The sequence below is a fragment of the Hominilimicola fabiformis genome, assembly GCF_020687385.1.
GTDB classification, from domain to species: domain Bacteria; phylum Bacillota; class Clostridia; order UBA1381; family UBA1381; genus Hominilimicola; species Hominilimicola fabiformis.
The window spans coordinates 57672-115342 of the sequence record NZ_JAJEQM010000007.1; the positions used below are offsets into that span (position 1 = coordinate 57672).

28 protein-coding genes and 2 pseudogenes (2 of these 30 cut by a window edge) are annotated in these 57671 nt (G+C 36.3%); 23 read left to right on the forward strand and 7 right to left on the reverse strand.

What is annotated here, in order from left to right:
* Positions 1-3519, forward strand: the 3' portion of a protein-coding gene (locus LKE05_RS06435; protein ID WP_308456299.1) for a hypothetical protein. It extends 3378 nt beyond the left edge of the window; the window shows 3519 of its 6897 coding nt (coding positions 3379-6897); its start codon lies off the left edge, out of view; it ends in the stop codon at positions 3517-3519.
* A 49-nt stretch (positions 3520-3568) separates the two neighbouring features.
* Positions 3569-10081: an S-layer homology domain-containing protein gene (locus LKE05_RS06440; RefSeq protein WP_308456300.1), complete on the forward strand. Its 6513-nt coding sequence runs from the start codon at positions 3569-3571 to the stop codon at positions 10079-10081.
* Between the two features lie 28 nt (positions 10082-10109).
* Here the strand turns inward: LKE05_RS06440 and LKE05_RS06445 are convergent, their stop codons facing one another.
* Entirely contained in the window at positions 10110-10937 is an 828-nt protein-coding gene (locus tag LKE05_RS06445; protein ID WP_308456301.1) for a helix-turn-helix domain-containing protein, read from the reverse strand.
* A 157-nt stretch (positions 10938-11094) separates the two neighbouring features.
* Between LKE05_RS06445 and LKE05_RS06450 the strand changes: the two genes are divergently transcribed.
* The 4 genes from LKE05_RS06450 to LKE05_RS06465 all read left to right on the forward strand — a co-directional run bounded on the left by LKE05_RS06450 (position 11095) and on the right by LKE05_RS06465 (position 23039).
* A complete protein-coding gene (locus LKE05_RS06450) occupies positions 11095-18147 on the forward strand; it encodes a glycosyl hydrolase family 95 catalytic domain-containing protein (RefSeq protein WP_308456302.1) in 7053 nt (2350 codons plus the stop codon).
* Positions 18148-18276: 129 nt separating this feature from the next.
* On the forward strand, positions 18277-21036 hold the full coding sequence (locus LKE05_RS06455; RefSeq protein ID WP_308456303.1) for an Ig-like domain-containing protein: 2760 nt from the start codon (positions 18277-18279) through the stop codon (positions 21034-21036).
* 153 nt (positions 21037-21189) lie between these two features.
* Positions 21190-21555 (forward strand): heavy-metal-associated domain-containing protein, encoded by a 366-nt coding sequence (locus tag LKE05_RS06460; protein ID WP_022229080.1) that lies wholly within the window; start codon positions 21190-21192, stop codon positions 21553-21555.
* Between the two features lie 125 nt (positions 21556-21680).
* Entirely contained in the window at positions 21681-23039 is a 1359-nt protein-coding gene (locus tag LKE05_RS06465; protein WP_308456304.1) for an MATE family efflux transporter, read from the forward strand.
* Positions 23040-23124: 85 nt separating this feature from the next.
* Here the strand turns inward: LKE05_RS06465 and secF are convergent, their stop codons facing one another.
* Positions 23125-24045 carry a protein translocase subunit SecF gene (gene secF, locus LKE05_RS06470; RefSeq protein ID WP_118446032.1) on the reverse strand — a complete coding sequence of 307 codons (921 nt, stop codon included), beginning with the start codon at positions 24043-24045 and terminating at the stop codon, positions 23125-23127.
* On the reverse strand, positions 24045-25340 hold the full coding sequence (secD, locus tag LKE05_RS06475; RefSeq protein WP_022229077.1) for a protein translocase subunit SecD: 1296 nt from the start codon (positions 25338-25340) through the stop codon (positions 24045-24047). Before secD ends, secF begins: the two co-directional genes overlap by 1 nt.
* Positions 25341-25587: 247 nt before the next feature.
* On the opposite strand from secD, the gene rnr reads away from it, so the two are divergent.
* From rnr to LKE05_RS06530, 11 genes are all read left to right on the forward strand, one after another.
* Positions 25588-27840, forward strand: a complete 2253-nt coding sequence (gene rnr / locus LKE05_RS06480; RefSeq protein WP_118446033.1) for a ribonuclease R — start codon at positions 25588-25590, stop codon at positions 27838-27840.
* 8 nt (positions 27841-27848) lie between these two features.
* On the forward strand, positions 27849-28988 hold the full coding sequence (locus LKE05_RS06485; RefSeq protein ID WP_118446034.1) for a THUMP domain-containing class I SAM-dependent RNA methyltransferase: 1140 nt from the start codon (positions 27849-27851) through the stop codon (positions 28986-28988).
* A 145-nt stretch (positions 28989-29133) separates the two neighbouring features.
* Positions 29134-37143 carry a sialate O-acetylesterase gene (locus LKE05_RS06490; protein WP_308456305.1) on the forward strand — a complete coding sequence of 2670 codons (8010 nt, stop codon included), beginning with the start codon at positions 29134-29136 and terminating at the stop codon, positions 37141-37143.
* A 414-nt stretch (positions 37144-37557) separates the two neighbouring features.
* The gene (locus LKE05_RS06495) at positions 37558-39048 is read left to right on the forward strand and encodes a sugar ABC transporter ATP-binding protein (RefSeq protein WP_308456306.1); all 1491 of its coding nucleotides are present in this window, start codon (positions 37558-37560) and stop codon (positions 39046-39048) included.
* 16 nt (positions 39049-39064) lie between these two features.
* Positions 39065-40054: an ABC transporter permease gene (locus LKE05_RS06500; RefSeq protein ID WP_022229072.1), complete on the forward strand. Its 990-nt coding sequence runs from the start codon at positions 39065-39067 to the stop codon at positions 40052-40054.
* On the forward strand, positions 40054-41118 hold the full coding sequence (locus LKE05_RS06505) for an ABC transporter permease (protein WP_308456307.1): 1065 nt from the start codon (positions 40054-40056) through the stop codon (positions 41116-41118). Before LKE05_RS06500 ends, LKE05_RS06505 begins: the two co-directional genes overlap by 1 nt.
* Before the next feature lie 73 nt (positions 41119-41191).
* Positions 41192-42241, forward strand: coding sequence for a substrate-binding domain-containing protein (locus LKE05_RS06510; protein WP_022229070.1), 1050 nt, complete (start codon positions 41192-41194; stop codon positions 42239-42241).
* A gap of 192 nt (positions 42242-42433) precedes the next feature.
* A complete protein-coding gene (locus tag LKE05_RS06515) occupies positions 42434-44119 on the forward strand; it encodes a sensor histidine kinase (protein ID WP_308456308.1) in 1686 nt (561 codons plus the stop codon).
* A gap of 4 nt (positions 44120-44123) precedes the next feature.
* The gene (locus LKE05_RS06520) at positions 44124-45575 is read left to right on the forward strand and encodes a response regulator transcription factor (RefSeq protein WP_308456309.1); all 1452 of its coding nucleotides are present in this window, start codon (positions 44124-44126) and stop codon (positions 45573-45575) included.
* A gap of 25 nt (positions 45576-45600) precedes the next feature.
* The gene (locus LKE05_RS06525) at positions 45601-45732 is read left to right on the forward strand and encodes a hypothetical protein (RefSeq protein ID WP_308456310.1); all 132 of its coding nucleotides are present in this window, start codon (positions 45601-45603) and stop codon (positions 45730-45732) included.
* A 28-nt stretch (positions 45733-45760) separates the two neighbouring features.
* Positions 45761-46660 (forward strand): ribokinase, encoded by a 900-nt coding sequence (locus tag LKE05_RS06530; RefSeq protein ID WP_308456311.1) that lies wholly within the window; start codon positions 45761-45763, stop codon positions 46658-46660.
* Here the strand turns inward: LKE05_RS06530 and LKE05_RS06535 are convergent.
* The 4 genes and pseudogenes from LKE05_RS06535 to LKE05_RS06550 all read right to left on the reverse strand — a co-directional run bounded on the left by LKE05_RS06535 (position 46657) and on the right by LKE05_RS06550 (position 50556).
* Positions 46657-47529: a DUF5131 family protein gene (locus LKE05_RS06535; RefSeq protein WP_308456312.1), complete on the reverse strand. Its 873-nt coding sequence runs from the start codon at positions 47527-47529 to the stop codon at positions 46657-46659. The two genes, LKE05_RS06530 and LKE05_RS06535, sit on opposite strands and share 4 nt — an antisense overlap.
* A 54-nt stretch (positions 47530-47583) precedes the next feature.
* Positions 47584-48030 (reverse strand): annotated as a pseudogene (locus LKE05_RS06540) (SIR2 family NAD-dependent protein deacylase); the annotation flags it as partial.
* Positions 47981-48751: pseudogene (locus LKE05_RS06545) on the reverse strand (protein-ADP-ribose hydrolase). The pseudogenes LKE05_RS06540 and LKE05_RS06545, both read right to left, overlap by 50 nt.
* Positions 48752-48858: 107 nt before the next feature.
* Entirely contained in the window at positions 48859-50556 is a 1698-nt protein-coding gene (locus tag LKE05_RS06550) for a putative polysaccharide biosynthesis protein (protein WP_308456313.1), read from the reverse strand.
* 196 nt (positions 50557-50752) lie between these two features.
* On the opposite strand from LKE05_RS06550, the gene aspS reads away from it, so the two are divergent.
* From aspS to LKE05_RS06580, 6 genes are all read left to right on the forward strand, one after another.
* Positions 50753-52522 (forward strand): aspartate--tRNA ligase, encoded by a 1770-nt coding sequence (aspS, locus tag LKE05_RS06555; protein WP_117966489.1) that lies wholly within the window; start codon positions 50753-50755, stop codon positions 52520-52522.
* A gap of 297 nt (positions 52523-52819) precedes the next feature.
* Positions 52820-53788, forward strand: coding sequence for an ABC transporter ATP-binding protein (locus LKE05_RS06560; RefSeq protein WP_308456314.1), 969 nt, complete (start codon positions 52820-52822; stop codon positions 53786-53788).
* On the forward strand, positions 53772-54476 hold the full coding sequence (locus LKE05_RS06565) for an ABC-2 transporter permease (RefSeq protein WP_117966436.1): 705 nt from the start codon (positions 53772-53774) through the stop codon (positions 54474-54476). Before LKE05_RS06560 ends, LKE05_RS06565 begins: the two co-directional genes overlap by 17 nt.
* 11 nt (positions 54477-54487) lie before the next feature.
* Positions 54488-55894, forward strand: a complete 1407-nt coding sequence (locus LKE05_RS06570) for a GldG family protein (protein ID WP_117966439.1) — start codon at positions 54488-54490, stop codon at positions 55892-55894.
* Complete coding sequence (locus tag LKE05_RS06575) at positions 55891-57270, forward strand: DUF4340 domain-containing protein (RefSeq protein WP_308456315.1); 1380 nt, start codon at positions 55891-55893, stop codon at positions 57268-57270. Before LKE05_RS06570 ends, LKE05_RS06575 begins: the two co-directional genes overlap by 4 nt.
* Before the next feature lie 2 nt (positions 57271-57272).
* On the forward strand, positions 57273-57671 hold the beginning of the coding sequence (locus LKE05_RS06580) for an alpha/beta hydrolase (protein ID WP_308456316.1). The gene runs 399 nt beyond the window's last position; only the first 399 of its 798 coding nucleotides appear in the window; the start codon lies at positions 57273-57275; its stop codon lies off the right edge, out of view.

Below are 57671 nucleotides of genomic sequence, written 5' to 3' on the forward strand. Positions count from 1 at the left end.
GCTAATATTGAAGTTAGCGAAGTTATGAGCGGTGACAGAAAAGACAGTAAAGTGGTAGTAAACATTAATGACGCAAAAGAAGACGAAGTGCAGTTTGCGTTTATTCCTGAAAGCGAATACAACAGTGCAATGTCTGACGGAAAGATAAAAGACAGCTATCTTGAAAGCTATGATAACAGCATAATTAATGTAAGTCAAACAAGTTCGGTTGATGCAAAGTGGGAGAATGAAAAGAACCTGACTTATACTGTTAATATTGCAGGAACAACCGAGAATTATTATGTTGGTATTCGTATGACGGACAGTGTAGGAAACAGTACAGATGTTATTTTTGATAAAATAATGTCGGTGCAAGATACTGAATTAAAACTTGATTATACGGTTGCACCGAAAAAAGCAGGACAAAAATCTATTGTAAAACTAAATTTCAATATGCCGGTGTATATACTTCCGCAATCAAAAATCGTGTCAGTTGCCGACAGTGATGACGGTAAGACCTTAGACGAAACAAATCTTGAAATAGCAAAGCAAAATGCATTGATATTTGCACAATCGCAATCATTTACCATAACCGCAAACGGCAATTATAAAGTATATGCGGTTGACGATATAGGCAGAGGAAAAGTCTTTGATTTAGAAATCACGAGCGATAAGGTTGAGTTCGATAATCTTAGCGGTGTTAAAGCGACTACTTATACGGGGGATAAACCGATTGCCGACGGTAAAATGACAGGATGTAATGTAGTTGATGAAGATTGGAATTCTTACAGCACTACCGTTGTGGTTGAACCTATTGACGCAGGTATGCTTTTAAAGCCTATTGAGGACGATTCTGTAAACAACGGATTGAATTTTAACGAATATGACTCTAAACAATATAAATCACAAAGTGGTGAGGGTTATACAAAACTTATTTATTTTGTAAATACAATGTATGAACCGGGTACAGCCGGTGAAATAGTAACAAGTAACGAAAGAACTGCAGACGTCAATTTATTTGAAGAAGGCAGTGACGAGTCTACTTGGAGCATAGCAACGGCGATAATAGACAACATCGACAATACACCGCCTGATTTTGAATTTCAGTACAGTCCTGAAATTATAAAGGTCAACAATAGTCTATATGACAATGACCGAATATTAAAAACGTATACTCCGGGTAATGTAACATTTACCGCAACTTTGCAAGATAAAGATTCTGGAATAGAAGAAATTGTATTGGGCGAAATATGGGACGAAAAGAATGAAGTACCTGTGTCTGTCAAAGTTCCGTTAAAGGATTCAGACGGTAACTATATTGATTATACGGAAAATTCATGGACTTGGGACGGAAATGAATACGGACACCCTGTAACTGTTGAATTTTTCGGCGACAGTGATCCTAAGGGTGTAAAGACGATAAAGTATACGTTTACCGACAATGACTCTATGGATGCAATAAGGTGCTATAACGGTGCAGGCGATTGCTCGTATGTATTCGTGACGGAATTGGAAAGTATTACAACTCTTGACTGTATCTACAAAATGCCGATAGAGCAAGGCGAAGATAAGGACTATACACTTCAATATTATTATGAAGATAATAACGGCGAGTGGCAGGAAATTACTGATACAACGGCATATTACAGACGGGTTAAAGCCGTAATAACTCCTCAAGACCGAGGTGTGGAAAGAGAGCTTAGAGTTAGAAATAACAACGGTTCTTTTGAAAAAATACTTGATTCATATGAAGAACATTTCACATTCAATTTAAAAGATAAATACGGTTATAAGTCGGAAGTGAATATCGAATACGAAAACTTTGACGAAACAAGCGGAACGATTGAATATGCTCTTTCAAGTATGGCAAAGACAAACAAACCTGTTACCTTGACTATTACCGCAACAGATAACCAAAGCGGTGTCGGTGAAGTTAAGCTTTTAAGTAAGAAAGGTGAAATAAGCGTTACAAATAGCGGCGAGTATACCGCTCAAATATCCGAGAACGGTGCTTACAGTATTGTAATGTATGATAAAGTCGGCAACAAAGCGGTTAAAAACTTTAATGTAAGTAATATTGACAATAACGCACCGACGGTTACAAGTTGCACGCTCAGCACGAATGAAATCACTTCAAAGAGTGTGAGTGCGACATTGCAGTTCTCAAAACCGAATGTTCACATAACATCGGCAGAGCCGATTGGAAGTATAACAAATTCACAATACAGTATTAATTATTCGACATCGGTTATCACATTTACAGAATTGGGTTCGATAAGTGTGTTCTTTAAAGACGATTACGGCAATGAGGGCAGTGATATTGTAACTGTTGATAATATCGACAAAACACCTCCGTCACTTACCGCGATAACCGAAGTAAATCCGGAAAAAACGGAGGTTACGGTTAAGTTTGAAAAAGCCGTTGACACTGCCGGTAATGTGATAGATAAAAGACGTGAACTTGCAGATGTGACAGTAAATTACGGCGGTATAGCACAAGTTGCGGATAAAGCGGAATATGTATTCTACGAAAACGGTATTTACACGTTTAAAGTTTATGATGATGAAGGTATATCGTCATACTTGACATTGGAAATAAAAGATATAGATACTGTTGCTCCGAAGATTACGGAAATCAGATGGAGTTATGCGTATGATGTATTGGAAAACGGTGTATGGCAGAAAAAATCAATGCAAAAGACCGTTACTCCAAACGGTGAAGCGGGATATGTTTTTGCTTCCGATATACATCCGATAACAAATCAAGACGTTACTGTGACGGTTGTAACGGATTCCGATACACACCAGTTGGGCAGCAATGATGAATATAAGACTGAAAACGAAAAGGTGTATACTGACAACGGAATGTATATATTCAATATGGAAAAGAACAATCGTTTAACGGATATATACGGAGTTGACGTTGAAGTTATTGATAAAACACCGCCTGTTATTGATTTACTCGGAAAAAATGAACTTATATTCTATGAAAATACCGCAATGGGTGAAACGTACAGTAAAGATTATTTAACAAAACCGAATGTTGCGTTTAAGGCGTATGATGAATTTGCAAAAGGCACTGATTTGAATGACAGAGTTATAATAAAAGATTGGGGTGGATTTAATCCCGATGATATAACTCAAAACGTGTTCGATTCAAGTATTCCGTATACGATAACATACGAAGTATCGGATAATGCGCATAATACGACAGAGGTAAAACGTAGTGTAAGACTTGTAGGTATGTATGATACGGTGGCACTTGTAAACGGCAAATTGCCTGATTATGCAGGTCGAAGTGAAGTAGAGGGTGATGAAATAGCAATCAGTCTAAAGAATTTTTCCGATACGTCAACGGCATATGTACGTTACCAAAAAGGTCTTAAAACAATAGGACAGATGAAGAAAAAAGGAATTATGGTTTCAAAGAACGAGAACGGTGAATTTAAAGTATCAAATCTTGAAAGAGGTTGGTATACATTCTATGTTCAGACGGATAAACGTGATTATTTCAATTTACAGGTTTATCTGTATAATTAGGGGATTTTAAAATGTACCTATAAGGTACAGAAAGGAATGGTATAAAGCGATGAAAGCATTTAAAAGAATTATTTCATCAATGTTAGCACTGGTTATGTTTGTATCAATTTTTCCTCTCGGCGTATTTGCCGAGGGGGAAAACGATAATATATACAGCATAACTAACGGCTATCTTACATATTCGTTTAATGCCGATACGGGCGGATTTGCAATAGAAACCGAAGAGGGTAATCCCAAAAAAATTCTTGATAACAATATTCCGCTTTTGTATTCTGACGATAAAGAAAGAAGTAACGGAACATCTTTTATTACGGTAAGAATAGGTAATAAGGATTATATATTCGGTCAGGATTACGGCTTTTTCGGAATGAGTTCACATCTTGATACTCCCGTAGTCAGTGAAGAAGGCAGATTAATCACTATACCTTGGACGATAAAGGGGGTTACGGTGACATTAAAAATTGCACTCGGCACTGACGAAAACAATGATATAACAGGTAATGCGGGTATTTCGTTTGAAGTTACGAATAACAGTGGCATTGAAGAAGATATAAGCGTTCGTTTGCTTTTGGATACGGCACTCGGAAATGAAATTGACGCACCGTATTTTGTTGTAGATGAGGCAATTCGACCGACAATGACGGAAACTGAATTTTCGGGTGATGATGTACCGTCACAAATAAGATGTGTCGATTCACTTGCAAACCCGACAAAGCTTGCATATATTCTTACAAAAGGCTGGAACGGCGGCAGTGAAGCAAATCGTATCATAGTCGGTCATTGGGCAAATCTTGCAAATACAAGATATACATATACACCGGATAATTATTGCGATTTCACTAATTATTCAAACGATTACAGAGAGCCGGACAGTGCGGCGGCAATTTATTGGGAAAACAGAACAATCGCAAGCGGCGGAAGTTATACAGGTGAAATGCTTTACGGTGTAGGTAACTTCTCGAACGATAAAGACGATGCAACTCAAATAAATATAACAGCAGGCAGAGTTGAACTTTCCGATGATAAAAAGACATATAAAAATGACGGGCAATTTGATGTGACGGTTGAAATTGACAATACAGGTGATGACGCTGTTATGCTAAGCTCGGCAATGCTCAATATAACTGTTGATAACAGTCAATTTGAGATTGTTTCGGGCGACGATACAGTCACATTTGATGAAATAGGCAAAGAGATAATAACAAAAAAGTATACGTTTAAAGCTGTTCCGCAGACGGACTTAACGGCAGGCAGAGTATATGTATCACTTACCGCAACGGCTAACCTTGAGGACGGAACACAAAAAACAGTCGAAACGGCTGCAGAGAAAAATGTTATATTGCAGTCCGTAACAGGCAATGTGCCGATAGTGCAGATGAATAAAGTTAATCCCGAAATCGTATGGACCGGCGGCGAAAAAGCCGTTACCGTATCGGGTAATATGTCGGCATTTAAAGCACTTTCGGCAAATCAAGGCTGGGATTTAAGAATTAAACATACAACAAGCGATCATTCTGTTTTGATAGAAAAGAAGAACATAGCTTTTCTTGACGAAGAGTATGAAAATATGAGTTTTTCGACTGATGAAGAACTTGAAGTTGGATATTATGAATTAGTGTTTGAATTTACAGATCCGATTTTAATAGAGGAATTCGGCAAATCAATAACTTGTGAACATAAACTTCAAGTGTCGGCAGACGAAAAATACAGACTTAAATCTTACGGAACAATAGCACTTGTTCGTACAACCGATAAATCGAATAATACCGATTATGACTTTTTCACTTTTGCAAATGAGGGTGAATATTTAAAGTTTTATAACGGTGAAGTTGAAAAAACAGGCGAATTAAATAAGACAAAGATTAAATATAATTTTGGTGAGAAAAAAGAGTCAATTTGTGATAATGAAATATTGCTTACCGTTCGTGCGAATGTTCGAGAAATGGAACGCGGTGATGGCAATAATAAAGAGAGATATTGGCAGGCAAGTACGGCAGACGGCGATGTTGTAATCAATAATATGCTGTCATACGAGGGTGATACACCGCTTGAAATTTATGAGAAAAACGGTTCATACACAATAAACGGTGACGGACTTTTAAAGGTTGTAAATTCTATCAACGTTTGGAGAAGTAAATGGAGCTTTACCGTTAATAAAGGCATTGTGTATACTTTGGACAGTGAGAGATTGACGGATTATTTTGCTAATGACAATAAACCCGTAAAGCTTTCTCTTGACGGTGCGGCAACTATGATTCAGTCGGTCGGCGGATTTTTGGTAGATTTAAAATACGGTGAAATGAGTTCACAGTGGTATGACAATTCCGACGGTATGGTTACATACGGTATAGGATTCGGCGGAAGCATCAGCCTGCCGATTAAAACAAAGAAGAATAATAATCAAGAAACCAAAGATTTGACGGCAGATCAAGAGGATATTTCCGATGAAATGCAGAGTTTGTTTGACGAAAGTCTGACGGCAGACCAAGAAGATATTTCGGGTGATATGGAAAGTCTTTTTGATGAAACACCCAAACAAACGTCTACAGGTGACAAAATCAAAAAAGATACCAAACTTTCAGAGGGAAGTTTATCTGCGGAAGTAAATAATGTACTTTTCGGTGAAAAAGGCAAGGTTGAGGAAAAGGCTGTAAAGGTTGAAGGTACAGGTTTTATAGGAATAGACGCGAAAATGTCGCTTGCATTGCCTAAAGACGTTTTAGGTTCACTTGTTTCAAATGCACCGGGTATATATGCAAGCGTTACCATAAACACAATAGACAATGTATACGAATTAAATGCAGGTCTTAATATCAAGATTATTGAATGTGAGGGTATACTTGCATTTAAAGAAGTTAATGTAAAAAACAAAGATGTTATAGTACCGGATAAAATCGAATTTTATATCCGTGACGGACTGAAAATTCCTATTGCACCGCCTGCATTGTTTATGACAGGCTTGGGCGGCGGTATAAATGAACTTGCCGATACCATAGGCGGTGAATTTGACAAACTTCCGCCGATTACTATATTGTTGTTCACAAGACTTGAGGCTATAGGTACTCTTGTGGGGGATTTTAATGCCAGAATAAGCCTTGAGGGACTGTCGCTTAAAGGCGATATGAAATTAAAAGTATCGGATTCTTTGCTTGATTTGAAAGCAGGAATAAATGCAAGATGGATAGAGCCTTGGGAACTTAATCTTTACGGTAATGTAAGTATTATAGACGGACTTATAAAAGGCGGTATTACAATAAATATTGCAGATGATTATTTCTACGGCTACATATTTGCAAGCATTTGCATACCGGACAGTATTCCGCTTGTGGGCGGTAAAGAACTTGCAGGTGTTGAGGCGGCTGTATCTGATGAATTTATCGGTGCAAATATCAAGATTATCGGTATCCGTTTCGGTGTAATATATTATTGGGGTAAAAATGTATCATTCGGTAAGAATGTAGATTTAAGTGCACCGCCGCGAGGCGAAAATAACTCAATGAGCCTTATGAGTTCTGACGACGTAACAGGCTACTACGGAACTAATGTACACGAATTGTCTGTTGAGCCGATAGGTATGATGACAGACGGCAGTGAATATAAAGAGGCAAGTGTAAATGTAGAAAATGCTCAAAATCAAGACGCATTATTGCTTGAAATACCTTATACAGGTTCAGGCACACCTGAGGCAGGCGAAATTACACTTATAAATGCCGACGGAGCCGTAATAAACACAATTTTGGACGATGGGAATGGTAACGGAAATATGCTTGTACAGCGCCGTGACGGTGACAATTATATTTATGTAACGGTTACGGAAAAGGATAAAATCATAAACGGTAAGTGGACTGTAAGATACACAACACCTAACATTACAATCAAGTCATTTAATATGAACGGTGTTGACGGTATAGCAGGTATAGATTCGTGCAGTATATCACATTCATCGGAAGATTCTGCCGAACTTACAGCGTCATGGACAATGAGCGGAAGTACCGATAAAAAAGGGACAATAGACGTTTATTTGACGAAAGACAAAGATGTTTTGAAGAAAGTCAAAACAGGTGACAACAAAGGTGATTCGTTAGGAACTAACATACTTCACAAAACAGACGCAGAAATAAAAAACGGCAGTGAAAAAATTACACTTCCGGACACATTTGAAAGCGGAACGTATTACGCAGTAACAACCGTATCTACAACAGACGGAATAAGTCTTGCGATTAGTGATACACCTGTAAAATTCAAGAATAAGAAACTTCCTAAGTCAGTTTCAAATGTGCATATCAATTACGGTGGTAACGGTAATATATTTGTGAATGTAACAGATCCCGAAAATGCCGATTATACGCATTATATAGCTGAAATTGTTGCGGAGGATGGCAGTGTACTAAGTAATAATGTAGGTCAGTTTGAAAAAGGCTCAAACTTCGTATTCGGCAAGGAGGCATATCTTGAAACAGGCAAAACATATTATGTCAATGTAAGAACTCTACGTGAAGAATACGGAAAATCGGATTCTTCTGATGAATATAAGACTTGGTATTATTACGGTGATGATGTGGTTTCATCGGATAAACTTGTAATGCCTGAAAAGGATATGCCAAAGTTGAAAGAGGTAAAAACAAACTTTGACAGCACAAAAGAATATATAAATGACAATAATATTATTGTTGAATATGTATTTGACAATGATGTGTTTATGGAATTGTCGGTAAACGGTCAAAAGGCATACAGTGACAATAAATTTAAGAAAGAATGGAAGTTTGTTTTAGATGACCTTGAGGACGGCGATTATGTAATTGATTTCACAGCTTATACGAGCAAAAAAGACAATATAAGCGGTAAAGATGCAATTATAGGCGACAGTGATGCGAGATTGGCATTCTCAATAGATACATCAGCACCTATATTGTCGCTTTCGCAAAAATCAGCTGAAAGCGTTGAAAATGTTTCAGCAATATTTGGAGCGAATACTGTGATAACCGAAGATGACGGAAGTTACACTATTGAGGGATTAACAGAAAAATCTTCGACTCTTACAATAGATGGAGAAACTGACGGAATTACGGTTAATGAAAACGGAAGTTTCAGTATTACCAAAAAATTATCAGATTATGAAAATTATAAATTGCATACGCTAAAAGCTGTAGATAACGCAGGCAACGTAACCGAACTTATGGTATATGCGGTGCGTAAAGGTAGTTTTGCGATTAAAGAAATTGAACTTAAAAATAACGGTGAGGATATTCAAACTGTTGATGGCGAGAAAAAGATTTCAATGAAAAGCGGTCAAAATTCAAAGCTTTCGGCTTTTGCGGTCCTTGACGACGGAAAAGAATTTGAATTAAGTGACGATATGATTGATTGGAGTGTGTTGTACGAGAAAAATCATATCGCACTTGATGAGGGTGATATAACCGCATTGTCAAAGGGCGAAACAGCGGTAAAAGTTAAAATGAATACCGCAAATATTCAAACTGCGGAAGACAAGAATATAGAAGACGGATTTTCTGATTATGCAGTAATTGAGATAACAGGCAATTCAAAAGAAGATTTGATAGAAAAGATTAAAGAGGCACAAGAACTTCTTGACAATACACCTAATGCGTCGGACAGTAAAAAGAATGCTTTGCAGGAGGCTATTAATAAAGCACAGGAGCTTGTTAATGACAGTAACGCAACAGAGGACGATTATACACAAGGTGTTGCGGCATTAAATAAGGCTATGGAATCCTTTAAAAACACAGGCAAACATTCGGGTGGAGGCTCATCTTCGGCAAAATATAAGATAACATTACTACCGTCGGAAAACGGAAAAGTTACATTGTCAAGTACGGAAGTTAAAGCCGGCACAAGCGTAACTGTAACATCAGTTCCGAATGACGGCTATATGGTAAAGGATATTCTTATAAACGGTGTCAGCGTTGGCAGTAATGCTGAAGTGTATACCGTTAAATCGGTATCTGAAAATATGGAAATTCAAGTAATATTCGGCGAGAAAACCGATTTACCGTTTATTGATGTTGAAAAGACAGATTGGTTCTATGATAATGTTAAATATGTTTATGAGCATAAATTTATGGTCGGTATAACGGATATAACATTTGAGCCGAACACAAAACTTTCAAGAGCAATGTTTGTTGCTATTCTACATAGAATAGACGGTGAAAAAGAGGAAGGCGAATGTAAATTTGAAGATGTTCCAAGCGGTGCATATTATGAAAAAGCAGTTGCTTGGGCAAGCACTAACGGCATAGTGGCAGGAATATCGGCAGCAGAATTTGATCCTAACGCAGATATTACAAGAGAACAAATGGCAGCGATTTTGTACAGATACGCAAATTACAAGAAGATAGATACACAAGTGGGAGATAACACAAATATACTTTCATATGATGATTATAACGATATTTCTGAATATGCAATTCCGTCAATGCAATGGGCGGCAGGCAGCGGATTAATGGTCGGAAAAACAGACACAACACTTAATCCGAAAGACAATGCCACAAGAGCAGAGGCGGCAGCGGTATTTATGCGATTTGTAGAAAATTTTAATGATTAAAATAATAGACCCATCAAAAATGATGGGTCTATTTGAATGTTTTCCTGAATTCGGTTGGCGTAAAGCCTGTATATTCTTTAAAATCTTTAGATAGCTTTTGAATTGTGGAAAAGCCTATTGTATCGGCTATAAAGGCGATAGAATGGTCTGTATACAGTAAATCATATTTGGCGGTTTCCAAACGCATATGTTTAATGTAAAGTGCGGGAGTTATGCCGAAATGTTTATTAAAAATCGATATAAAGTATTTCTCATTAAATCCCATTAAATTTGAAAGCGACTTTACAGAAATCTTTTCATGAATATGATTTTTGATATAGTCATTTATAAATTTGACAAATTCATCATCTTGTATTTCATCGTGTGGTTTGGCTTTGTCGCAACTCAAAAATATTGCTAAAAGCTCAATTAAAATTGATTTTATCATCAGAGCCGATACTGCGTCATTTTTTAATCTGAGTTCGCTTAATTTATTAAAGAGCGACTTTACATAGTCTGGATTTTCAATATGAACAACATACGGAAAATCAATTATATCAAATAACGACTTGCCGTTAATTGTTGCGGAAAAGTCGCACCAATATTTATTGTAGCAAGTTTCGTTTTCGGAGTATAGCGATACCCTTGAATTTTTCGGCAACAGTACCATATCGTCTTTCTTTGGATAAAATTCTTCACCGTTTACCGTTATCTTACCTTGACCGTCTAATATCAAATAAAAACAATCTCTCATACGAGTATGTTCTTCTCTTGACCAATCGGGACATAAGCCGTTGTCTATTAAAATAAAGCGTATTTCTAATTTTGAAATGTATTGATTAAGCAGTTGATTTTGACTGTGTGGATTTTCTCCCATATGTATCACCCCTAAAAGTATTATAAGAAATATTAATTGTTTTGTAAATATATATATCTGACTTTTTGATAAAAAGATGTGACTTTTAGATACACAAAACGATATTGGCTATGTTAAAATACAATTAACAGATAAAATGTTTAGGGAGGAATGAACGATGAAAAAGAAATTGATTTCGTGTATACTGTCGGCGTCAATGCTTTGCACTTCAATAGGTATATTACCTGTAAAAGCAGAGCAAACACCGTATTTTACACATCAGAATGTAGTCGGTTCACAGACGTGTTACGGAGATGATACAGCTGAAAAAACGATTGATGAAATTCCGAATGTTATTCAGGGAATGAGAATTAATCAACCTGTTTTCAGAACAAAAGGATTATCACCAAACACGAGTTATACAGTAAATCAGATTTTAAAGGACGGAACTGTTTTAAAAAATGAAACCGTTGTAGCCGATGAAAACGGTACAATAGAATTTAAACATGTACGAAATTGCGAAGAAGTTGAAGTTTTAAACGGGGAAACGGTAGTGGCTTCTCTTAATGCGGAACTTGAATATAAGAACGGCGTTGCCATTACATCTGCTCCTATGTCATATCAAATTTATCAAAGAGATGAAAATAATAAAGCAGAAATAAAAATAAAGGGAAAAACCGAAAACGAAACATTTGTCAGTGTCGATATTAACGGAACAGAAGAAAGTGTTACGGTTTCTGGTAATGAATTTGAATATACTAAAACTCTTGATACAGGACTTTATGATATAACTGTAACATCGAACAAGGGAGAGGTTGCAAAGTATGAAAAAGTCGGTATTGGAGATGTTTGGGTAGCGGCAGGACAGTCTAATATGACGGATATGGGTGCTGTTACAGATGATTTTTCACCGGAAGATGATGACCCGATAAATGAAAATATGCACATAATTTATGCTGAAGATTGTACATGGCAACAGATGTCACATCCGGCAGGAGAAGGTCGTTTCTTTAAAACGGGAGTAAGAACATCGCCGGTAACAAGTTTTGCAAGAGAAATTAGCGAAAAAGAAAATGTACCGATTGGCGTTGTTCAAACATCAGTAGGCGGTACGAACATTTGGCAATGGATAGACGGAATCAGAAATGACGCAAACAGCGGATATTTATTTAATGCACTAAAATCATGCTTTGATAAAATGCCGTCAAAAAATATTAAGGGTATTTTATGGTATCAAGGGTGTAACGATGCGATAAATGAAAACTACGCATATGATTATAAAAATTTGCAACAAAAAGTATTTGATACAATGCGTGATTTCTTCAATGAAAATACACCTATAATCACGACACAATTAAATGACGCAAATCAAGACAGTAACAGTTCACAAGGTTATTATGATGCGTGGTCATATGTAAAAGATATTCAACGTCAGAACGAAAGTTTATATGACAATGTTTATGTTGTTGGTACAGGTGAATTAGAACTCGGCGATACTATTCATAATAATGCCGCATCAAATGTGAAACTTGGTGCAAAATGGGCGAAAGTCGCAGAAGCGGTTGTTTACGGAGATGAATCTGTATCATATGAAAATGCACAGATAGATACGGCAAAAGTTACCGGCGATAATGAAATAACATTAACATTTAAAAATACCGACGGATTGAAAGTTGCCACAGGAACAAAACGTATAGGAATTACAAATGTATCTGGAGGAGGCTACAAAATTCCTTTAGGTGATTTAACAAAAGAATTTACGGTAAGAAAAGGTGCAAGCCGAAAAGTTACTGCATCAAATAAAGATAAAGGTACAGAAATGACAATAAAAAGTGCCGAAATTCAAGCTGATAAAAAATCTGTTGTAATTACAACAGAAGAAGATTTAGCGGGTGTTATAGCGGTTGATTGTATGTACGGCAAGAGATTTACGCCTACACTTGTAGATGAAAAAACGAATGAAAGTGTATTGTCATTTTATAATGTAATTGCGGAATATGAAAATAAAATTCCTGTTACAGAATCTTTTGAAATAAATGCAAAGGATTCAGCCGATTTGAATAATGTAACTAAAACCGCATCAGACGGTACAATGTATGTCAACAGTTGGAAAAACGGAAACACGGATAATACATCATATGGTCTTGTTGAATTTGACTTGGAAAATTATGATTTTTCAAAAATAGTATCTGCAAAGTTGGCGGTTTACGGAAATAGTATCGGTAGAGATAGAAACGGTAATATAACAATTTCGGATATAGGAACAGATTGGGACAATACTGCGATATACGGCGATATAGCATATAATCCTACAAAAGAAATAACAAAGATAAATTCAAATACTGCAAGTGTATTTCCGGTAGGCAATTATTCTGAAATAGATATAACGGAGTATTTAAGAAAATATTCCGGAAATGAAATAGGTATAGGCATAGCCTCAGATTATGCCTCTGATGTAACTTTGTCAGGTAAAAACAGTGAAAACCCTCCTAAACTAATTATTCAACCTGGCAAAATGGTAACACTTTCATATACTTGCAACGGAGAACCTTGTGCGGATATGGAAGTGACAATAGAGGCAGTCGGTGCAACAGAATATCAGACAACAAAACATACAACTGATAAAGACGGAAACGTTGTTGTTTATTTAGCAGAGGGCAGTTATAAAGCAACAACAGAAAAAGAAATTGGTGTGAGAAATGCCACATCAAATACATTTACAGTATCAACAGACGATTTGTCAAATACATATACTGTTGAAAAGAACAATGAAGAAAAGCCAAAGCCGGTAGAAAATCCGACATATACTTTTGGTAACAAATTCAATCAGATAAAAACGTTTAACACATCATCATTATCTGAAACAAAGATTGCCGATACAGGATTGAGTGTATCGACAAGCGGTTCAAATTACAGTAATGTTGTAATAATGGACTCATCAACGAAAACAGGAACAGGCTATTATCCGCTTGGAACAGGACTTAGTGATAACGGATATTATTTGTTTATGGGTACGGGTGGAAACAGCAACACATCAATGACGCTTAAATTTGACAATCCGATAGAGTCGGAAAAATACATAAAAATAACATATGCAAAACCGACTTCGACAAATAACGGAAGTACAAACAGAAGTGCAGGTAATGAAAACACAATGTCAATCGACGGTGAAAAAATAGATGTACAATCAAATTGTGAATTTGACAAGTGGTACACAACAACAGTAAAATTATCTAATCAAACATCGCAGATTGATTTTGCTTTTGGAAAATGGAGCTCAATAGCAATTTCAAAAATTGAAATTACAGATACGGCAGATATGTTGGAAATTACATCTGACACAACTGAACAGTATATAACATCAGAAAATCAAACAGTTCAGTATACTGCGAAAGTTTATAAGAGCATTACAACAGAAAAAGACAAATCAGAGATTGTTTCAAAAGGAAGTGAGGATACAACGGCAAATATCACTTATTCGGTAAACGGATATAACGGTGTATCAATAGATAATAATGGTTCTCTCTCAATTACTCCGTCTGCAACTGCCGGAACAGTAACAGTTTCGGCAGAATGTGGCGGAATAAAGAAATTTATAAATTTAGTACTTAAGTCACTCGGTAATGCGAATGCAGTTGAAATTTACGGTGATGAAGTCGTACATAGCGGAACATCAAAGTATATTGCAATTCCAATCGCAGACGGTGTGGTTATTCCTGCTCGTGATACAAAATGGGAGATAGTCGATAATACGGAAGGAGTGTCAATATCAAACGACGGTACACTTACTGTTTCAGACAGTGCTGCTGACGGTATTGTGAAAATCAAAGCAACGCTTACCGTATCATCTGTTCAAACGTCGGAAGTAATTGATGAACTTGAAGTGACAGTCAGAACAAACAATTCTGAAAATTGTCCGTATGAAGTAAAAGGTTTGTTATTGAAAAACGGTGAAACAGATGTAAAAAATGCAAGAGGTATAGACGGAATAATTGTTGATAAAAAAATCGACAGTACAAACGACTATATTGCCGTTGTGAAAGTATTTGATGAAAATAAAAAGCTAATCAAAGAAAACAAAATTGCTATCGGTGAATTGACTGACGGAGTACAGAAGATAAACACTGATATTGCTTTTGAAAAAGCATCATTTGTAAAGGTATATATAGCAAAAACAAATGATGAGTATTCAGCAAGCGATAATGAATATGACATTGTAAATGTCACAAAGATTGATGAAAATTTGAATACAACTACTATAATGCAAAATAAGAGCGAAACCGAAACAAATGCAACGCTTATAATGGCTCAATATAAAGACGGAATATTAAAGCAAATAAACGATAAAGAAGTAAAACTTCAAAAAGGCAAAAATAAAATTGACTTATCGGATATTAAAATAATAAACGGAGCTGATATAAAGATTTTATTATGGAGTGACAATATGACACCTTTGGCAACTGCATTAACAAAGATAAGTGAAAACGAAGATTATAAAATAGGCGAAGTTGTATCTGATGAAATATTCAGTACAACCACAGGAGAGTATTCAAACATTCCTCTTGTTTCAGATTGGTTGACAGGTGCAAAATCGGGACTTGGTATGGGTGCAGGTGTCATATCACCAAGTAGTGTACCGTATGGAATTGATCCGAATTTAGTTGATGTATCAACTTTGAATGTAAATTATACATATGACAATAATTATCAAGGTGCAACTGCCGATAATGCACTATGGTACAAGACAGGTGCGTTTCTTGCAAGTGCCAATGGGGCAAATAACAGTATCTACGCTCGTGACGGTGCGGATTGGGAGCAACAAGCATTGCCTATCGGAAACGGATATATGGGCGGTATGATTTTCGGACTTCCTGACAAAGACCAAATTCAGATAAATGAAGAAACTTTCTGGGCGGCAGGATACAGAGGAACTCAAACAGGGGTTAATTCAAATACTGTAAACAGTAAAATGAGTGAAGGCATAAACGGTTATATGAGCGTCGGTAATATTTTTGTTGATTTCAATATGCAGAAAGGTGCGACTGTCAATAATTATTACCGTGACCTCAACCTTGACGAATCTGTTGCTCATGTGAGATACGAATATGATAATAAAAATTTCAATCGAGAATATTTCGCAAGCTATCCTAAAGAAGTACTTGTATTCCGTTACACAGGTGATGATTTGAATTTTGACGTAAAACCTGTTTCAATGCACCCGGGTAATGTAACTGTAAATAACGGTGAGATTAAAATTGTCGGTAAATTAAAAGACAGTGAACCGTATTCATCGGGCGGTAATGCGGCATGGAATCAAGAATCCGATTTGGAATATTGCACTATTATAAAAGTTATTGCCGATGACGGTACAGTGACAGACGGATATAATTCGGTTAATGTATCTGACAGTACAGGTGTAACAATACTTGTAGCGGTGGCAACGGATTATGACCCGACTCAGTTTGAACTTAATGCAGACGGAACTGTCAATATGTCAAAAACACCGTATAAGAATACACAAGGAGTTAAAGCGGCTGTCGAAAAAGCAGAAAAAAGAATACAAGGTGCGTCTGAATTAACTTATGAAGAATTGAAAAATGAACATATAAAAGATTATAAAGAGCAATTCGACAAAGTACAATTTAGTTTGACGGATAATAATGAAATATGTTCAGTACCTACAAATGAATTGCAATTATCATATAAAAACACAGTAACCACAAAATCTGTTGATAATAAGACAGTCGTTTCATATGATGAAAGTGCGTATGCAAATCTAAATAAGCATCTTGAAGAACTTCATTACAATTATGCAAGATATTTAATGATTTCATCATCGCGTTCTACAACTATGCCGTCAACACTTCAAGGTAAGTGGTGTCAGTCAACCGCTGAAATATGGGGTTCGTGTTACTGTATTAATATCAATATGGAAATGAACTATTGGTTTGCAGGCGGTGCAAATCTTCTTGACAGTGGTAAATCACTGATAGGTTGGTTTAATTCACAAATTCCGGCAGGGCGTATAACGGCTAAAAATATGTATAAAGTTACTCCGAAATCATATACGTTTGAAAACGGCAAGATGACGTTTACAGACAGTGCAGATGATAAAGATGATGTATTTATTATGCACACAAAGCAAGCAATAATGGGAACAACAGATATGACAGGCTCAACAAATATTCAGTCGGCAGGTAATACCGCATGGCTTATGTATAATCTGTGGGATTTGTATCAGACTTCGGGCAATAAACAACTTTTGGCGGACGAATTATATCCGATAATGCGAAAAGCGGCAAATTTCTATACGCAGTATTTCTATCAAAATCAACGCAGAACTACAACAGATACTGAGAAGTATCCTGACGGATATTATTATACTACTTGGGAAGGTCGTTCACCGGAGCAAGGACCAACAGAGGAAGGTATAAAATATGACTTACAGCTTGTTGCGGGTATGTACGATTATACTATAAAAGCGGCAGAAATATTAGGTGTTGATACCGATAAGGTGAGTGCGTGGAAAGAAATAAGAAATCATCTTGAAATACCTGTGGAAATAGGTGGTGACGGACAGATTAAGGAATGGAAAGAAGAAACAAGCTATAATACAGACGCAAACGGAAAAACGTTGGGTGACCCTGTACACAGACATATTTCACATCTTGTTGGTTTGTACCCGGGAACACTTATAAATCGTGACACACCGGAATTGTTAAACGGTGCGAAAGTAGTACTTGAAAACAGAGGTGATGATTCAACAGGTTGGTCATGCTCGAATAAATTCTTACTTTGGGCGAGATGTCTTGACGGCGATAAAGCACTTGAATTATTCCGTTATCAATTAGCACAAAAAACATATGCTAATTTGTTTGATACACACGCACCGTTCCAGATAGACGGTAATTTCGGTTCGGCGGCAGGTGTTATGGAACTTCTTATGCAGTCACAGACGGGAACTGTTTACATACTTCCTGCATTGCCTACAGAATGGAATAGCGGTGAAATAAGCGGTATTAAGGCTAAAAACGGTGCAGAAGTATCTATTAAATGGAGTGATAATAAAGCAACGGAAATAAAGATTACACCGACTGTTGACGGTAATATTACAATCGGTTACGAAAAAGATAATATATTAAAATTAAACGGTGAGAATATAAAGTTTGTAGACGGCAAGTATACTATTGAAAATGCAAGTGCAGGAGAAACATATATATTCACTGAATAATTGTTATAAAAAACTGATATTTAAAGAACGGATATTTAATTATATCCGTTCTTTTTTTGCAAAAAACTCTTTAAAAATTCAAAGAAATGTGATAAAATTTTAACAATGAATACAAAAGGAGATTGTTAAATGAAAAATAAAGTAAAAATCGTTACTGCATTACTGATAACCGCGTTATGCACGACTTCGGCATATGCGGCGGAAAATCTTATAAAAAATGATAGCTTTGAAACTGAATTACTCGGAACAAACGGTTGGCGTTTTTCAGGTAGGGACGGTTGGGTTTATGAAAATGAAAACTCTGCCGATTGTACAACAGATGAAGTGCACAGCGGTGAAAAGGCACTTCATTTCAACAGTGCCGTTGTTGCACAGAGAGTTGAACTGAAAAGAAATGTGACATACACACTTGAATTTTATATAAAAGCCAAAGAGGATTGTATTGTAAATGTAGGTTTCTTTGACGGTTCACAGGATTGGCCGGGAAGTTATCCAGTAAAAACGAAAGAAATATCGGTAAATACTGATTGGACAAAGCATAAAATCGAATTTGAATGTAACAATACTCAAGATTATTTAGCATATTTTAATTTGTGGGACAAAGCGGACGTTTATGTTGATGATGTTGTATTGAAAGAAGCCGATGGGTACATATCACGTCTTATGACAGGCATTGACGGTGACGGTGCAATAAGTTATTCAGCCGATTATAAAGGCGGTAAGCTGTTTGGCGTGGCACTGTATGACGAGAATAATAAACTTATCGGTTTTAAAAACAATTCAACATCGGGAACTTTTGAAAATGTGAGCGGTTACGGCAAATATACAGTGAAGTCATATTTGCTCGAAGACGATAATTTGCGTTCAAAGACACAAGAAATTGAATATAACGAGGACAGCAGTAAAAATGAAGATACGTCAATCGGTAAAGCAAAAAGTCTGACATTATCGGAGCATAATGTGACAATAAATGTCGGTGATGAAAATAAAATATTGGACGCCGTTATTATGCCGGAATTTGCGTATGACAACAAGGTTGCATGGAAAAGTTCTGACGAATCGATAGTAAAAGTAAGCGAAAACGGTATTTTAACAGCTGTCTCAAACGGCAATGCTACAATTACCGTATCATCAGAGGACGGAATGCTTACGGACGAATGTAAAGTCACAGTGACCGACAAAAAATCCGAGCGACTGTCATTGAATAAAACAAGTATAGAGTTAACCGAGATAGATTCGGTTTATCCGTTATCGGCAAATATTGAAAATTCCGACTTGGTTTGGAAATCTGACAACGAAAATATTGCAAGCGTGACAGACGGAATTGTTACGGCGAAAGGCAAGGGTAAAACTACAATTACGGTTTCAACTTCTGACGGTAAGCAAACCGCAAAATGTGCGGTTAATGTCAATACATCTGACAAAACTATCACAAACGATACATTTTTTAAAGACACTGACGGCAATTATATATATTCACAGGGCGGTTGTATTCAAAAGTTTGGTGACAAATATTATTGGTATGGTGTAAAATATAAAGAAGCGGATATATATGCTAAAAATCCCGAAAACGGCAAAGCGGGAAATGCCGCTTACGAAACATTTACTTGTTATTCGTCGGACGATTTGGTGAATTGGGAGTTCGAGGGTTATCCTCTTACCGGTGAACCGAACGGTTGGGTTGGCAGAATGGGTGTTGTTTATAATGAAAACGCGAAAAAATATGTGTTAATTTCTCAATATGCACCGGGTATGGTTTATGCGGTAAGTGATATGCCTGAAGGACCGTTTAAGATTGACCATATTCAAAAAACATTGCCAATTCAAAATGATGTTACAGGTGACCAAACTTTGTTCCAAGATGATGACGGCAAAGCATATATAATATGCTCAAGTGCAAACGGACGTGCTTATCAATATGTAATTCCGCTTAGAGAATCAGACTTTTTGGATATAGACGAAGAAAATATCAAAATGCTTTTCTATGATGAAGACGGCAGTTACATAGATGAAAACGGCGAAGTGGATAAGAAAGACAAAACAGGTATAGAGGGTAATTGTATGTTTAAATATAACGGCAATTACTATTATACAGGCTCTGATTTATACGGCTGGAATTCGTCAAGAGTGTATGTAATGCAGTCTGACAGCATTTTGGGCGATTACAATAAAGATACGGGACTTCCATATATAATGAATAACACACGAGATAGTTTTGCTCACAATTCGCAAGCAGGCTTCTATACAACGATTCACGGAAGTGAAAACGATTTGATTATTTATTGCGGTGACAGATGGGGCGATTTTGCAGGTAACGGAATCGGATATAATCAATGGGTACCGCTATCATTTGATAAAGAAGGCAAACCGTACTTTAACAATCTTCATCAATGGAAGTTGGACGCTGAAAAAGGTACTTGGGAAGTCGGAGAGGGTAATAACTATATTTCCAATCCCGAATTTGAGGCGGACAGAAAAATAACAGCAACACCAACAGGTTGGAAAGTGCGTGACAATGTCGGCAATTATTCTGTATCCAATGCACGCGGAAAGGTTGACATCGGTAATTTTGTAATACAGGAAACTGCACCGGAAGATTATATTTCAGATTTGTATCAAGAAATAACTGATTTACCTAATGGAACATATACAATGACTGCGTGGGTAAAAAGCAGTGGCGGACAAAATGTATGTAATGTATACGCACAAAGCGGTGACGAAAAGAAAACATATTCCGTTAAAACAAATATTGATGATTGGAAAGAAATTGTTGTTGCAACAGATATAAAAGTGACAGACGGAAAATGTACAGTAGGACTATATTCGGACGCTCACGCAAATGAATGGGTACAGATGGACAATGTGAGATTGGTTAAAAATATAGAATAGAAATGCAATTCGGAAATCAAGCTTAAAAACTAAGCTTGATTTCTTTTTTGAAAAAATCAAGAAATATTGACAAAATCGGTTAGTTATGCTAAACTAATTAAGGTTAGAGGATACTAACCATAATTGCGATTTAAAGCAAAGGAGAGATATATTATGAGTACAGCGATTATAGTAGCAGTATTGATAGTTATAGCAGTTATAGCTATTAGAAGTTATGCTAAAAAACTGACTTCGGGGTGTTGCGGCGGCGAAACCGAACACGTTAAGAAAATTAAGGTTGAGGATAAAGATGTGTCACATTATCCGTACTGTGTTCAGATAGGCATAGACGGAATGACTTGCAATCACTGCAAAGCGAGAGTCGAAAATACACTTAACAGTGAGGACGGCGTATGGGCAGAAGTTGATTTAAGCCAAAATTTAGCAACGGTACATATGAAAAATAATTTATCTGAATTATTTTTGAGAAAACTTGTTTCAAGTGCCGGATATATTATGACTACATACAACGCACAATAATATTTACGTTAATATAAATAGCAGAAGATTAAATTCTTCTGCTATTTTTGTGCAAGACTAACTTTCTAATTTTATACATATGTGCTATAATAGTAGTAGTTAAAATATTTGGAGGAATGTATATAATGAAAAAGAGTAAAGGCATATCAAATCAGATGGATATGCTGAATGGAAGTATTTTTGATAAAATTTTATTATTTGCACTTCCGTTGGCGATAAGCAGTATATTGCAGCAACTGTTTAATTCGGTTGATGTGGCGGTTGTCGGAAGGTTTGCGAGCAGTGAGGCTCTGGCGGCGGTTGGAAGTAACAGTTCGGTTATAAGCTTGTTGATAAATCTGTTTGTGGGAATTTCAGTCGGTGCGAATGTTGTCATAGCAAATTATATAGGGCAGGGAAAAACAGAAAAAATTCAAGATGCAGTTCATACTGTAATGATAGTTTCGCTTATAAGCGGTGTATTTCTGCTTGTGTTAGGATTGATGATTGCAAGACCTATTCTTGAAATTATGGGAACACCCGAAAATGTAATAGATTTAGCGGTATTGTATTTGCACATTTACTTTTTGGGAATGCCGTTTTTGATGATATATAATTTTGGAGCAGCTGTTTTAAGAAGTAAAGGTGATACAAAAAGACCTTTGTATTGTCTGATTATATCTGGAGTAATAAATGCCTGTCTTAATTTGTTGTTTGTAATAGTATTCAAATTAAGCGTAGCGGGAGTGGCGATTGCAACGGTAATAGCTGACGGAGTGAGTGCGGTTCTTATAATATATTTTCTGATGAATGAAGAAGAAACAATCAGATTAAGGCTTAATAAATTAAAAATAAAGAAAAGCGAATTGATAAAAGTTATCAAAATAGGTGTACCTGCGGGCTTGCAAGGAGTGGTGTTCTCTGTTTCAAATGTCTGTATACAGACTGCTATAAACAGTTTCGGCTCTGACGCAGTTGCCGGCTCTGCCACCGGATTGAATTTTGAATATTTTACATATTTTACAATTAGTGCATTTGTACAAGCGGCAGTAACATTTACAAGTCAAAATTACGGTGCAAGAAATTTTAAACGTTGTAAAAAGATATTCGTATACAGTATGATTTCAAGTGTGGTTATATGCGGATTGATGAGTGCTATATTTGTTGTGTTGCGTGACTTCTTCGCAGAAATTTATACTACTGATAAAGCCGTTCTTGAATATGCGTCAATAAGGATGGTCCACGTATTGTTGTTTGAATGTTTGGCAAGCTCGTATGAAATAGGCGGTGCGGCATTGAGGGGATTGGGATATTCAATGACTCCGGCGGTGCTTACTGTATTGGGGTCGTGTGTGTTTAGATTAATATGGATATACACCGTATTCAATAAGTTCAGAAGTTTTGAAATGCTGATGAATGTGTATCCTGTTTCGTGGGTTATAACAGGTATTGCGGTGTTAATTGCATATGCAATAGTGAGGAAAAAGTTGTTTAAAGAAACATAATAAAAATTAAAAAAAACAAATAATATTTTTAAAATAAGGCAAAAAAATAACCGTTCATATCGAACGGTTATTTTTGTAACATCAATTACTTATTTTTCTTTGCTGCTTTTCTTTCTTGAGCAGCAGCTGCTTTAGCTTTCATATCTGATTCTTTCCATGAAGCCCAGAATGTGCTGGCAATAAAGATTGATGTGTATGCACCTGCAAGGATACCTACGATTAGAGGAAGAGCAAATTCCTTGATTGCAGATACACCAAGAATGTAAATAAGAACGATTGTAATTAGTGTTGTTATTGTTGAGTTGATTGTACGACCCATTGTTTCAAAAACACTTCTGTTAACCATTTCTGAAATAGTTTCATTCTTCTTACGTGACTTTGTGTTTTCACGAATTCTGTCAAAGATAACGATTGTATTATTGATAGAATAACCTACAACAGTAAGCATTGCCGCAATGAAGTTTGTATTAAGCGGAATGTTTGTTATAGCATAAATCGCAGCCATGATAAGTACGTTGATTGCAAGAGCTATAACAGCCATAATAGCACTTCTCCACTCGAAACGAATTGCAATGTAAATCAAGATACAGATTATAGCAAGCAATGTGTAAAGCAAAGCTTTTCTTTGAATTTCGTTACCGAAACTTGCTGATGCAGATGATACTGAAAGTAAATCATCATCTGAAAGATTATACTTATCTTTTAGTGCATTGAAAATTTCAGTCTTAACAGTTTCGTCAACAGGAGGAGTTTTGATTACTGCAACCTGAGGATTGTCACCTGTTTGAACTTTTGCTGATACAGTATCAACAGTTTTTTCTTGGATTAAGTCAGCGACTTCTTTATTGTTGAAATCAGTGTGCATATTAATTTGCATTCTGATACCGCCCATAAATTCAACGTCGAAGTTAAATCCGCCGTGTACGATATATAGAACAATACCGGCAATAACAATTAGTGCGGGGATAAGCACGAATTTCCATCTGTTTTTAGTCAAATCTTTCATTATTCTTCCGCACCTCCTTTTTTTGCTTTTGCGTTATAGAATAGACTTCTGTTTTCGATACCGATACCTACAAGTTGCTTTAGAAGGAACTTTGTGATAACGATAGCAGTAAACATACTCAAAATAACGCCGATTCCAAGTGTAGTAGCAAAACCGGTAACTGCACCGATACCTGAGATGTAAAGAACTACACAAGAAATGATTGTTGTAATGTTAGAGTCAAGGATTGCTGAGAATGCCTTATCAAAACCTGCCGAAACAGACGCTCTGATAGTTTTACCAACTTTTAATTCTTCCTTCATTCTTTCAAATATGATACAGTCAGCGTCGACCGCCATACCGATTGAAAGAACGATACCGGCAATACCTGAAAGACTTAGGTTAACATGGAATATACCCATTGCCAAACCGATAAGTCCGACATATATTAACAATGAAATATCTGCGATAAGACCAGGAATTCTGTACATAATAACCATAAAGATCATTATAAGGATGATACCGATTGCAGCAGCCAAAAGGCTTGTAGGAAGTGCATTTGCACCAAGTTCGGCACCTACTGTTTCCTGAGAAATAACTTTCATATCAAACGGAAGTTGACCAGACTTAATCTTGTTAGCAAGGTCTTGTGCGGTTTCAGGAGTGAAATCACCTGAAATTATACATGAGTCAGAATTGATTTCTTCTGAAACTCTCGGAGAAGAAATATCTTTTCCGTCCATTTGAATTGAAATGTAGTTTTTGCCTTCACTTGATCTTGCGGCAGCAGCCTTAGTTGCGTCGGCAAACTTTTGCTTTGCTTCAGCATTAAATTCAACCTGAACGTAAGATTGAGCCGAACCTGTCTGTGAAGTCTTACCGTATTGGTAAGAAGCGTTCTTGATGTCTGTAGCACCGTCAAGAATTACGTTGCCGTCAGCATCGTTAAATGTAAGTTTTGCTGTATCGCCAAGTAGGCTTGCAGCTTGGTCTGTTTCAAATACTGAAGGTATTTCAACAGTAATTTTTCCGCCTTCGCCTTGAGATATACGTGCTTCTGTATATCCCGCATTAGTCATACGAGTTTGGAAAATTGATTCGACAACCTGCATTTGGTCGTCGGTCGGAGCGTCTGAATCAGCTTGGAAAGTTATAACTGAACCTCCGGCTAAGTCGATGCCCTTTTTGATACCTGTTTCGCCGAACATACCGCCATATGAAAAACCAGCTATGTTAAAACCTATAAAGGCTACATAGTTAAGCAAAATGGCACATACAACAACGAAACAAAGAGTGATAATGCTCTTCTTTTTCATTTGCGTATCCATTCCTTTCTTTGTTGGGTTCTATTTGCTCATTAAAACCCATTATAAAATAGCATAAAGTTATTATATCGCTATACAACCTTTTCGTCAATAAAAATTATATTACTATAATGTAACAAAAAGGTTACAATTAGATTAATCATAGGTATAAAATACTTGCGTATATTACATATTTGTTATAGAATGATTATAAGTAAAGAATTGTTTGGAATTAAATTGACAAAAATAGGAGAGAGAAATGGACAGAAAAGAAAAGATACTTTCATATATGTGTTCAAAAGAATATATTCCGCTTAAATTTGCCGAATTGATGATTGTACTTGACGTACCGGCGGAAGATGAGGAAGAACTTCGCGATATATTAACCGAACTTTGTATTGAGGGTAAAATATATATGACTAAAAAAGGCAGATATATGAGCGTTGAGGGAGAAAACTCAACGGTAGTAGGTAAACTTGTCTGTAATGCAAAAGGATTTTTCGGTTTTGTAATATGTGACAACGAAAACGAAAGTGACATATTTATTTCCGGTGACGATATGGGTGACGCTATAAACGGCGACAGAGTTATCGTTCATATTGACGATAACGACAATGCAAAAGGTCACCGACAAGGTCATATAACCAAGGTGCTTGAACGCGGAAACAAGGTTATTGTCGGTGTTATATATAAGGAAAAAGATCGATATTTTTATGTGCGTCCCGATAACAGAAAAATATATTCAAAAATTATTATAGCTCAATCGGACGCAATGACGGCTCAAATGGGTGACAGAGTTGCCGTACAGATTACAAGATACAGTGACAAGAAAAAGATTTTCGGTGAAGTTATAAGTGTTCTCGGACAACAGGATTCGCTTAAAAGTTGCATTGAGGGTATTATATTAGGAAATGATATTAAGCAGGAATTTGATAAAGAAACATTAAATGAGGCTGATAAAATCCCTCAAACAGTGACGGAAAGCCAATTTGCAGGCAGAGAAGATTTAAGAGATATGATTATTTTCACCATTGACGGTGATGACGCCAGAGATTTTGATGACGCCGTATCTCTTACGTTAAAGGACAACGGAAACTATTATCTCGGTGTGCATATAGCCGATGTTTCAGAATATGTAAAAGAGGGTACAGCACTTGAAAATGAGGCATACAAGCGTGGTACAAGCGTGTATTTGGCAGACAGAGTTATTCCTATGCTGCCGACAAGTCTTTCAAACGGCATCTGCAGTCTTAATCCGCAAGTGGACAGATTGACTTTGTCTGTATTTATGGAAATTACGGGTGACGGAAATGTTGTGAGCCACAAGCTTTGTAAATCGGTTATTTGCTCAAAAGAACGAATGACATATAATAATGTAAATAAAATGCTTGAAGACGGTGACGAAGAACTTTGTGAGAGATACAAGCATATTTTGCCGACATTGAAACTAATGGAGGACTTGGCACAAATATTAAAGAATAAACGTACTTTAAGAGGTGCGATACAGTTCGATTTTCCTGAAAGTCATATAGTTGTGAATGAAAACGGAGAGCCGATTGAAATAGAAAAAGAAGTACGCGGTACTTCAAACAAAATGATAGAAGAATTTATGCTTTCGGCAAATGAAACAATCGCCGAATATGCTTTTTGGTCTGAAATACCGTTTGTATACAGAAACCATGAGGCACCGACACTTGAAAAGATAATGACTTTTAATGAATTTATACTTCATTTCGGATTGTCGTTTAAGGGTAAGATTGACAGAGATACACCTATTCATCCAAAGGCTCTGCAACAAATACTCGATACAGTAAAAGATACACCGCAGGAGCGTATTGTTGCGTCAACAATGCTGCATTCACTTATGAAAGCAAAGTACAGTGAAGAAAATCTCGGTCATTTCGGACTTGCGGCAAAATATTACTGTCATTTTACTTCGCCGATAAGACGTTATCCCGATTTGGCAATACACAGAATATTAAAAGATTTTCTTGACGGCAAGGTTACGGGAAACAGAATTTCATATCTTGCAGGTTACGTTTCGGCGGCAAGCAAACATTCAAGCGATTGTGAAGTAAATGCGGAAACGGCCGAACGTGACGTTGACGATTTGATGAAAACGGCTTATATGTCATCATTTATCGGACAAACCTTTGAGGGTGTGGTTGCAAATGTGACTAATTTCGGTATGTTTGTAGAACTTGAAAATTCGGTTGAGGGTTTAATAAGAGTTGAAAATATGACCGATGATTATTATGAGTATGACGAAAAGGTAAATACGCTTACCGGCAGAAGAAAACAGAAGTCGTATACTACCGGTGATGTGGTAAATATAGTTGTTGCGAGAACTGATATTCTTTCAAGACAGATTGACTTTGTTTTAGCTAAAGACGCGGACCGTAAGTTACTTAAAAAGTTCGCAAAACCGATAGAAATTCCTAAATCGGAAAAACACGGTAAGAAGTCAAAAAGGAAAAAGAGTTTTAAGAAATACAATAAGAAGAAAAAGTAGGTTTACAAATGGAGAAATTTGAAATTATAATAACAACATTGTTCGGACTTGAATCGCTTGTCGCAAGAGAAGTACGTCGTCTTGGCTATGAAACAACTTCAGTTGAGGACGGCAGAGTTACGTTTATGGGTGATAATGAGGCTGTTTGCAGAGCAAATATGTGGATAAGAACAGGAGAGAGAGTGCTTATAAAAACTGCCGAATTTACTGCGGTCACGTTTGACGAATTGTTTGAAAAGACAAAAGCTGTCGATTGGAGTAAATGGATTGGCAAAAATGACGCTTTTCCTGTGAAAGGATATTCCTTAAAGTCAACTCTTGCAAGCGTAAGGGATTGTCAGGCAATTATAAAGAAAGCAACTGCTGAAAGTCTTTCAAATAAATACGGCATAGAATGGTTGCCGGAGGACGGCGCAAATTATCAAATACAGTTTTCAATTTTTAAAGATAAAGTTACACTTATGATAGATACGTCTGGCGAGGGACTTCACAAACGCGGTTACAGACAACATTCAAATGTTGCACCGCTAAAAGAAACACTTGCCGCCGCAATGGTTGAACTGAGTCATTGGAAATTTGAATATCCGCTATGTGATCCGTTTTGCGGCAGCGGTACAATTCCTATTGAAGCCGCAATGATAAAAAGAAACATTGCTCCGGGAATAAACCGAGAATTTGCGGCACAAAATTTTGCGTGGATAGATGAAGAGTTGTGGGTTAAGTCCGTTGAAGAAGCTAAAAGCTTGGAAAGAAATGTGCCGCTTGAAATTTATGCGTATGATATAGAAAACGAATATGTTGAATTGACAAATGAAAATGCCCTAATCGCAGGTGTGGGTGACTTTGTTAAAGCGGAAAAAGGTGACGCACGAAAAATTCACTTCGATATGCCGTATGGTACAATTATTTGTAATCCGCCTTACGGTGAAAGAATAGGTGAAATTAAAGAATGTGAAAAACTGTATAAGGAAATAGGCAAAAGCTTTAATGCACTTGATAAGTGGTCGTATTATATTATCGCGTCAAACGAAAACTTTGAATCGCTGTTCGGAAAAAAGGCAAATAAAAAGCGTAAATTGTATAACGGTATGATTAAGTGCAATCTATATCAATTCTTCGGAGAGCGTCCGCCTAAAACCAACAAGTAAATTTATACCGATTGAAAATTTCAATCGGTATTTTTTATAATGTCACTATTTGCAAACTTTTCTCTATAATTTGCAATTCAAAACTTCTTTATAAAATTGTATAATTTAATTAATAAAAAAGTAATTGTGCGAAAGGAGTATAACTATGAAGTGCAAAAAAGTTATAAGTCTAATTACAACATTGGCAATGTGTATATCAATGTTTTCTGCTTTTTCTGTAACGTCATTTGCAGAAAATGATAATACATATTCGTGTGATTTTACATCACTTGTCAAAGATAATGCAGACACAACATACGGAACGGCTGATGATATATACGATATTGACGATTATACAAAAGCAGTTTTAACGTATGCAGGAACATATGTATCGGCAGACGGAAAGGTTTACTTAAAGAGCAGTAAGGTTACAAATGCCAATTCGTCATACAGCAATGGAAGTTATGTATCATTTACTGCACCGTCAGACGGAAAAGCAACGTTTGAGGGAAAGGATATAGGTGTATATATAGATAACACATATAAGGGTTATTCAAATGGTAATTATGATATGAAAGCAGGAGAAACAATGTATTTGGGTTACAGAAAAGGAACTTCGTATCTACAAAATATTACATTCACACCAACTGAAACTCCCGAAGAAACTGTAACACCAACAGAAAATCCGATACAAACATCAAATCCACAGTCAACACCTAAAGCAGATGCTGAGAGAGAAGTCTTATATGAGGAGGATTTTGAAAACTGTACGGTCGGAGATAAAGCGTCGGGTAACAGTACAAGCGTTGACGGTTGGAAATCACCTGCCGGAACAGCAGAATTAAAAAGTGACAGCAATCAAACAATAAACAAATATCTTGCAGTTACTTCAGCTAAAAGCGGTACTGCACGTTCAACATACAAAGGTATCACTGAAATTAATGATAATTTTGTACTTGAGGCAGATATAAAGACAACAAATTATAAAACGAATGTTTCTAATTTTGAAGTTCTTGAAAAAACAGATTCACTATATATGAATCACGGTTGTTACAGTAATGCAAAGTATGCATTTAAAATGAACAGACCGTCAGACTTAAATAAATTTGTTATAAATAACAGTGTATCGGACAGCGGACTTTCACTTGGCAGATATGCTCAGCCGACTGTTTTGACAAAAGAAATACCTGATGATTGGATTCATGTAAAAGTGATAGGCGATTTTACAAATAAAACGGCTACGGCATACATAACGTCACTTGACGGAAATACGGTATATTATCACGGAAGAATAAATATGTCTGAGGATATAACATCATTTAGCTGTCTTGCACTTTTGGCACCGTCAAGCGGAGTTGATACTTGCATTGACAATATCAAAATTTCAAAAGCACTTGATTCGGATTTAAGCGAAGTATTCCATACAGTAAAAATAAATAACAGTATTGATGAATTTTCACAGTATGTCTATGACGGTGAAAGTGTTGTAAATATACCGGATATGTCGGCATACGGTAAGTATTTTGAGGGCTGGAGTGTTGACGGTCAACTATTAAGCTCTGACGATTTAAACAAATATCAAATTACAAAAGATACAACAATCACAGCACAAATATCACAAGATTATATTGAAAATATTGCAACGGTAGAATTTAATTCATTCCCGACAGACAATATGCTTGTTATGGGACCTGATTCCGATACATATGCTGACAATGAAATTTCATTGAAGATTGTCGGTGAAAGAGGAACAAGCATAGTGACAAACCCTGATTCAAGGGTAAAAGATTATAAAATTGATTGGCAGTTTGACGGTTTCAGAACACTTGGCGGCAAGCCGACAGGTGAAAGCGGAACATTTCCGGGAACACAGGTGTATTGTGACAGTTACGGAAGTGTAACGGTAAACAGTGCAAATCAAAGTTCAGTCAATTTTAAACTAAAGAATACATCTGCTAACTATTATGGCATGGTAACTGCCATAGTTACATATAACGGCAAGACAGCTAAAGTGTCACGCCCGTTGGTACTGTTAGCTGATACAGAGGCTAATTCTGATGTATACTTGCCAAAAGTCGGTTATACCGCAGATTACAACAATTACGAAAGAGGTTTAGTCGGATATACAACATCACAAAACGATATTTTAACAGGCGGTTGGTCAACAGACGGCTCTGATAAGAGTAATGTTGTTTTGAAATCAGATAACAGCGGTAAATATTTGAGTCTGTCTCGTGAACTTACAGGAAACTCATCATATATTAACAATAATGCAGGGCAGATTACATCACAAACTAATTTTGAACAAGATGTGCGTTTCGGCATAGACGGAACTATCGGTTATATAGGCGGAAACGTGACAGAAAGCACATCAGTTGGCTTTGAATTGTCTTTTACAGATTCAAAATTCAGCTTGAACGGTACAGAAATCGGAACAGGTGAAAAGAATAAGTGGTATCATATAGTTGTAACAGCCGATCCGACAGTAAAGAAATGTATAGCAAAGATATATAACTTGGATTCAAACAGCGATTATAACGGCAAAACTCCGTTAATACAATCTGAATTGACAAACTTCAACGCAAATTACACAACAGGCAAGTACTATAGAATTACATTATCAAAAGATAAATCAAGTTCTATAGATATAAATAACGTTAAAATTCAATCGGCACAGGTTGACACAGATTCATTTAAAATAAACGGGCAGGATACGGTTAATATTCCTACAAGTGACAGTGTAAAAGTGCCTATGACAGTATCTGCAAATATGACAGACGGTAATGCTGCATTCGGTGCAGCTGAATGGAAGATTGACGATGAATTTGCGGAGGGTGTTTCTGTTGAAACGAATAGCACTGATTCGTATTCGGCAAATCTTGTTGTAAGCTCAACGGCGTCTGCCGGCGACGTACCTATTAAAGTGACATTAGGCGGAAAGTCTGTAACAAAGACAGTAAAACTAATCGGTACAAATGACAGTATTGCATTTGTAAAATCACCTGTCGGTGCACAAATACCGAGCAGTAACAAATATGAGGCAGTTGTTAAAAACGGAAATGCGGAAGTATTGACAGACAAGACTGTAACATACAAACTATACAATTCTGATAACACAACAGAATATACAGGCAGTGATATAAAAATTGCAAGTGACGGTACATTAACAGTATCATCATCTGCAAAGCCGACAGATATCTATGTTAGAGCAATCTCAACCGATTCAAATGGTAAAACGCTTGAAAAATCGGTTAAGGTAAACGTATATAATCTAAAATTCAATTTCACAACAAGTGCAAAAGACGGTTATACATCGGTAACTTCTTCAACCGAATATAAGGAAAGCCGCGGATTTGGTATAGACGGAACTTGTGCAGACGGTGAAAGCTATATGAGCGGTCAGAATTTTGGTTTTAAACTTAACTTGACAGCAGGTGAAGTATATGAAATTACGGCAGTTTATGAGGGCACAATTAAGTGTGAAAGAGTAAATTCGTCACTTACAGGCTTTGAAAGAACTAAAAAGACATTAGAAAGTGATACATATAAGACGGCGGTATTCGGTGACGGTGTGCTGGATATTACATTCTCGGGTGACGGTAAGCTATCATCATTAACAGTTGAAAAAGTAGAACGCACAGCAAACAGTAAGCCTGCATGGTGGACAATAGGTGATTCTACGGTACAGCAAAACGGAAGTTGGGCTTATACGCTTAATAATACATTGTCTGATTATCCGAAACTATCAAATGTTATAAGTGCATTTTATAACAGCGGTCAAGCAGGACGTCAGCACCGTTCATATTATACAGAAGGTTTACTTAACAACGTCCTATGCGGTATTAAACCGGGTGACGTTATTTCGATAAGCGGTATGGGGACAAATGATACATCTTCAACAAAAGATGAATTTAAAGAGTATAATAACATTTATATAGACGCTATCAAAGCAATGGGCGCAAAGGTAATATTGGGCAGTTACACACCGACAGGTAATTACGGCTCAACTCAAGACAAGGTTTATGACGCAGATAATGTATTGTTCAAAGGTATGAGAACAAACAGTTACGATACCGCAATCAGAGAAGTATATAATGAAAGAGCAAACGATACAAATATTATAGGCTTTGTCGATATTGGAAAAATTGCAGATAACGTTATGACAAATGATGTACGAACAGTATATAATACTGCAATTCAAAGCGGAAAAAACGAAATTGAGGCAAGAGCAAAAGCACAGGAAAGAGCCACGGCACTTATGAGTATGTGGAAAGATTATAATCATTATTATACAGATTTCTCAAACTATATCTTACCTCAAATAACAACTCGTGTGGCACAACTTGTGACAGGTGAAAAACAAGACGATATACCTCAAGTTATAAATCTTGAAAAGCCTGAAACGGAAAGGTTAAAAATTACAGGTACATCAATAAAGAACGGTTCAATTTTAGTTGATATTGATAAAGGTTTTGAGGGCGTTGCAATCTGTGCGCTATACGATAAAGACGGACTTTTAAAGCAGGTTGTCACTGAAACAGACAATACAGCCGAAAAAACTTTGACACTTAAAATGCCTGCAACCAAAGACGGATATGCAGTAAAAGTGATGAATTGGGACAGTTTGGATAAGATGAACCCAATCGGAAAAACACATTTGATAAAAGTAAGCGATATAGAAGATTTATCAGACGGAGATGATTCATCAGAAGAAATAACATCATCAGACGAATATATAGACGTATCAGAGCTTACTTCATATGATAGCAATACATACAGGGTTTATAACGGTGACGGAACATACAAAAGCGTCAAGGCAGAAAACGGAAAAGTTCATAATACGTCAAAATCAGAAGTGACGGTAGTGCCGGAGTATAAATTTGAATTTACCAATACTTCTTCATCAAAAGATGAATATATAAACGGATATGTAAAAGTCAATGCAAATTCTTATACAGAAGAAAAAGGTTACGGACTTGGAGACGGTGATTATCATATTAACGAAAACGGTTGCTTGCCGACAGGTGACAATACTATAAAAATAGATGTACCTGACGGTTTTTATGACATTACTGTATACAGAAAAGGCGGAGCGAGAGCAGATGTTTATAATAACGGTGTTCAGATTATAAATAATACTACATCATCGGGTTCACAAAACCGTCCGTCAGGATACGGTGTAATGTATGCACCGAGAATGGAAGTTACAGGCGGTCAGATAAATCTTGCAATCGGTAATACTTCGGGCGGAAACGAGAGAGTTGCGTCGGTTGAAGTTGTCAGAGTACCCAAAAAGTATAAAAAGCAAGTTGTTTGGATAGCGGGTGACAGTGAATCTGCAAATTACTATCCGCAAAATGCAGACGGTGACGACTTGGATAACAATAAAGTTATGATGACAGGCTTCGGTATGCAGCTTGAAAAGTTCTTATCACCGACAAAATATGCGGTTGCAAACTTCGGTCAGCCGAGTGCTACGGTTAAGACTTGGTATAACGAATGTTTTGAATCGGTTAAAAAGTTAATTCAAAAAGATGATGTTTTGATTATTGACTTCGGTATTAATGATTCGGTAAGTTCATCAAATAAGATTACTGTTGATGAAATGGAACAGTATATGAGTGAAATGGCGGCTATGGCGAAAGAAAAAGGTGCAGTACCTGTTCTTGTAAGCCCTGTTTATAACAGTAAATATCAGCACAAAACATATTTCACATACAGCACTTCAACAAAGATTAATGATATAACTGAATTTGCCGAGAGTATCGGTGTGGAGTGCATAGACCTTAATAAATACACTCAATTATATGTAAATCAAGCCAAAACAGATACAAACGATACAAATTGGGCGGTTAATAATTATCAGGTAGGCGATAACCTACACTTGACACAACATTCCGCTTTGCTTGCGTCATCATTTATTGCGGCAGAATTAAAGAGTATGGGATATGAAACAACCGATTATTCATATACATATAAAGATTTATCGAGTCTTTCTGCCGACAGTGACAGTAAGGTTATCAGAGGTGAAGAAAGCGGAGTGACAAGAGTTTATTCCGTTGCAGAGGCTGAAAAGTTTATAAAAGCCAATACAGAATCTTTACCGACAATCGAAAAGAAGTGGGACTTCGCAGAAAATACAACGGCGACAGAGGGTGAAAATGTACCGGTTGTGTCTGGCTCTGCGGCTTGGAACGAAACGAATCAGAATATTAAATTTAATGCAAATGTAACTGCACCGGGTACTTTGTCATTGAAATTAAACCCTGCAATAGGTAATAAGGCGAATGTTAATTTTGATTTGTATGTCGGTGCACTGGGCGGACAGACGTTTACATACGAAATTAATGACAGTGAGGGTACAAATCTTGTAAATTGCTCATTTAACGTATATAACGGTACAGGAAGTATGGTTATTGGCAGTGAAGAAATTGCTGTTGACAGTGATGTTACATCAGCGGTATCAAAGGTAAGCGGTGACGGTATGTCATCGTCAGTAACGCAAGTGTCAAATGAGATTAATTTTACAACTAATACAGTTACTGTAAACATAGGCTCAAAATCATTTACCGGCAAGCTCACAGGAGCAGAAACAGGATTGATTTCGGATATATCGTTTAAGTCGGAGCGTTCAAAGAAAGCTGACAGAAGTATATATCTTGACAATCTTGTAGTAAGAGAATATGAAACCGATTCATCGGATACAGACGAAACTGCGTTCCCTAAGTTTAAAAGCGGAACATATACAAAAGACGGAAGTACAATGAAATACAGATATTATCTTCCTGAAAATTATGACAGTTCAGTATCGTATCCGGTAGTAATGTTCTTGCACGGTGAAACAAGAAAGGGCAACGATAATGAAAAGCAGTTGTATAACGCACAAGATTTATTTGATAAGGTTATAGAACAGGAAAGTAAAAATCCTTGTATTCTTGTTGCACCGCAATGCAGTGCAGATGGTAATTGGACTGATTTGTCGGATATGATTGACGGAGTTGTAAATGATATTCAAAATCAGTATAGTGTAAACAGTGAGAAAATATATATTGCTGGTTATTCAGAGGGTACAGAGGGCTGTTATAAGGTTATCTCTGATAATCCCGATAAGTATGCAGGAATAATTGCAATAGCAGGAAAAGGCGATACAACGTCGGCGCAGGCAATAGCAAAAAATAATACAGGCGTAATGATTTTTGCGGGCAGCGAGGACGATACGGAAATTAATGATTCTTCAAAGGCAATATATAAAGCACTTGTCGAAAACGGTGCGACGAATGTTGAATATAAAGAAATTTACGGTGAAGGTCATAATATTCTGAAGTCAGCTGCGAATACATCAGGCCTGCTTGATTGGTTGTTTGCAAAGAATTTAACAGACAATAAGACTAAAAATACAAAAACTGTTGACTTGGCTATATTTATGGGGCAGTCAAATATGGCAGGACGTGGTGAATACGCTGACGCGACAGAATGCCCGATAGGCGCAGGATATGAATTCAGAAGTGTATCAAATGCAGATATGTTATTCAGTGTATCAGAACCTTTTGGCAAGAGTGAAAACAACGATTCTATAAATGACAACGGAAGTAACGGTGTAGACAGAAGAAGTGGGGATATGGTTTCATCACTTATGAACAGCTATTATGCCCAAACAGGTGTTCCGATTGTAGGAGTCCAAGCATCAAGAGGCGGTACAAATATAGGATATTGGAATACTGCGGCACAAAAGAATGAGGCACAGTCGCGACTTACCGCCGCTAAAACCTATCTTGAAGATAACGGTTATACTGTAAATCATATCTTTATGGTTTGGTGTCAAGGCGAAGCAGACGCGGATAAAATTTATTCGGGAAGTCAGTCGGCAGCGTCATATAAGTCACAGACGCTTAATGTGTTTGAGTATATGAAAACAGTGGGCGTTACAGATATGTTCATAGTTCAAACAGGTCACTATAACGGTGACGACGATACAGACGGCAAACATGATGAGGCATATGTCACAGTACACGATGCACAAGCAGAACTTGCAAGTGAGAATGATAATGTTTATACAGTAGGTTCATTCCTTGAATTTAAGGAAAATATGAAAGACAATTATCATTTTCACCAAATCGCATATAATACAGTTGGCATAGCGGCAGGTAAAGCAATAGCAGAGGTATACAATAACTAAAAGAGTATTCTTTTAGTTTTGTGTAAATACAAAATGATATAGAAAATTTTATTTAAGCGGACGGAATTAAATTCCGTCCGCTTTTGCGTTATCAAAAAATCGGAAAGTCAATAGCGGATTCTATCAGCAAAGAAGAACTCCAACTGAGAATGAAGCTCATATCCAATCACGACGGCGACTAATCCATTTTTCATGACGTCCATTATTGCAAGGTACAGCATTTTAAACAAACCTAAATATTTCAGGCATCCCCAAGCGGTTTGTGCACTTATCTGCACAACTAACACGATAGAAAAATTTAAAATAATACACTTTTTAAAATTTTACATCTTCTTTTCGATTTTTTCCATTGAAGATATTAATGATTTTAGTTAAAATAAAGTCAACAAATAAACAAAGAAAGGAATGAGAGAGATGTCTGAATACATTCTTGAGCTAAAAGGAATAACGAAAATATTCCCCGGAGTAAAGGCTCTTGATAATGTTCACTTTCAGTTAAAACAAGGTGAAATACATGCTCTTATGGGTGAAAACGGTGCAGGAAAATCAACATTCATAAAAGTTATCACCGGAGTACATCAAGCTGAAGAAGGTGAAATATTCATAAACGGCGAAAAAGTAGAAATAAAAAATCCTAAAGATGCACAAAAATTAAGTATTGCCGCTATTTATCAGCACGGTACGGCATATCAACATTTAAGTGTAACGGAAAACATTTTCATAGGACACGAGAAAATGACAAAGTTCCATACAATTGATTGGAAACAAATGCACAAGGATGCAAAAGCGCTTTTGGAGAGATTGGGAAGTGACATTGACCCACATTCAAGTATGGGTAATCTTACAGTTGCGGAACAACAGATAGTCGAAATTGCAAAAGCCATTTCTACAAATGCAAAAATAATCATAATGGACGAGCCTACGGCGGCTCTTTCAAAAAGAGAATGTGAGGAATTATACAGAATTACAGAACAACTTAGAGATGAAGGCTGTTCAATAATATTTATCTCGCATCGTTTTGAAGATATGTACAGACTTGCTACAAGAGTAACCGTATTTCGTGACTCACAGTACATAGGTACATGGAATGTAGATGAAATTTCAAATGAAGTATTGATTTCAAAAATGGTCGGACGTGAAATTTCTCAAATTTATCCTAAGCAAGAAGTTGAAAGAGGAGAAGAAATTTTCAGAGTTGAGGGATTATCAAAGACAGGGTACTACAAAGATGTTTCTTTTTCACTTCACAAGGGCGAAATCCTTGCTATGACAGGACTTGTTGGTGCAGGACGAACAGAAGTATGTCAAGGTATTATGGGTATTGAAAGACCCGATAAAGGAAAGGTCATTTTGGAAGGAAAAACACTTTCAATAAGACATCCGTCAGACGCTATGAAAGCAGGTATCGGATATTTGCCTGAGGACAGACAAAAACAAGGTCTGATTCTTGATTGGGGATTGGGACAAAACGTAACATTATCAACACTTGAAAAATTTACTAAGTTCACTGTTATAAACAGAAAAGCAGAACGTGAACGTTCAAAAGAACTTTTGGAAAAAGTTAAAACAAAGGCTCTTTCTGTATTTGATAAGGCGTCAAGTTTGTCAGGTGGTAATCAACAAAAGGTTATCGTAGCAAAGGTTTTAAATTCCGATTTGAAAGTAGTTATCCTTGACGAACCGACAAAGGGTGTCGATGTAGGTGCAAAAGCACAGATATATGAAATTATGTCAGAATTGGCGGCACAAGGTTTCGGAGTAATAATGATTTCTTCGGAAATGCCGGAAGTATTGGGTATGGCAGATACAATCCTTGTTATGAAAGAGGGCAGAGTATCTAAGATTTTTGCAGATGCAACAGGCGTTACTCAAGAACAAATTCTTGAGGCCGCAATGAATATGTAGGAGGTGTAATTTAATTATGAAGTTAAAAAAATTCTTTTCATCGAATATTCGTGAAATCAGCTTAATTATTGTAATGATTGCACTTTCTGTATTTATTGAAATAAGAAGTGGAGGAAACTTCTTCACACTTGAAAACATTTCCGATATGTTCACAGAAACGGCAGTTCTTGCAATTACGGCGGTAGGCATGATGATGGTAATTATCACAAGCGGTATCGACCTTTCAATCGGCTCGATAATGGCGTTGGGTGCAATGGTCGGCGGAACGATACTTAAAAATAATCAAGCAGTTCCCGGAGTGGTAATAATTTTAGTATCGATAGCAGTCGGTATCGTATGTGGTTTCATAAACGGTACATTGGTTGCTAAACTGAAAATATTACCTATTATCGCAACACTCGGTATGATGAATATATATCGCGGACTTACATATTTAGTTGCTAACGGAAGTTGGGTAAAACAACAGGAAATGGGTACAAAGTTTCTGTCAATCGCGACAGGAAAGTTTCTTGGTATAAATAATCTTATAGTTGTAGCAATAGTTGTTTATATAATTGCCGCATTCTTCCTAAATAAAACCCGTACGGGCAGAAAGATTTATGCGGTAGGAAACAGTGAAGAAAGTGCAAGAGTTTCGGGTATCAAAACAGATCGAACATTAATTATGGTTTATACTATATTAGGTGCGGTAGCCGGCTTAGGCGGTATACTTTATGTTTGTAAATACGGAGTTGCTCAAGGTGAAACCTGTACCGGATATGAAATGAATGTAATCGCAGCTTGCGTACTTGGCGGTGTAAGCATTAATGGCGGTACAGGCAGAGTACAAGGCGTATTGTTGGGTGCTGTATTACTTGGTATTCTTAACAACGCAATGCCGCTTATCCATGTATCTTCATTCTGGCAAGAGGCAATTCGCGGTTTGATTATACTTCTTTCAATTATAGCAAACTCGTTAATTCAAAGAAACGTTGAAATGAAAGCATTGAGAAGGAGGAATATCTGATGGCTAAAGAGTATGTAAAACAGGCTGTAAGCAGTGACGGTACAAGAACAATATCAGCCCAAAGAGGATTTTCTTGGCAGAGATTTCTTTTTCAATGGGAGTGGATGCTTGTATTAATGCTTATATTGGTAAATGTATTTAATATATCCGCGTCACCGTATTATGCACACGCAAAATCAATTTTAAATGCAACCCGTGACTTCTTGGATAAAGCAATAGTAGTATTTCCGATGGCATTTGTATTAATGCTCGGTGAAATCGACATCAGTGTTGCATCAATTATGGCTCTTTCAGCAACAATTATGGGTGTTGCGTTTGACGCAGGAGTTCCGATGATTGAAGCAATCGGTCTTGCACTTGTCACAGGCACTGTATGTGGTTTGATTAACGGAATCATCCTTGTAAAATTCCCTGAATTGTCAAGTATGATTGTAACGCTTGCAACACAGATAATATTCAGAGGAATAGCACAGATTATTTTGGAAACCAATTCGGTGGGAGGATTCCCAAATTGGTTTACACAAATTGCAGCCGGTAAAATCGGTGGAATGGTTCCATACGCATTAATATTTGTAGTAGTTGAGGCTTTGTTCTTTGCTTATCTTCTTCACTACACAAAATTCGGCAGAAGATGTTACGCAATGGGTAATTCAACAACGGTTGCAAAATTCTCGGGTGTAAAAACAGATAAGATTAAAATTATTGTTTATACAATGACAGGTTTATTATCAGCAATTGCAGCAATTTACCTTGCATCAAAGATGTCAAGTGTACGTCCTGACGTTGCAAAGGGATATGAACTTGATATTATAGCAATGGCTGTACTTGGCGGAGTATCAACTTCGGGCGGTAAAGGAAGAATACTTGGTGCAACACTTGCTATTATGGTAATCGGTTATCTAAGATATGGTCTTGGTCTAATCAACGCATCAAGCCAGATTATTATGATAGTTGTAGGTTTACTATTGATAATTGCAGTTGCAATTCCAAGTTTCAGAGATAGTATCGGTAATATGAATTGGTTCAAAAAACTTAAAGCAATGGCGACAAAGTCGCAAAAATAACTTAGTATCAATCGGAGTAGGAAACTCCGAAAAATAAAGGAAAACTTTAAAATAAGAAAGGTAGGTTTTAAACATGAAAGCAAGAAAACTATTGGCATTAGGTCTAACGGCAATAATCGGAGCAACTATGATGGCAGGTTGCGGAGGTGGTGGCGGAAGCACAACATCTCAAAGTTCAGATGGCTCATCGGCAAGCGGTACATACGCATTTGTGGCGAAAGACGTACAAAATCCTTATATGCAGAAAGTATATGACGGTTTTGAAAAGGCTTGTAAAGAAATCGGAGCAGAACCTCTTTACAAAGGTCCTGAAGCGGCTACACCGGAAAAGCAGATTGAAATTATCAATCAGCTTGTAGCACAAAACGTTGCGGGTATCGCTATTGCAGCTAACGATGCAGACGCATTGCAACCTGCATTGACAGAAGCTATGGACGCAGGTATTAAGGTCATTTCGCTTGACAGTGCTGTAAATAAAGATTCAAGACAAACTCATATTCAACAAGCCGATCCTGAAAAAATCGGCAGAGGACTAATTCAAGCGGCTTATGAAATGGTAGACGGTAACGGCGGTATCGCTGTATTGTCTGCAACAGCACAAGCTACAAACCAAAATCTATGGATTGAATGGATGAAGAAAGAATTGGAAGAAAATCCTGAAAAGTATGCAAATACACCACTTATAAAAGTTGCATACGGTGACGATGACCCAACAAAGTCAACATCAGAAACACAAGCACTTTTGACAGATTCATCTATTAAAGTTATCATTGCTCCGACAACTGTAGGTATGCTTGCCGCAGGTAAGGTATTGCAAGATAAACAGTCAGATGTAAAACTAACAGGTCTTGGCTTGCCTTCGGAAATGGCTCCGTTTATCGAAGATGGCACTTGCCCTTGGATGTATCTATGGAATCCTGTTGATATAGGTTATTTGTCAGGTTACACAATGGATGCACTTGTAAAAGGCACAATTACAGGTGATGTAGGCGGTTCATTTAATGCCGGTGACCTTGGTGAAAAGAAGATTACAGAAGCTGCAGATGGTGGTACAGAAGTAATGCTTGGTGATCCATTCAAATTTGATACAGAAAACATTGCTGAGTGGAAAGAAGTTTATTGATTTTAGTTAATTACTGATTAATTGTATTATTTCCCCCCTAAAAAAATGTCCCTTTATTAAAAGGGACATTTTTTCGTTGACAAATATAATGCCGATAGAGTATAATTAATATGTTAATATAGTACAATATATTGATTGTACATTTCTATGATTTGTAGTTTTTTACTAAATGTAATAAAAACGGAGTTTGATATGAAAAAACATTCAAGACTTGTTGAAAGAGTTGTCAGACCATATTTGATTTTTATAGCTTTGATTTTAGCTGTAGCAATGATTGTAATGTACTTTTCTGTTGTGACAAAACTTAATTATGAGGCAGAAAATGCAGGGACGAAAATTGCGGAAACAATGGCTCGACAGGTCGACACATACATAGAAGAAATAGACGTACTTGCACAACAAGTAAAACGTCAACCTCGTATAATAAATATTTTTTATAACCTTAACAATACCAAAAATGATAAAAGTAATTTTTTCAATAATAATGTCTTGCTTGGAATTGACGTTTCATCTATCCTTAACGGATTGATTACTGATCGAAACGGTAATTTCAATATATCGGTTTATAACGGATACGGTGATTTTGTATCAAATCAAAATTACTTCATTGATAAAAAGAAATTTCAAAGCACTATGGAAAATATGAATTATGCCATAGAGTTAAATCAAATCGAAGAAAACGACGATAAAATAATAACCGCACCATCGGAAAATCCTTGGACAGAAAGTACAAGAGAATTTATAACTTTAAAAAAGAGTCTTAAAAATGATTATTCCGATACCGTTTGCGGTATAATTGAGGTTAGAGCAAGCGTGGACAGGCTTGAACAAATGCTGCATACGGAAGATAATGCCGAGATTTTAATTTGTGACCGTTCAAACGGAAAAATTATATATCCGACCGTATATACAGAAAGAGAAAGAAGCGAGTATTCTTCGGCATTTGTCAATAATGCAAACTGGGAAATAATGATACGAACACCCGTGTCAAATACAAAGACAAATATAATATTTATTTTATCGATTTTTGTGGCTTTGTATGCAATATTATTAGTGTTTGTCTTCTTGATAAGCCGAACTATCGGAAAAGAAGTTATAAAACCGATTTCACAATTAGCAAATCACGTTTGCAAAATTGACGCACCGGATGATAAAATGGCTCACATCAACGATGATGCTATTGATGAAATAAAAGAGCTTGAGGACAGTTTTGAAAAAATGCTTGAAAGAATGAATAGTTCGATTATTCAAGAGAAAAAGGCATATGCACTTGCTTTGCAGGCTCAAATGAATCCTCATTTTCTGTACAATATGTTGGCGGTAATCAGTTCTGCCGGAAGTGAGGCGGGCTGTGACAGTGTTTCCACAATGTGCGTCGAATTGTCTGATATGCTTAGATACGTTGCAGCATATCAAAAAGTTACTGTACCGCTTAAAGAAGAAATACTCCATACAAAAAATTATCTTGCATTGATGAAATCAAGATATGAGGATTATTTTTCTTATAAGATTGATGTTTCAGATGATTTGATGAACATTCCGGTGCCAAAATTGTTTATACAACCGCTTGCAGAAAACTGTTTTATACATGCTTTTAAAGAAAAAGAGCCACCATGGAATATTGATATAAAGATGATAGGCACGAAAGATAGATGGGAACTTATCATAAAGGATAACGGTTCGGGAATATCCGAAGAAAGAATTGCCGAAATAAAAGACAAAATAGATAAAGCATTAAATGAAAGACAAGTGGGGAATATCGGCGGATTGGGTATTGTAAATACAATAGTCCGTCTTACTATGACGCACAACAAAAATCTCAAATACGATATATATAACGATAACGGTATGGAAATAAAAATTGTTGCGGGGGAGTAAAAATATGTTTAAAGTGCTTATTGCTGAGGACGAGCCTCCGATTATGCGAATGATTAAATCAACTTTAGAATCGGTTGATTCTGATTTTTGTGTTAAAGAATGTTGCATAAACGGTAAGAGTGCCGTAGAAAAATTGAAAAATGAAGATTTTGATATTGTTATTACAGATATTAAAATGCCTATAATGACAGGAATTGAACTTGCCGGTTGGATTTATCAGAATAAACCCGATACAAAAGTTATAATCGTAAGCGGATATTCTGACTTTGAATATGCGAGAAAAGCCTTAGAATATAAGGTGTTTGACTATCTGTTAAAGCCAATATCAAAAGATAAGGTAAGTGAGCTTACGGCAAGGATAAAAAGTGAGATAGGCAGTAAAAGTAAAATGTCAGACGATAATAATACAATAGTAGTTCTTGCGTGTGCCGGAGCATATTTATTGTACGGTTCGGAAGTCCTTCTTCCCGGTGAACGTTTTTGGACGGATTCGGGAATTGATACTTTTATGGATAATCTGCTTACACCGTCGGAAGAATATATTTTCTTTAACAGTAATATGCTTTCTGAACGGCTTATGGTTATCACTGCCGAAACAGAAGAAAGGCAAGAGGAATTAATACACAAAATTTATGATGGATTTTCAAACAAAAATCTTCCTGTAACTATTGTTTATCAAAAAGGAGTTTTATTTAAGGATACAGGAAAGTATTTCAGCAAACTGCGAGAACAACTCATAAAACATCTTATTCTAAACAAATCGCAATTATTGTGCTGTAATTCATTGTCGGACAGTTATGAAGATATATCACAGCCATATTCAAAAGCAGATGTCGACAGTATTGTTTTTGCAATAAAAAACAGAAACAACGATGAATTGAAAAACAAATTAACCGCCGTAATGAATAATATGATGTCCTCTGATTGTACACAAGAAGAAATAAACGGTTTATTGAATATAATTCTGGATACTTACACCTTGAATTATCCGAATCATATGAAGCGGAAAAATACAAGTGTAAAAAAAGAATTCGTCAATGCACTTGCAAGCTTTGTTTCATACGATGCGTTTATAGCTGATATTATATCAATATTGGCAACATTGAGAAACGATAAACGTGATCCTGACAGATATGAACAGCTTGCAAATGAAGTGGAAGAATATCTGATTAATAATTATAATAAAAACATTACAAGTGATGTTTTATCAAAAGAATTCGGTTTTGTACCAAGTTATATAAGCCGATTGTTTAAACGCCAAAAAGGCGTATCACCCAATGAATATGTAACTAAGTACAGAATAGAAAAAGCAAAGAAATTAATCGAAGAAAATAATGATTTAAGAATAAAAGATATTGCCGACGCAGTCGGATTTAAAGAATCATACTATTTCTCAAAAACATTCAAACGTGAAACCGGTATGTGGCCGACCGAATATTCGGCAAGAGATAAATAAATTATATTAAAAGCGAGTGATACAAATGACAATTATACCAATATTTAAAAAGTGCCCGGTTTGCGGGAAAAAATATGTATGGAATCCCGATATAGGCAAGATTATATGCCCATATTGTAATGGACTCGGCAAACCTAAAAAGACAAAAGATAAATAAATTCGGTTTTATATGGGGTGTGACTGTTATGAAAATTTTGAATTTTGGTTCGTGCAATATTGATTTTGTATATAATTTAGACCATATTGTCGCAATAGGAGAAACCGAAACAAGCAATTCAATGCAAGTATTTCCTGGCGGAAAAGGTCTTAACCAATCAGTCGCTTTAGCTAAGGCGGGTATGGAAGTTTATCACGCCGGTTGTATCGGAACTGACGGAGAAATGCTTGCAGATGTTTTAGAGTCAAACGGTGTCGATATATCTAATATAAAAAAAGTAGACGAAAAAACAGGACACGCTATTATTCAAGTAAGCAGCAAAGGTGATAATTCGATTTTTCTTTATTCCGGCTCAAATGCAAAAATAACCGAAGAATTTGTTGATGAAGTGCTTGATAAATTTCATAAAGGCGATATACTTTTGCTTCAAAACGAAATAAATATGATAGGCTATATCGTAGAAAAAGCATACGAAAAGGGAATGTGCATAATATTAAATCCGTCACCGTATAACGATAAAATAAAAAAGATTGATTTTAATATGCTTTCCTATATAATTCTGAATGAAGTAGAAATGTCTGAGCTTACTCAATGTGATAATCCAAAAGACGGTTTAAAATACTTTTCAAAGAATTATCCAAAACTAAAAATCGTTCTTACTCTCGGAAGTGAAGGATGTATGTATAGTGATACCGAAAAAATCGTTTTTCAGCCGTCATTTAAGGTTAATGCCGTTGATACAACTGCCGCGGGAGATACATTTACAGGATACTTTTTTGCACAAATAGCAATGGGGAACACTGTTGAAAAATCCTTAAAAATTGCGTCAGTTGCATCAGCTATTGCAGTATCAAGAAAAGGTGCGTCTGTATCTATACCTATGTTAAACGAAGTTTTAGCGGCTGAAAATTCGTTTCAAAGTTCTTAATCACATTTACCGCAATCACAACAACCGTTGCAAATTAGTTTACTTCCGCAATGTTCGCAATTTTTGCGATAGTGGGGTACATATAATTCATTTTCGGGTATATCAAAGCCGAAATTATCACACAACTTAAATTTAATCGGTTTACCGATGTAATTCATACCCGATTTATACGCCATTTCGCTTTGTGTAGATTTTTTCAGTATACGATATTTTTTACCGTCTTTTATAAAATAAGTACCCGTTTCAATAAAGCAAAATGTGACATTATGCAATACACATTCTTGACGCAATGATTTAACCCAATCAAAATTACAAGGACGTGAACCGTCGTAATTTTCGCCGCCACATACTACACGTTCTATCTGACCGCTTTGCAGATATTTTTCGATACTGATAGGACCGATAAATGGAGCACACATTATTCCTTTGTGTTTAAACGGTAAATCAAGTAATAGCGGAATACGTTCATCGGCACGTTTTTGATTTTCGGCGGTAACATTAAAAAATACATTTTCCCAACCGTTGCCCCAATCTGACGGAAGGCATTTATGCACTCTCTCGGGACGTTTTGTAAGCAAATAAAATTTTACGTCACTGCGTTGCTTTATAATATCCCATGCTTCTTCGCGCCACTTGTCAGCCTCTTCTAAAAAGAAATCTGACGTCATACATACGCGAATAAGCTCACCGCTCTGCACTTTATAATTGCCGTAACGGTCTTTTTGCAGAGGATAGTCAAATCCTGATTTTGTTTTATAAATATCCGAGCCGCTTTTGTCACGAACACGGTCTAAAAAATACATATAGCAATTTTGGCAACCCTCACTGCATTTCACGCAACCGTGCCACGGATTCCATATATCGTGCATTATATCACTTCCTTGACATCTTTTATAACTTTATAAATATCTTCATCTAAACATATTGCATTGAAGTAAACCGTAGTCGCCTTGAGTGTAAAATAGGCGTTTTTTATCAAAACCAGCTTTCTGAAAACAATGGTCCACGTTAGTGGTAATAACAAAATAATCTTTACCGTTTACTAAACTCAAAATCATATCATATAAATTATTCGGTATATCCATATAGCGGTTGATGTAGATGTATCTGCTCCAATACGCCCAGTATTCTTCAAGTGTTTCAAACGGGTAAAATCCGCCCGAATACATATCTGTAAAGCCGTATTTCTGCTTAAAATCAGAAAAATATTTTTCAAAGCGTTCGCCCGCATAAGTAAAACCTGCCGCAGTTGAAAGTCCTGCACCCGCACCGATTACAACAGCATCGGCTTTATCAAGTTTTTCTTTCAAATGAATTATCTCATTTGAGTAATTTTTCGTAGATTTTTTTGTCGGTATCCTTAAAAACATTAAAAATCACCCTTTCCAATTCAGAATGTTTCAAATAGTCTTTCACTGTTTCAACGGCTATTTGTGCGGCAATATCATTTGGGAAATGAAATTCACCTGTTGATATACAACAAAAAGCTATTGATTTTACACCGTTAGCTTCAGCCAACTCAAGACAAGAACGGTAACAACTTGCTAAAAGTTTGCGGTGTTCATCGGTAAGATGTCCGTATACAATAGGACCGACCGTATGAAGAATGTAATCACAAGGCAAGTTGTATGCTTTTGTTATCTTCGCAGCACCGGTCTGTTCCTTGTGACCTTGTAGCTTCATAATGCGATTACATTCCAATCTAAGCTGAACACCCGAAAACGTATGAATTGCATTATCAATACACTTGTGTCAAGGCACAAAGCAACCGAGCATTGCACTGTTTGCGGCATTTACTATTGCACCGCATTTTAATGTTGTTATATCACCTTGCCAAAGGTATAATTTGTTCGATATTGCTTGTAAATCATATGCGTCGGTTATGTTAATTTCCGTCAATCGTTCTTGCAAATAATCATCTTGTAGCTTTATAAATTCGTTACTAATTTGTTTCGGTTCTCTGACGTTTACAAGAGAACGGAATAAATTAAATTTTTCTTCGGAATCTTTTGGGATAACTATATTGCTATATCTGTTGTCCTCACTTATCAGATGATTAATAAGAAAATCAAGTCTTTCATTCTGTGTCATATTACCACCTCTGAAATGATTATAACGTGTTTTTGTTATTATAACAAGTAGGTACTTTTAAGTAACTATCAAAAAAGTCTTTACCGTATGGCAAAGATTTTTTGAATTTACTGTGCTTTATAGAATTTTAATTTAACAAGACCATTGTAAATTTTTGTACCCATAGGAAGCTGTTTGATTTCGTCTTCTGAAAGAATTTTTAGCATAAACACCGTAAAGAAATATACAACCGCCGCAATCGCTATTGCAATTACAGTGGAAATCAAATTACCTATAAATCCAGATGGGCATACAAGCATTGAAAGCTTATAAACACCGACTGCAACAATGCCCATAACAACACCTGCTATAATCGGTTTTACGATATATTTCATAGGCTTGATGTTAAGTTTGCAGTTCTTTGCAAGAACAACAAAGCATATTGCACATGATATGAACTGACAAGCAATAGAGCTTATTGCCGCACCGTAAATATTGATTGACGGTATTCTTATAAGTACAATATTTAATACAATTTTCGCTATACATCCAAACAACAAGCTGATTGCAGGGACATAAACTTTTCCAAGACCTTGAAGCGAGCCTGTCATAGTTTGTGCAAGTGCCGCAAATATAAGCGATACCGAAACAAGCTGTAAAAGCTCAAAACCGCTCGAAGTGCTGAAATACAATATTTTATAAATCGGCTCAGCAAGAGTTATCAAACCTATTGCGCAAGGCAAGATAATTAATATTGAAATAAGCAATGAATAGTTTATCTTTGAAGAGGCCTCTTTATAATCTTTTACCGCCAACGCACCTGCGATTGACGGAACAAGAACTGTTGCAAAAGCGAAGTTTACCGCCAAAGGCATATTGTAAAGTGTATCACTCTTTGATAGAAGTCCCGATAATCTTGCAATTTCCTGATTAAGTTGCTCGGCGGTCGGATTTATAATATCGCCGACGTTGCCATGTGCCGGAATTAATGCTGCAAATGCAACTTCAATACCACGACTTATTGTTGCTGTGTCGATAACTCTGTTTATAGCTGTAATGATAGAGCCAAGTGAAATCGGAATACTTATCATAAGAATACTCATCATAAGATGTCTGCCTGAAATCTTAATTGTTTCGCCTTTTGATTCTTCAATATGCTCCTTGATACCGCTTTTACGTTTACAATAGAAGTATACTAAGTAAAGCATACTAAGCGCAGTTGCAACAGATGTTGCAAAGTTAGCCCAAGATGCCATAATTGCAGGTGCAAGACCGATTGAAAGGTATACAAACACAATAGTAAGTGTACATTTTAAAATCTGTTCAAGTACCTGTGAATTACTTGTTGCTTTCATATTCTTCATACCTGTGAAATATCCTCTGATTACGGAAGATACACAAACGAAGAACAGTGACGGTGCAAGCGCACGCATTACATATTGAGAGCCGTCAATTTTAATTATATGCTGTGCAAAAATATCCGCACCAAAGAACAGAACCGCAGTCGTTACAAGACCTATTATTGAGAACAGCAATAAAGCCGTTTTGAAAATCTTATGTGCACCTTTGTAATCGTCAAGTGCTACACGTTCGGAAACCATTTTTGAAATTGCATTAGGTATTCCGACAGATGAAATTGCAAGCAGTAGGGTATAAATCTGAAATCCTACATTATAAAATCCCAGTCCCTCGTCACCGAAACCGTCAATGTTTGTTATTACAATTCTGTAAACCATACCAAGAACTTTTACAAGCACTTGTGAAATAAGAATTATAGTAACATTATTCATAAACGATTGAGTGTTTTCTTTGTTTTGTTTACTCATTATATTCCTCCTAATTTAATGTTCACATTGTCATATTATAAAACTAAATACGGATTTAATCAAGTATTGTCATAAAAAAATAAAGTAATTGTATAGAAATAAGTCAAAAATCGGCATTTTGACTTGACACAAAGCTGATATAAGGGTAAAATATAATAAGTATGTAAATTTATATGGAGGAATAGACATGGATACAATGCAAGGTTTAAAACGTACTCACTATTGCGGAGATGTTGAAGGAATCGGCAATGAAGTTGTAGTAGGCGGTTATGTACAAAAAGTAAGAGATTTGGGAAATCTTATTTTTATAGATTTAAGGGACAGAACAGGTATAGTTCAGCTTGCTTTTGATGATTCGACAGACAGAGAAATATTTGAAAAAGCGTCTGATTGCCACAGCGAATATGTACTTATGGCAAAAGGTGTTGTTCGTGAAAGAGAAAGCAAGAATACAGCAATTAAAACAGGTAATATTGAAATTGACGTAAAAGATTTGAGAGTGTTGGCAAAGGCTCAGACACCTCCTTTTGAAATTGTTGACGATACTAACGTAAACGAAGAATTAAGATTGAAATATCGTTATCTTGACCTTAGAAGAAAGGTTTTACAGGATAACTTGATTATGAGAAGTAAGATTGCAAAAGTTGCAAGAGATTATTATTATGAAAACGGCTTTATAGAAATCGAAACACCGATGATGATTAAGTCAACTCCTGAGGGTGCAAGAGATTACCTTGTTCCGTCAAGAGTACATCACGGAAAGTTTTACGCGCTTCCGCAGTCACCTCAAATGTACAAGCAACTTTTGATGATTGCAGGATTTGACAGATATATTCAGCTTGCAAGATGCTTCAGAGATGAAGACTTAAGAGCAGACAGACAGCCGGAATTTACGCAAATTGACCTTGAAATGTCATTCGTTGATGTTGAGGATATTCTTGAAATGAACGAAGGCTTTATACAAAGATTGTTTAAGGAAGTTCTTGATGTTGACGTAGAATTACCGCTTCCAAGACTTACTTATAAAGACGCTATGGAACGTTACGGTTCAGATAAGCCTGATACTCGTTTCGGTATGGAAATATGCGATATTTCAGAACTTGTTAAGAATTGCGGTTTCGGCGTGTTTACTTCGGCTATCGAAAACGGCGGCTCGGTAAGAGCAATCGTTGCAAAAGACGCGGCAAAGACGCTTACAAGAAAAGAAATTGACAAGCTTACAGAATACGTTAAGGGAATAGGCGCAAAAGGTCTTGCATTTGTTCGTTGGGTTGATGATGAACCGACTTGTGCATTTGCAAAATTCTTGGGCGAAGGTGAACTTGACGCAATATTAAATAAAGTAGGTGCTCAAAAGGGTGACGTTGTACTTATCGTTGCAGATAAGAATAAAGTAACACTTCCTGTACTCGGCGCACTTAGATTAAAGGTTGCAAAGCAACTTGATATAATTCCTGAAGGATTTAACTTCCTTTGGATTACTGAATTCCCATTCTTTGAATATGACGAAGATACAGATTCTTGGCTTGCTATGCACCATCCGTTTACAATGCCTATGGACGAGTGTATTCAATATCTTGATACTGATCCGGGTAAAGTTACGGCTAAGGCATATGACCTTGTCCTTAACGGTACAGAGCTTTCAAGCGGTTCAATCAGAATTACAGATTATGAACTTCAACAAAAAATGTTCCAGGCACTTGGGCTTTCTGATGAAGAAATCGAGGCTAAATTCGGTTTCCTTGTAGAGGCATATAAATACGGTGCCGCACCTCACGGCGGTATGGGGATCGGTCTTGACAGACTTGCAATGATTATGACAGGTAACGACAGTCTAAGAGATGTAACTGCATTCCCTAAGGTACAAAATGCGTCAGAACTTATGTCGGGAGCTCCTAATGTTGTTGACGAAGAACAATTACAGGAACTTTCGATAAGCATAATACCTGAAAAGAAAGAAAATTAATAATGTTTTCATAATAATTTAATAACGTTATTGTATAATAACCTTAAAATAGGAGCCGAATTTTCAGCTTCTAAGACTGTTGGCAAATTGTCCGGAACGTGCAGAAGTATTATTCAAATTTGTATGATTTAATTTATCAAAAAAATAGCAGGCAAGCCTATATTGATAGGCTTGCCTATGCACTTTTTGAAAAAATAAACTCTACCGTACAAATGTACGCTGACGAGTTCGTTTTTTTAAAATTCGATCTGATTTCTCGGCAGTCTGCAAATTAATCTGTGAAACGGAGAGTTTTAAGTGATTACTATTTCAAACTTAACAAAAAAATACGGCGATAAATATGCACTCGACAATATTAGTTTTAATGTAAAAAAGGGTGAAGTTCTTGGATTTTTAGGTCCTAACGGTGCGGGAAAATCAACAACTATGAATATTATCACCGGATATATTTCATATACAGACGGCTCTGTTAATATTGACGGCTATGATATTTTAGAAAATCCTATTGAAGTGAAAAAGAAAATAGGATACTTGCCTGAAATACCACCCCTTTATCTTGATATGGTAGTGTGGGATTATCTTGAATTTGTATATGAATTGAAGAAAATCAAGACCGAGGATGAAAAGAGTCATATACAGCAAGTTATTGATATGGTGAAGATTGATAATGTTAAAAACAGAAAAATTGCCAATTTGTCAAAAGGCTATCGTCAAAGAGTGGGACTTGCAGGTGCTTTAATCGGTGATCCCGAAATTCTTATACTTGACGAACCGACAGTTGGTCTTGATCCTAAGCAGATTATCGAAATAAGAAATGTTATTAAGGAACTCGGAAAAGAAAAGACTGTAATTTTAAGTTCGCATATATTAAGCGAAATAAGTGCAGTCTGTGACAGAGTAATTATTATAAATAAAGGCAAATTTGTTGCAGAAGATACACCGAAAAATCTTTCGGATAAGCTTGGTGATAATAAAAAAATGTTGTTCAGAATATCAGGCGATAGGAAAAAAGCCGAAAATATCCTAAATTCATTTGACGGCATATCAAATGTAACCTGTGTTTCATCTGAAAATGATTCGTATGATTTTGAATTTGATAACGCAATGGCGGCAGAAGAAAAGAAAAAAATGTTCTTTGCATTCGCGGAAAATGAAATACCGATATTAATGCAAAAAGAAATCGAGCCGTCTTTGGAGGATATATTCTTAAAACTTACTGACAATACGTCAGAAAAGGAGGAAAATACAAATGAAAGCGATATTTAACAGAGAATTCAATTCGTATTTTACATCAATGCTCGGTTATGTATTTTTAACTATTTTTCTTCTTTTAACAGGAGTAATGTTCTATGTTGTAAATATCAGATTTATGACTGCAAGAATGACTAATTTCTTTTCAATCGTCAATAACTGGGCGTTGTTCTTGTTGCCGTTATTGACAATGAGATTGTTCTCAGAGGACAGAAAGCAAAAGACAGACCAATTATTACTGACCGCACCTATATCTACAAAAGAAATAGTTTTCGGTAAGTATCTTGCGGCATTTGGAATATTTATGGTAGGTGTGCTTATAACACTTATTTATCCTGTTATATTAGCGTTTACGGGTAATTTGCCGATTGCGGAAACAATAAGCTGTTATGTCGGCTTTATACTGCTATGTTCGGCAATACTTGCTATCGGTGCGTTTATGTCATCTATTACGGAAAGTCAGATTGTCGCTGCAGTTGCCACTTACGGTGTATTGATTTTTACATTGCTTTTAGGCTCGGTTGCGTCAAACGTTTCAAACGAAATAATTGTAAAAATTCTTTTGTGGTTATCGCCTGTACAAAGATTTTCGGATTTTACTCTCGGAATCCTTAACTTTGAACCGATAATTTATTATTTAAGCATCACCGGTCTGTTCTTATTCTTTACCGTTATGGTATTTGAAAGACGCAGAATGAGATAGGAGGATATGTAATGAATAACGTAAAAAAATATAAATTTGTATCTTCCGTTGCTATTGCAATAGCGGTTGTTTTGGTTATTGTTGTAAACGTATTTGTCAGCGTGCTTAACAACAAATTACCTTTAAAAATCGACCTTACGTCAAATAAAATGTACGAACTTTCAGATAAAACAAAAGAGTATCTTAAAAATTATGATACTCCTGTTGATATATATATTCTTGCCGGTGAATCGGAACAAGACGGAAATATTCGTACGGTGCTTGATAAATATGCCGCCGCAAATAAAAATATCAATGTTACAAATATTAACATGACATCTAACCCGACTTTTGGCAAGAAATACGTTACTGACGGCAAAAGTCTGCAATCAAATTCTGTCATTGTTGACGGCGGAGATAAGTTTAAAACATATACTATGACTGAATTGTACGGGGTAAATGCACAAACAGGACAGTATACATCACTTAATGTTGAAAATAAAATAACTTCGGCATTAAAGTATGTATCAAGCGAAACACAACAAAAGGCATACCTAATAAAAGGACATAATGAGATAGCTGTTGACGGTGCAAAAACTAAACTTGAATCAGAAAACTTTGAAGTCGGAGAAGTTAATACATTGACCGATGATATACCGTCAGACGCAAATATGTTGATTGTTGCAAAACCGACGGCCGATTTTTCAAAAGAAGAAATCACAAAACTTGATTCTTATTTGCAAAAAGGCGGTAATATACAAGTTTATCTTGATGTCGATTCAAAAAATCTTACTAACTTGTATGACTATCTAAAATCATCATGGGGCATAGGTGTAAGCGATAACCTTGTAATTGAAACAGACACATCAAAATCCGTTTCGTTGAGCGGAAGTTCGATGAGTCTTGTCGTGCCGAATGTAAAATCATATGAATTTACCGACAGTATAATAGACAATCAAAGAACTTTGGCATATTTCCCATATTCAAGATTGATAACTCAAGAATTTGAATCAAATGGCGATATATCTGTTACACCTGTTTTGACAAGTTCAGAAAAAGCATACACGACTTCAAATTATGAAAATGTTTCAAAAGTAGGCGGCGAGCAGGACGGTGAATATCCGGTCAGCGAACTTTCGGTAGATGCCAAACACGCCTCATCGGTTTATGTATCGGGAAATACTATGCTTTTAACCATAGACGAAACAACACTTACAAATAATTACGGACTTGCAAACTATGATTATTTTATGAATTTGACCAACTTTATGATAGGTAACGAAGAAAGCTTTACTGTAGATGAAAAAACACTTGTAAACAATGTTATTACATTATCTGATTTAGGTCAAAAAATTATTTTTGCATTTGTTGTAATTATAATACCGATTACCGTATTAATAATCGGACTTGTAATTTGGATAAAAAGGAGAAATCTATGAGTAAAACAACGAAAAGCATAATTATAGCCGCGTCAGTGATTATAGTGCTTATTGTCGGAACGATTGTTATAAGTAATATTGACACGTCAAAAGATAATAATGTTGATACAACCGATGATTTATACAGTATCTATTCAGCTGATACAACCGATATTTTATCTGTAAAGGCAGAGAGTGAAAACGGTACAATTACGGTAAAAAGTATAGGCGATTCGGAATGGTCCGTAAATGATATGGATGCGTCTGAAATAGATTCTTCAAAAGCCGGTGCGCTTGTCGGTACAATTTCAACATTGTCATCAAAAAACAAGATTGAAGAAAATCCGGTTGATTTATCACAATACGGACTTGACAATCCGCAAGTCACTGTTACAGTTGAAAAGAAAAACGGTCAGATTGATAAAATGATTATCGGCGATTTGAGTCCGACACTCGGAGAATATTTTGTGATGAAAGACGGCGATAATACTGTCTATACAATGTATGATTTTAAAGTTGATACTTTAAAAAAGCCTATCAGCTATTATAAAGAATTCAATCGTTTCAACATTAATATTGACAATATTAATGACATTAAAATTGTCCGCAGTGATGAAACTATTGAAATCAGAATATTAAGCAATATAAATAACAACACAAATAATGTATGGGAAATGGTACAGCCGTATCAGAGTGGTGCCAATGATGACTATATCGATAACAAAATACTTGCTCCTATAGAGGAAATTTCACTTACTACACCGATTGAAAATGCTGACGGCGGTTTCAGTGAAAAGTCGCCTGTTTTAATGATAACCGTTAAGCCTTACGACAATTCAACAGGCAAATACGGCGAAGAATATACCGAAACACTTACAATAGGTCGCACAGAAGGTGATATGACTTATGTAAAATATAAGGAACAGGTATTTAAAGTTTCATCGGACATTATATCTTTTGCGAATGACTCGTCATACAACATTGTAAGTAAATTGCAGGCACTTGTTGATATTTCGGAAGTTAAGAGTGTAACGGTAGAGTATAACGGAGCAGAACATACGATTGACATAACTCATAACGATTCGGATATGACTTTTGTGCTTGACGGTCAAAAGGTTGATACAAAGATAACACAAGCAATATACAAGAGCATTGTCGGTTTGGCGGTTGACGGAGTATATAAAGACGAAACACTCGGCGATACCGTTATGAAAATAAAATATAAAGGTATCAAGAGCAGTTCTGATACAGAAATCGAATTTAAGAGTATTGATGATTTGTACTGTGCTTTAATCCGCAACGGTAAAACAGAATTTACAATCAAGAAAAGTAAGCTTAATGAATTTATGGATTTATTCAATACTTATGTTGAAAATCCGGAAAAGCAAGGAGATTAATTATGGAGAATTTATGGAATGACGTGATTCCTTATTGGAACGAAGAATTTATAGAGGCTGATGAAACAGCGGCAAGAAAACCGACTATAACGGCATATCCTGCAAATTCAAAAGGTGCTGTTATTATTTTTCCGGGTGGTGGCTATGTAATAAGAGCCGACCACGAAGGTACTGCATATGCTAAGTGGTTGCAGTCAATCGGTCTTACTGCATTTGTGGTTGAATACAGAGTTGCACCGTACAAGCACCCGGCTGAGATAAGCGACGCAATGCGTGCGGTTAAATATGTCAGATACTATGCGGATAAGTATGGCATTGATAAAGATAAAATTGCCGTTATGGGTTCAAGTGCCGGCGGACATTTGGCAGCGTCGGTTTCGGTTCATTACGATAAAAAAATG

What these genes read in the sequence shown, in the direction of transcription:
- LKE05_RS06440 (WP_308456300.1), top strand. Translation starts at nt 3,569, where the DNA reads ATGAAAGCATTTAAAAGAATTATTTCATCAATGTTAGCACTGGTTATG.
- LKE05_RS06445 (WP_308456301.1), bottom strand. Translation starts at nt 10,937, where the DNA reads ATGGGAGAAAATCCACACAGTCAAAATCAACTGCTTAATCAATACATT.
- LKE05_RS06450 (WP_308456302.1), top strand. Translation starts at nt 11,095, where the DNA reads ATGAAAAAGAAATTGATTTCGTGTATACTGTCGGCGTCAATGCTTTGC.
- LKE05_RS06455 (WP_308456303.1), top strand. Translation starts at nt 18,277, where the DNA reads ATGAAAAATAAAGTAAAAATCGTTACTGCATTACTGATAACCGCGTTA.
- LKE05_RS06460 (WP_022229080.1), top strand. Translation starts at nt 21,190, where the DNA reads ATGAGTACAGCGATTATAGTAGCAGTATTGATAGTTATAGCAGTTATA.
- LKE05_RS06465 (WP_308456304.1), top strand. Translation starts at nt 21,681, where the DNA reads ATGAAAAAGAGTAAAGGCATATCAAATCAGATGGATATGCTGAATGGA.
- secF (WP_118446032.1), bottom strand. Translation starts at nt 24,045, where the DNA reads ATGAAAGATTTGACTAAAAACAGATGGAAATTCGTGCTTATCCCCGCA.
- secD (WP_022229077.1), bottom strand. Translation starts at nt 25,340, where the DNA reads ATGAAAAAGAAGAGCATTATCACTCTTTGTTTCGTTGTTGTATGTGCC.
- rnr (WP_118446033.1), top strand. Translation starts at nt 25,588, where the DNA reads ATGGACAGAAAAGAAAAGATACTTTCATATATGTGTTCAAAAGAATAT.
- LKE05_RS06485 (WP_118446034.1), top strand. Translation starts at nt 27,849, where the DNA reads ATGGAGAAATTTGAAATTATAATAACAACATTGTTCGGACTTGAATCG.
- LKE05_RS06490 (WP_308456305.1), top strand. Translation starts at nt 29,134, where the DNA reads ATGAAGTGCAAAAAAGTTATAAGTCTAATTACAACATTGGCAATGTGT.
- LKE05_RS06495 (WP_308456306.1), top strand. Translation starts at nt 37,558, where the DNA reads ATGTCTGAATACATTCTTGAGCTAAAAGGAATAACGAAAATATTCCCC.
- LKE05_RS06500 (WP_022229072.1), top strand. Translation starts at nt 39,065, where the DNA reads ATGAAGTTAAAAAAATTCTTTTCATCGAATATTCGTGAAATCAGCTTA.
- LKE05_RS06505 (WP_308456307.1), top strand. Translation starts at nt 40,054, where the DNA reads ATGGCTAAAGAGTATGTAAAACAGGCTGTAAGCAGTGACGGTACAAGA.
- LKE05_RS06510 (WP_022229070.1), top strand. Translation starts at nt 41,192, where the DNA reads ATGAAAGCAAGAAAACTATTGGCATTAGGTCTAACGGCAATAATCGGA.
- LKE05_RS06515 (WP_308456308.1), top strand. Translation starts at nt 42,434, where the DNA reads ATGAAAAAACATTCAAGACTTGTTGAAAGAGTTGTCAGACCATATTTG.
- LKE05_RS06520 (WP_308456309.1), top strand. Translation starts at nt 44,124, where the DNA reads ATGTTTAAAGTGCTTATTGCTGAGGACGAGCCTCCGATTATGCGAATG.
- LKE05_RS06525 (WP_308456310.1), top strand. Translation starts at nt 45,601, where the DNA reads ATGACAATTATACCAATATTTAAAAAGTGCCCGGTTTGCGGGAAAAAA.
- LKE05_RS06530 (WP_308456311.1), top strand. Translation starts at nt 45,761, where the DNA reads ATGAAAATTTTGAATTTTGGTTCGTGCAATATTGATTTTGTATATAAT.
- LKE05_RS06535 (WP_308456312.1), bottom strand. Translation starts at nt 47,529, where the DNA reads ATGCACGATATATGGAATCCGTGGCACGGTTGCGTGAAATGCAGTGAG.
- LKE05_RS06550 (WP_308456313.1), bottom strand. Translation starts at nt 50,556, where the DNA reads ATGAGTAAACAAAACAAAGAAAACACTCAATCGTTTATGAATAATGTT.
- aspS (WP_117966489.1), top strand. Translation starts at nt 50,753, where the DNA reads ATGCAAGGTTTAAAACGTACTCACTATTGCGGAGATGTTGAAGGAATC.
- LKE05_RS06565 (WP_117966436.1), top strand. Translation starts at nt 53,772, where the DNA reads ATGAAAGCGATATTTAACAGAGAATTCAATTCGTATTTTACATCAATG.
- LKE05_RS06570 (WP_117966439.1), top strand. Translation starts at nt 54,488, where the DNA reads ATGAATAACGTAAAAAAATATAAATTTGTATCTTCCGTTGCTATTGCA.
- LKE05_RS06575 (WP_308456315.1), top strand. Translation starts at nt 55,891, where the DNA reads ATGAGTAAAACAACGAAAAGCATAATTATAGCCGCGTCAGTGATTATA.